At 71.3% G+C, this 55898-nt stretch carries 58 protein-coding genes and 1 tRNA gene (1 of these 59 running past the window's edge); 37 read left to right on the top strand and 22 right to left on the bottom strand.

Annotated features, from left to right (window positions below):
- From IEX47_RS16595 to IEX47_RS16575, 5 genes are all read right to left on the bottom strand, one after another.
- Positions 1–3188, bottom strand: the 5' portion of a protein-coding gene (locus IEX47_RS16595; protein ID WP_188785129.1) for a coiled-coil domain-containing protein. 1105 nt of this gene lie to the left of the window's left edge; only the first 3188 of its 4293 coding nucleotides appear in the window; it begins with the start codon at positions 3186–3188; its stop codon lies beyond the left edge, outside the window.
- 142 nt (positions 3189–3330) lie between these two features.
- Positions 3331–3741: an arsenate reductase ArsC gene (locus tag IEX47_RS16590; RefSeq protein WP_188785128.1), complete on the bottom strand. Its 411-nt coding sequence runs from the start codon at positions 3739–3741 to the stop codon at positions 3331–3333.
- Entirely contained in the window at positions 3741–4442 is a 702-nt protein-coding gene (locus IEX47_RS16585) for an aquaporin (protein ID WP_229662955.1), read from the bottom strand. The genes IEX47_RS16590 and IEX47_RS16585 overlap by 1 nt, the downstream gene beginning before the upstream one ends.
- Entirely contained in the window at positions 4439–4795 is a 357-nt protein-coding gene (locus IEX47_RS16580; RefSeq protein WP_188785127.1) for an ArsR/SmtB family transcription factor, read from the bottom strand. Before IEX47_RS16580 ends, IEX47_RS16585 begins: the two co-directional genes overlap by 4 nt.
- A gap of 188 nt (positions 4796–4983) precedes the next feature.
- A tRNA-Lys gene (locus tag IEX47_RS16575) sits at positions 4984–5056 on the bottom strand.
- A gap of 354 nt (positions 5057–5410) precedes the next feature.
- Between IEX47_RS16575 and IEX47_RS16570 the strand changes: the two genes are divergently transcribed.
- From IEX47_RS16570 to IEX47_RS16535, 8 genes are all read left to right on the top strand, one after another.
- Complete coding sequence (locus IEX47_RS16570; protein WP_107698594.1) at positions 5411–5614, top strand: cold-shock protein; 204 nt, start codon at positions 5411–5413, stop codon at positions 5612–5614.
- Between the two features lie 195 nt (positions 5615–5809).
- Positions 5810–6001, top strand: a complete 192-nt coding sequence (locus IEX47_RS16565) for a hypothetical protein (RefSeq protein WP_188785126.1) — start codon at positions 5810–5812, stop codon at positions 5999–6001.
- A 28-nt stretch (positions 6002–6029) separates the two neighbouring features.
- Positions 6030–6329, top strand: coding sequence for a metal-sensitive transcriptional regulator (locus tag IEX47_RS16560; protein ID WP_188785125.1), 300 nt, complete (start codon positions 6030–6032; stop codon positions 6327–6329).
- 23 nt (positions 6330–6352) lie between these two features.
- Positions 6353–6556, top strand: coding sequence for a heavy-metal-associated domain-containing protein (locus IEX47_RS16555; protein ID WP_188785124.1), 204 nt, complete (start codon positions 6353–6355; stop codon positions 6554–6556).
- Positions 6553–7395 (top strand): DUF8832 domain-containing protein, encoded by an 843-nt coding sequence (locus tag IEX47_RS16550; RefSeq protein WP_188785123.1) that lies wholly within the window; start codon positions 6553–6555, stop codon positions 7393–7395. Before IEX47_RS16555 ends, IEX47_RS16550 begins: the two co-directional genes overlap by 4 nt.
- Complete coding sequence (locus IEX47_RS16545) at positions 7379–9592, top strand: heavy metal translocating P-type ATPase (protein ID WP_188785122.1); 2214 nt, start codon at positions 7379–7381, stop codon at positions 9590–9592. Before IEX47_RS16550 ends, IEX47_RS16545 begins: the two co-directional genes overlap by 17 nt.
- Before the next feature lie 105 nt (positions 9593–9697).
- Positions 9698–10315, top strand: a complete 618-nt coding sequence (locus IEX47_RS16540; protein WP_188785121.1) for a DUF47 domain-containing protein — start codon at positions 9698–9700, stop codon at positions 10313–10315.
- 3 nt (positions 10316–10318) lie between these two features.
- Positions 10319–11320 carry an inorganic phosphate transporter gene (locus tag IEX47_RS16535; protein WP_188785120.1) on the top strand — a complete coding sequence of 334 codons (1002 nt, stop codon included), beginning with the start codon at positions 10319–10321 and terminating at the stop codon, positions 11318–11320.
- Between the two features lie 68 nt (positions 11321–11388).
- Here IEX47_RS16535 and IEX47_RS16530 read toward each other — a convergent pair whose 3' ends face one another.
- Complete coding sequence (locus IEX47_RS16530; RefSeq protein ID WP_229662954.1) at positions 11389–12450, bottom strand: alpha/beta hydrolase; 1062 nt, start codon at positions 12448–12450, stop codon at positions 11389–11391.
- A 119-nt stretch (positions 12451–12569) separates the two neighbouring features.
- On the opposite strand from IEX47_RS16530, the gene IEX47_RS16525 reads away from it, so the two are divergent.
- Positions 12570–14687, top strand: a complete 2118-nt coding sequence (locus IEX47_RS16525; RefSeq protein ID WP_373289245.1) for an RNA degradosome polyphosphate kinase — start codon at positions 12570–12572, stop codon at positions 14685–14687.
- A 21-nt stretch (positions 14688–14708) separates the two neighbouring features.
- Here the strand turns inward: IEX47_RS16525 and IEX47_RS16520 are convergent, their stop codons facing one another.
- Positions 14709–15749 (bottom strand): twin-arginine translocation signal domain-containing protein, encoded by a 1041-nt coding sequence (locus IEX47_RS16520; protein ID WP_188785118.1) that lies wholly within the window; start codon positions 15747–15749, stop codon positions 14709–14711.
- Between the two features lie 48 nt (positions 15750–15797).
- Here IEX47_RS16520 and IEX47_RS16515 point away from each other — a divergent pair, with 48 nt between their 5' ends.
- The 5 genes from IEX47_RS16515 to pstB all read left to right on the top strand — a co-directional run bounded on the left by IEX47_RS16515 (position 15798) and on the right by pstB (position 20946).
- Positions 15798–16685, top strand: a complete 888-nt coding sequence (locus tag IEX47_RS16515) for an NUDIX hydrolase (RefSeq protein WP_188785117.1) — start codon at positions 15798–15800, stop codon at positions 16683–16685.
- 221 nt (positions 16686–16906) lie between these two features.
- Positions 16907–18019 (top strand): phosphate ABC transporter substrate-binding protein PstS, encoded by a 1113-nt coding sequence (pstS, locus tag IEX47_RS16510; protein ID WP_188785116.1) that lies wholly within the window; start codon positions 16907–16909, stop codon positions 18017–18019.
- A 98-nt stretch (positions 18020–18117) separates the two neighbouring features.
- A complete protein-coding gene (gene pstC, locus IEX47_RS16505; protein WP_188785115.1) occupies positions 18118–19080 on the top strand; it encodes a phosphate ABC transporter permease subunit PstC in 963 nt (320 codons plus the stop codon).
- On the top strand, positions 19077–20141 hold the full coding sequence (gene pstA, locus IEX47_RS16500) for a phosphate ABC transporter permease PstA (RefSeq protein ID WP_188785114.1): 1065 nt from the start codon (positions 19077–19079) through the stop codon (positions 20139–20141). Before pstC ends, pstA begins: the two co-directional genes overlap by 4 nt.
- Before the next feature lie 25 nt (positions 20142–20166).
- Entirely contained in the window at positions 20167–20946 is a 780-nt protein-coding gene (gene pstB / locus IEX47_RS16495; RefSeq protein WP_188785113.1) for a phosphate ABC transporter ATP-binding protein PstB, read from the top strand.
- Between the two features lie 70 nt (positions 20947–21016).
- Here the strand turns inward: pstB and mshD are convergent, their stop codons facing one another.
- The 3 genes from mshD to IEX47_RS16480 all read right to left on the bottom strand — a co-directional run bounded on the left by mshD (position 21017) and on the right by IEX47_RS16480 (position 23736).
- On the bottom strand, positions 21017–21943 hold the full coding sequence (gene mshD / locus IEX47_RS16490; RefSeq protein WP_188785112.1) for a mycothiol synthase: 927 nt from the start codon (positions 21941–21943) through the stop codon (positions 21017–21019).
- Positions 21944–21965: 22 nt separating this feature from the next.
- Positions 21966–22862, bottom strand: a complete 897-nt coding sequence (locus tag IEX47_RS16485) for a glycoside hydrolase family 16 protein (protein WP_188785111.1) — start codon at positions 22860–22862, stop codon at positions 21966–21968.
- 130 nt (positions 22863–22992) lie between these two features.
- Complete coding sequence (locus IEX47_RS16480; protein ID WP_188785110.1) at positions 22993–23736, bottom strand: MtrA family response regulator transcription factor; 744 nt, start codon at positions 23734–23736, stop codon at positions 22993–22995.
- 67 nt (positions 23737–23803) lie between these two features.
- Here IEX47_RS16480 and IEX47_RS16475 point away from each other — a divergent pair, with 67 nt between their 5' ends.
- From IEX47_RS16475 to IEX47_RS16450, 6 genes are all read left to right on the top strand, one after another.
- Positions 23804–24073, top strand: a complete 270-nt coding sequence (locus tag IEX47_RS16475) for a MoaD/ThiS family protein (RefSeq protein ID WP_229662953.1) — start codon at positions 23804–23806, stop codon at positions 24071–24073.
- Positions 24074–24118: 45 nt separating this feature from the next.
- Positions 24119–24550 (top strand): TlpA family protein disulfide reductase, encoded by a 432-nt coding sequence (locus tag IEX47_RS16470; protein WP_188785109.1) that lies wholly within the window; start codon positions 24119–24121, stop codon positions 24548–24550.
- Between the two features lie 65 nt (positions 24551–24615).
- Positions 24616–25188, top strand: coding sequence for a serine O-acetyltransferase (locus IEX47_RS16465; RefSeq protein ID WP_188785108.1), 573 nt, complete (start codon positions 24616–24618; stop codon positions 25186–25188).
- Positions 25185–26288 (top strand): glycosyltransferase family 4 protein, encoded by a 1104-nt coding sequence (locus tag IEX47_RS16460; RefSeq protein ID WP_188785107.1) that lies wholly within the window; start codon positions 25185–25187, stop codon positions 26286–26288. The genes IEX47_RS16465 and IEX47_RS16460 overlap by 4 nt, the downstream gene beginning before the upstream one ends.
- Before the next feature lie 20 nt (positions 26289–26308).
- The gene (locus IEX47_RS16455) at positions 26309–27196 is read left to right on the top strand and encodes an FkbM family methyltransferase (protein WP_188785106.1); all 888 of its coding nucleotides are present in this window, start codon (positions 26309–26311) and stop codon (positions 27194–27196) included.
- Positions 27193–27777, top strand: a complete 585-nt coding sequence (locus tag IEX47_RS16450; protein ID WP_188785105.1) for a class I SAM-dependent methyltransferase — start codon at positions 27193–27195, stop codon at positions 27775–27777. The genes IEX47_RS16455 and IEX47_RS16450 overlap by 4 nt, the downstream gene beginning before the upstream one ends.
- Here IEX47_RS16450 and IEX47_RS16445 read toward each other — a convergent pair.
- Complete coding sequence (locus IEX47_RS16445) at positions 27759–29033, bottom strand: lipopolysaccharide biosynthesis protein (protein WP_188785104.1); 1275 nt, start codon at positions 29031–29033, stop codon at positions 27759–27761. The genes IEX47_RS16450 and IEX47_RS16445 overlap by 19 nt on opposite strands.
- Positions 29034–29227: 194 nt before the next feature.
- On the opposite strand from IEX47_RS16445, the gene IEX47_RS16440 reads away from it, so the two are divergent.
- The 5 genes from IEX47_RS16440 (at position 29228) to IEX47_RS16420 (ending at position 34223) form a co-directional block, all read left to right on the top strand.
- Positions 29228–29911, top strand: a complete 684-nt coding sequence (locus IEX47_RS16440; protein ID WP_188785103.1) for a hypothetical protein — start codon at positions 29228–29230, stop codon at positions 29909–29911.
- Positions 29912–29934: 23 nt separating this feature from the next.
- Positions 29935–31035 carry a glycosyltransferase gene (locus IEX47_RS16435; protein WP_188785102.1) on the top strand — a complete coding sequence of 367 codons (1101 nt, stop codon included), beginning with the start codon at positions 29935–29937 and terminating at the stop codon, positions 31033–31035.
- Positions 31032–31934 (top strand): FkbM family methyltransferase, encoded by a 903-nt coding sequence (locus IEX47_RS16430; RefSeq protein ID WP_188785101.1) that lies wholly within the window; start codon positions 31032–31034, stop codon positions 31932–31934. The genes IEX47_RS16435 and IEX47_RS16430 overlap by 4 nt, the downstream gene beginning before the upstream one ends.
- 104 nt (positions 31935–32038) lie before the next feature.
- A complete protein-coding gene (locus IEX47_RS16425) occupies positions 32039–33016 on the top strand; it encodes an NAD-dependent epimerase/dehydratase family protein (protein ID WP_188785100.1) in 978 nt (325 codons plus the stop codon).
- Between the two features lie 16 nt (positions 33017–33032).
- Positions 33033–34223, top strand: a complete 1191-nt coding sequence (locus IEX47_RS16420; protein ID WP_188785099.1) for a glycosyltransferase family 4 protein — start codon at positions 33033–33035, stop codon at positions 34221–34223.
- Between the two features lie 21 nt (positions 34224–34244).
- On the opposite strand, the gene IEX47_RS16415 is transcribed toward IEX47_RS16420, so the two are convergent.
- On the bottom strand, positions 34245–34850 hold the full coding sequence (locus IEX47_RS16415) for a hypothetical protein (protein ID WP_188785098.1): 606 nt from the start codon (positions 34848–34850) through the stop codon (positions 34245–34247).
- Positions 34851–34925: 75 nt separating this feature from the next.
- On the opposite strand from IEX47_RS16415, the gene IEX47_RS18200 reads away from it, so the two are divergent.
- The 6 genes from IEX47_RS18200 to IEX47_RS16390 all read left to right on the top strand — a co-directional run bounded on the left by IEX47_RS18200 (position 34926) and on the right by IEX47_RS16390 (position 38958).
- Positions 34926–35054: a putative leader peptide gene (locus tag IEX47_RS18200; protein WP_373289244.1), complete on the top strand. Its 129-nt coding sequence runs from the start codon at positions 34926–34928 to the stop codon at positions 35052–35054.
- Positions 35055–35150: 96 nt separating this feature from the next.
- Positions 35151–35600, top strand: coding sequence for a DUF4395 domain-containing protein (locus tag IEX47_RS16410; protein ID WP_188785097.1), 450 nt, complete (start codon positions 35151–35153; stop codon positions 35598–35600).
- A gap of 54 nt (positions 35601–35654) precedes the next feature.
- Entirely contained in the window at positions 35655–36503 is an 849-nt protein-coding gene (locus IEX47_RS16405; RefSeq protein ID WP_188785096.1) for a sulfurtransferase, read from the top strand.
- A gap of 46 nt (positions 36504–36549) precedes the next feature.
- Positions 36550–36846 (top strand): DUF1416 domain-containing protein, encoded by a 297-nt coding sequence (locus tag IEX47_RS16400; RefSeq protein ID WP_107698630.1) that lies wholly within the window; start codon positions 36550–36552, stop codon positions 36844–36846.
- A 149-nt stretch (positions 36847–36995) separates the two neighbouring features.
- Complete coding sequence (locus IEX47_RS16395) at positions 36996–37919, top strand: FkbM family methyltransferase (protein WP_188785095.1); 924 nt, start codon at positions 36996–36998, stop codon at positions 37917–37919.
- 97 nt (positions 37920–38016) lie between these two features.
- Positions 38017–38958 (top strand): UDP-glucuronic acid decarboxylase family protein, encoded by a 942-nt coding sequence (locus tag IEX47_RS16390; protein ID WP_188785094.1) that lies wholly within the window; start codon positions 38017–38019, stop codon positions 38956–38958.
- 81 nt (positions 38959–39039) lie between these two features.
- Here the strand turns inward: IEX47_RS16390 and IEX47_RS16385 are convergent, their stop codons facing one another.
- Genes IEX47_RS16385 through IEX47_RS16365 form a run of 5 tightly spaced genes read right to left on the bottom strand, consistent with a single transcriptional unit; the run spans position 39040 to position 45093 of the window.
- A complete protein-coding gene (locus tag IEX47_RS16385) occupies positions 39040–40248 on the bottom strand; it encodes a glycosyltransferase family 61 protein (RefSeq protein ID WP_188785093.1) in 1209 nt (402 codons plus the stop codon).
- On the bottom strand, positions 40248–41045 hold the full coding sequence (locus tag IEX47_RS16380) for an FkbM family methyltransferase (RefSeq protein WP_188785092.1): 798 nt from the start codon (positions 41043–41045) through the stop codon (positions 40248–40250). The genes IEX47_RS16385 and IEX47_RS16380 overlap by 1 nt, the downstream gene beginning before the upstream one ends.
- Positions 41042–42343, bottom strand: coding sequence for an O-antigen ligase family protein (locus IEX47_RS16375; protein ID WP_188785091.1), 1302 nt, complete (start codon positions 42341–42343; stop codon positions 41042–41044). Before IEX47_RS16375 ends, IEX47_RS16380 begins: the two co-directional genes overlap by 4 nt.
- A gap of 3 nt (positions 42344–42346) precedes the next feature.
- A complete protein-coding gene (locus IEX47_RS16370) occupies positions 42347–43699 on the bottom strand; it encodes a UDP-glucose dehydrogenase family protein (protein ID WP_229662952.1) in 1353 nt (450 codons plus the stop codon).
- Positions 43696–45093, bottom strand: a complete 1398-nt coding sequence (locus tag IEX47_RS16365) for a tyrosine-protein kinase domain-containing protein (protein WP_188785090.1) — start codon at positions 45091–45093, stop codon at positions 43696–43698. Before IEX47_RS16365 ends, IEX47_RS16370 begins: the two co-directional genes overlap by 4 nt.
- Positions 45094–45327: 234 nt before the next feature.
- Here IEX47_RS16365 and IEX47_RS16360 point away from each other — a divergent pair, with 234 nt between their 5' ends.
- Positions 45328–46815 (top strand): sugar transferase, encoded by a 1488-nt coding sequence (locus tag IEX47_RS16360; protein WP_188785089.1) that lies wholly within the window; start codon positions 45328–45330, stop codon positions 46813–46815.
- Between the two features lie 33 nt (positions 46816–46848).
- Here the strand turns inward: IEX47_RS16360 and IEX47_RS16355 are convergent, their stop codons facing one another.
- Entirely contained in the window at positions 46849–47208 is a 360-nt protein-coding gene (locus IEX47_RS16355; protein WP_188785088.1) for a DsrE family protein, read from the bottom strand.
- A gap of 23 nt (positions 47209–47231) precedes the next feature.
- Here IEX47_RS16355 and IEX47_RS16350 point away from each other — a divergent pair, with 23 nt between their 5' ends.
- From IEX47_RS16350 to IEX47_RS16330, 5 genes are all read left to right on the top strand, one after another.
- Entirely contained in the window at positions 47232–47747 is a 516-nt protein-coding gene (locus IEX47_RS16350; RefSeq protein ID WP_188785087.1) for a heme-binding beta-barrel domain-containing protein, read from the top strand.
- Between the two features lie 8 nt (positions 47748–47755).
- Positions 47756–48172: a Fur family transcriptional regulator gene (locus IEX47_RS16345; RefSeq protein WP_188785086.1), complete on the top strand. Its 417-nt coding sequence runs from the start codon at positions 47756–47758 to the stop codon at positions 48170–48172.
- A gap of 144 nt (positions 48173–48316) precedes the next feature.
- The gene (locus tag IEX47_RS16340; RefSeq protein WP_188785085.1) at positions 48317–48949 is read left to right on the top strand and encodes an HAD family hydrolase; all 633 of its coding nucleotides are present in this window, start codon (positions 48317–48319) and stop codon (positions 48947–48949) included.
- A gap of 29 nt (positions 48950–48978) precedes the next feature.
- Entirely contained in the window at positions 48979–49965 is a 987-nt protein-coding gene (gene ygfZ, locus IEX47_RS16335; RefSeq protein ID WP_188785084.1) for a CAF17-like 4Fe-4S cluster assembly/insertion protein YgfZ, read from the top strand.
- 113 nt (positions 49966–50078) lie between these two features.
- On the top strand, positions 50079–50504 hold the full coding sequence (locus IEX47_RS16330; RefSeq protein ID WP_229662951.1) for a phosphomannose isomerase type II C-terminal cupin domain: 426 nt from the start codon (positions 50079–50081) through the stop codon (positions 50502–50504).
- A gap of 55 nt (positions 50505–50559) precedes the next feature.
- On the opposite strand, the gene IEX47_RS16325 is transcribed toward IEX47_RS16330, so the two are convergent.
- The 4 genes from IEX47_RS16325 to IEX47_RS16310 are packed head-to-tail and all read right to left on the bottom strand — an operon-like array spanning position 50560 to position 55362.
- Positions 50560–51249 (bottom strand): hypothetical protein, encoded by a 690-nt coding sequence (locus tag IEX47_RS16325; protein WP_188785083.1) that lies wholly within the window; start codon positions 51247–51249, stop codon positions 50560–50562.
- A 2-nt stretch (positions 51250–51251) separates the two neighbouring features.
- Positions 51252–52961, bottom strand: coding sequence for a serine/threonine-protein kinase (locus tag IEX47_RS18010; protein WP_229662950.1), 1710 nt, complete (start codon positions 52959–52961; stop codon positions 51252–51254).
- Positions 52958–54571 (bottom strand): FHA domain-containing protein, encoded by a 1614-nt coding sequence (locus IEX47_RS16315; protein ID WP_188785082.1) that lies wholly within the window; start codon positions 54569–54571, stop codon positions 52958–52960. The genes IEX47_RS18010 and IEX47_RS16315 overlap by 4 nt, the downstream gene beginning before the upstream one ends.
- Positions 54568–55362 (bottom strand): PP2C family protein-serine/threonine phosphatase, encoded by a 795-nt coding sequence (locus IEX47_RS16310; RefSeq protein ID WP_229662949.1) that lies wholly within the window; start codon positions 55360–55362, stop codon positions 54568–54570. Before IEX47_RS16310 ends, IEX47_RS16315 begins: the two co-directional genes overlap by 4 nt.
- Positions 55363–55898: the final 536 nt, after the last annotated feature.

The raw sequence follows: 55898 nt of genomic DNA, 5'->3' as shown, positions 1-55898 counted from the left end.
CGGGCAGCCTCGGCGCGGGCCTCCTCGGCACGCTCGGCCTCGAGGCGCTCGGCCTCCGTCTGGGCCGCGGCGAGGCGAGCCTGGAACTCGGCGTGGGCCTCGGCCTCCGCTGTGCGACGCTCCAGGGCTGCCTGCTCGGCGAGGGCGGCCTCCTCGGCGGCGCGGCGTTCGGCCTCGAGGCGGATCGCGGCGAACTGGGCCGCCTCGCTGGCGCGCTGGCGGGCTGCCTTCTCGGCCTCGATGCGCTCGGTGGCGAGCTGCTCGGCCTCGGCGGCGCGGCGCTCGGCCTCGGCCGCGCGCTCCTGGGCCGCGCGCTCGGTGTCGATGCGGGCCTGCGCCATGCGCTCGGCCTCCGCAGCGCGCTCCTGGGCGGTGCGCTCGGCCTGGCTTCGGGCCTCAGCCAGGCGGTGCGCCTCGGCTGCCTGCTCCTGGGCGATGCGCTCCGCCTCGATGCGTGCGGCGGCCAGGCGCTCGACCTCGGCCGCGTGGGCCCGTGCGGCCTGCTCAGAGGCGATGCGCTCGGCCTCGGCCTGCTGCGCCGCACGCTCGTGCTCGGCGGCGATGCGCTGCTGGAGCTCGACCTGCGACTTCTCCTCGGAGGCGCGGTTGCTCTGCGCGACCTCGTGGGCGAGCGTCGCCTCCTGGGTGGCGCGCTGCTCGGCCTCGACCCGGAGCGCGGCGAAGCGGGCGGCTTCGTCGGCACGCTCGCGGGCGGTCCGCTCGGCGGCGATCCGTTCGGCGGCGAGGCGCTCGGCCTCGGCGGCGCGCTCCTGTGCCAGGCGCTCGGACTCGATGCGGGCCTGGGCCACCCGCTCGGCCTCGGCGGCCTGCTCCGCGGCGATACGTTCGGTCTCGATGCGGGCCTGGGCGAGGCGCTCGGCCTCGGCGGCCTGCTCCGCCGCCATCCGCTCGGTCTCGATGCGGGCCTGGGTAAGGCGCTCGGCCTCCGCGGCCTGCTCCGCGGCGACACGCTCCGCCTCGATACGGGCCTGGGCGAGCCGCTCGGCTTCGGCAGCCTGCTCGGCTGCGCGGCGTTCGGCCTCGAGGCGCTGCGCAGCGACCTGCTGGGCCTCGGCGGCCAGGGCGGCAGCGGCCTGCTCGGCCGCGGTGCGCTGCGCGGTGGCCACGCGCTCGGCCTCAGCCTGCTCGGCAGCGAGCTGCGCGGCTTCCGCGCGGGCCTGCTCGTCACGCTCTATGCGTGCGACGCGCTCCGCCTCGGAGCGCTGTGCCGCTGCGGCCTGCTCGGCGGCCCTCCGCTCGGTCTCGATGCGGGCCTGGGCGAGCCGCTCGGCCTCGGCGGCCTGCTCGGCTGCCCGTCGCTCGGCCTCGAGGCGCTGCGCGGCGACCTGCTGGGCCTCGGCGGCCAGGGCGGCTGCAGCCTGCTCGGCGAGCGCACGCTGCTCGGCGGCGACGCGCTCGGCCTCGGCCTGCTCGGCTGCCAGACGGGCGGCCTCGTTGCGGGCGTGCTCGTCACGGGCCAGCGCGCGGGCCCGCTCGTCGCGCTCGCGCTCGGCCTGCTCCATCCGCGCCACGCGCTCGGCCTCGGCCTGGCGGGCTGCCTCGAGGCGGGCGTTCTCGTCGGCGATGCGCTGCTCGAGCTCGGCGCGCGCCTGCTCCTCGGCGGCGCGGCGCGCCTGGGCGGCGACCTCGGCGAGGGCGGCCTCCTCGGCAGCGCGACGCTCGGCCTCGAGCCGGACGTTGGCGAAGTGGGCGGCCTCGCTCGCCCGCTGGCGGGCGGCCCTCTCCTCGGCCAGGCGCTCGGCGGCGAGGCGGTCGGCCTCGGCAGCCTGCTCGTGGGCGACCTGCTCGGCGGCGATGCGGGCCTGGGTGAACCGCTCAGCCTCGGCGGCCTGCTCGACGGCCCGTCGCTCGGCCTCGAGGCGCTGCGCAGCGACCTGCTGCGCCTCCGCGGCCAGGCGTGCGGCGGACTGCTGGGCGGCGGCGCGCTCCTCGGCGGCCTTGTGCTCGAGGGCGGCCTGCTCGGCAGCTGCCTTCTCGGCGGCGGCGCGCTCGGACGCGGCCTGCTCCGCGGCGCGGGCGTGACTCTGGGCGGAGAGCTCGAGTGCTGCGCGCTCGGCTGCGGCCTGCTCGGCGATCTGCGCCTGCTCGTGGGCGGCCTGCTCGGCGAGGGCGCGCTCGGTCGCGGAGCGCTCCGCGGCGGCGGCCTTGTCGGCGGCCCTGCGCTCGATGGCGGCCCGCTTCTCGGCCTCCGCCTGGGCGAGGGCGGCGCGCTCGGCAGCGGCCTTCTCGGCCGCCAGGCGCTCGGCGGCGGCGGCCTCCTCGCGGGCGGCACGCTCGGCGGTGGCCTGCTCGGCGGCTGCGGCGCTCTCGAGCGCCTTCTGCTCCTGGGCGAGCCGCGCGGCGGCGACGCGCTCGGCCTCGGCGGCCTTCTCGGCGGCGGCGCGCTCACGGTTGGCCTTCTCCGCGGCGGCGAGGGCTGCGGCCTCCTGCTCCGCGGCAGCACGCTCGGCAGCGGCCGCCAGGCCCTGCGTGGCCCGGGCGACGGCGGCCTTGCGCATCGAGTCGAGGTCGGCGTCGCGGTGGCCGGTGACGGCGGTCGCCTCGTTGCTCGACGAGTCGGACGGCACGGGAGCCGGACGAGCCGCCTTCGTGCCGGTCGCGGCGCGCCGGTTGCGGCGCGTGCGCCGGTCCTCGGTGACGGCGGGCGCAGCCTTCTCGGCCGCGGGCGTCTCGACCTCGGGCTCCGGCGCGGCGTCCGCGGCCTCGTCGGGGGTGGCGTCTGGTTCGGCGGTGCGCTCGGTCGCGGCCTCGGGGGCCGGAGAGCGGTCCGCGGGGGAGCGGTGCTCCCGGTCGTCCTGGCGGGCTGCGGTCAGGCGGTCCATCCACGAGCTGCGCTCGGTGGAAGCGGGGCTCGCGGCGGCCGCCTCTTCCTCCTCCTGCTCGAGGAGGCCGGCGAGGGCCTGGCCGAGGATCTGGTCGTCGCCGTGAGGGGCGTCGTCGCCTTCGTCGGCGAGCGTGAGGGCGAGGGGATGGGGCTCGGGCTCCTCTTCCTCCTCCGCCTCCGGGAGTACGCCGCGAACCTTGCGCCACAGCGCGGTGCGCGGGTTGACCGGCATCGTCGGAGCAGCGTTCTGGCCCGTCTCCACGGCCTCCTCAGCCGTGCGCAGGACGACGTCGTCGGGCGACGCGTCTGCGCTGAGCGTGGGCTCAGTGCTCTCCGCCGACATGGCGTCCTCGTCCTCCCGATGCTGACGTGTGGCCTTCCCGCCGCGGGGCGGCGTGCCCTCCCCGGGCGGTGTGGTCGGCCTCATACATGCCGAAACTACAGCGTCGGGGTCGCGTTACGCAGCAGCGGCCGTCAATTGGCCGTCAGCCGCGCGGCGTACCGAGGAGATCGGCGATCAGGGCCTCGACCCGGAGGCGGATCTCGTCACGGATGGGGCGGACGGCGTCGATGCCCTGGCCGGCGGGGTCGTCGAGCTTCCAGTCCTCGTAGCGCTTGCCCGGGAAGAACGGACATTCGTCACCGCAGCCCATGGTGATCACGACGTCGGAGGCCTGCACGGCCTCCGTGGTGAGCACCTTCGGCTGGTTGCCGGCGATGTCGATGCCCTCCTCCGCCATGGCGGCGACGGCGACCGGGTTGATCTCGTTGCCGGGCTTCGAGCCGGCCGACAGCACCTCGATGCGGCCGCCGGAGAGGTGCTGCAGGTAGCCGGCGGCCATCTGCGAGCGACCCGCGTTGTGGATGCAGACGAAGAGCACGGTGGGGGTGGTCATCAGGACTCCTGGGGGCGGGCTGTGGTGTGCGGCCAGAGGAAGCGGACGAGGAGCAGGCCGAGGGCGCCGCCGACGACCTGCATGAGGATGAACATCGGCGCCGAGGAGGGCGCGATGCCGGAGAAGGTGTCGGTGAAGGTCCGTGCCACGGCCACGGCGGGGTTGGCGACCGACGTCGAGCTGGTGAACCAGTAGCCCGCCACGATGTAGCCCGCGACACCGAACGCAAGCGTCTCGGTGCGCCCGGAGCGGATGCCGCCGAAGACGACCAGCACGAGGCCGAGGGTCGCGACGACCTCACCGATCCACACGCCGGTGCCGGTGCGGTCGTGGGTCGACCACGCGACGGCGTCGAGGTCGAACATCAGGTTGGCGACGACAGCGCCGACGATGCCGCCGACCACCTGGGCGACCGCGTAGACGCCGGCGTCGCGCCAGGACACGCCACCCAGGGCCGCCTCGACAGCCGTGACCACCGGGTTGAACGCCGCCGAGACCGGCTGCAGCGTGAGGATCAGCGCCACGAGCGCACCGCCGGTCGCGAGGCTGTTGCAGAGCAGCTGGAGCCCGACGTCGTCGGTCAGCTGCGTGGCCATGACGCCGGAGCCCACCACCGCGCAGACGAGGAACGCCGTGCCCACGAGCTCGGCGGCCGCCTTGCGGGTCAGCTCACGGAACGGCTGGACGGCCGGGGCACTCACAGGCCGCCGCCGATCAGAGTGGCGAGGTCGGCGAGCGCGTCACGGCGTACGGAGTAGTAGACCCAGGTGCCGCGCTTGTCGCGGTCGAGGAGGCCGACCTCGTGGAGCTGCTTGAGGTGGTGGCTGATCGTCGGCTGCGACAGGTCGAAGGCGTCGTTCAGGTCGCAGACGCACGCCTCGCCGCCCTCGTGGGCGGCGATGAGCGACAGCAGGCGGAGCCGGACCGGGTCGGCGAGAGCCTTGAGCAGCGGCGCGATGCGCCCCGCCTGCTCGCTGCTGAGCGGCGTGGAGGTCAGTGGTGAGCAGCAGGCCACGGTCTGCACCGGGCTGAGCTCGAGGTGTGTCTTCGTCACGGCTCCAAAATATCGACGGTCGTACATATTGACAATCATCGATGGATGAACACAGGATGAACATCGACAACCATCTATGGATGAGAGGAGGAAGCCATGACCGACCTGGAGATCGCGTGCTGCGCCGATGCAGCTGTCGCGGAGGCGTCGACGGACGGCTGCTGCGGCGGCATCCCGTGCTGCTGAGGTAGGCCCTGTGGGACTCGAACCCACAACCCGCGGATTAAAAGTCCGATGCTCTGCCAATTGAGCTAAGGGCCCGTGCCGTGACCGGTGGTCCGGCACGGGTCCGCAGTCTAGGGCGACGGCCCCGGCGTACGTCGCGACGGACGCCGGCGGCTTTCCTCACGGTGGTGCGGTTTCGCGAACCCCGTAACGCGCGCGCCTCCAAAACTTCATCGATTTCGGAGGTTCCATCCGGGGCGTCAGTTGCTAGTGTTGTCGACGCAACAGGTGCAAGTTCCAGCAGGTTGACGCCGGCGGGGTTTGTGATCCAACGGCGTGTCTTTCTCGGAGTCTGAGCATTTCGAGTCGGAGCGACGTGTCACCCGCACGTGTTGCGGGGCCTTCGATCTTGATGGCCTCATCGCCCCGATGAAAGAAATGAGAAGAGCAATGGCTCAGGGCACCGTGAAGTGGTTCAACGCTGAGAAGGGCTTCGGCTTCATCGCGCAGGAGGACGGCGGCGACGACGTCTTCGTGCACTACTCGGCCATCCAGACCAACGGCTACAAGTCGCTGGACGAGAACCAGAAGGTCGAGTTCGACGTCACCCAGGGTCCGAAGGGCCCGCAGGCGGAGAACGTTCGCCCCGTCTGATCCACTCAGACCGGCGAGCCTGTCCGAGACGCACCTGTCTCTGACTTCCGGAGCCCCGGACCCCAGCAGTTGCTGGGGTCCGGGGCTCCTCCCTTTTCCGGGGGTCCAGTCCGTGGATGCCAAACCGGGACTTTCCGTGCGCAGGGCCGCGCGGTCGGGCACGATGGGGAGTGGAGCAACCGGAGGGAGGCTGTGATGTCCGACCAGTTCGACGTGTCGCTCGAGGACCCTGACCTCCTCGGCGAGGTGGAGATGACCACCAACCTGATCATCGCTGCGAGCGAGGCGGCAGGCCCGCTCGACCAGGAGGAGATCGACGCCATCCTGGGCGTCGAGCCGGGCGTGGGTGCCGCCTCCGATGACGCGGAGAGCGACTCCGCGGAATAGATATACCCCCTAGGGGTATTCTGAAGGCATGCGCGAAGCACACGCCTCCCACGGCTACATCGGTGACAAGGACGCCTACCTCAAGCGGCTGCGCCGGATCGAGGGCCAGGTGCGGGGCCTGCAGCGGATGGTCGAGGAAGAGCAGTACTGCATCGACATCCTCACGCAGGTCTCTGCGGTGACCAAGGGTCTCCAGGCCGTCTCGATGGGCCTGCTCGAGGACCATCTCGGCCACTGCGTCGTCGATGCCGCGCGCGTCGGCGACGCCGAGGCGGCCGCCAAGGTCAAGGAAGCGTCAGACGCGATCGCCCGCCTCCTGCGTTCGTGAACCTCCCCGGAAGGAAGAAGAAGATGAGCACCACCACCTGGACCGTCACCGGCATGACCTGCGGCCACTGCGTCGCCTCGGTCACCGAGGAGCTGCAGGAGGTCCCCGGCGTCACCGACGTGCAGGTCGACCTGCCGACCGGCGCGGTCACCGTCACCAGCGACGCCGAGCTGACCCGCGAGGCCGTCGAGGCCGCCGTCACCGAGGCGGGGTACCAGCTCGCATGACGGAGCTGATGCGCAACCGCGTCGTCTTCATCCTGGTCGCCGTCGGCGCCTTCATCCTCGCGTTCGGCCTCGGGCAGGTCGCGGGGAACAAGAAGGACGCCCCTGCCCACCACCAGAAGGCGGCCGGGCAGTACACGGTGAAGCTGCTCGACGGCGATGTCCTCAAGGCGAAGCAGCCGCTCCGCTTCGAGGTCCTCGACCCGAAGGGGAAGCCGGTCACGGACTTCGACACCGTGCACGAGAAGAAGCTGCACCTGATCGTCGTGGACCGCGACGACCTGACGTCGTACGAGCACCTGCACCCGACCATGGCGGCGGGCGGCACGTGGACCGTGGCGACCTCCGCGCCCGGCCACCGGACCTACCGTGCGTACGCCGACTTCACGCCGGCCGGCGGCGAGCCGCAGGTGGCGGAGGCCGACTTCGCGGTCGGCCGCACGATCAACCTGCCGGCAACGGTCTACCGGCCCGGCGACACCGCCTCGGTCGACGGGTACGACGTGGCGCTGGAGGCCGACGGGGCGACGTACACCTTCGCGGTCACGAAGGCCGGGAAGCCGGTCGACCTCGAGGAGTACCTCGGCGCGGGCGGCCACCTCGTCGGCATCCGGACCAGGTCCCTCGACTACCTCCACGCACACGCGTCGGCGGCTGAGGGCAACACCGTCGCGTTCCACGTCGAGGCGCCGAACGCCGGCACCTGGGTGCTCCACCTCGACTTCCAGGTCGACGGGAAGGTGCACGACGCGACGTTCGTCCAGGAGCTCGAGGGTGCCGCGGGCGGCATGGGCGAGCACATGGACATGGGAGACATGGAAGGCCATGGGCACGACGACTGACCGGCTCGAGCTGCAGATCGAGGGGATGACCTGCGCCTCCTGCGCGAACCGCATCGAGCGGAAGCTCAACAAGCTCGACGGCGTCACGGCGACGGTCAACTACGCGACCGAGAAGGCGGCGGTCACCGTCGCGCCCGACGTCACGCGGCAGCAGCTCGTCGACGCGGTCGAGGCCGCGGGCTACGGCGTCGTGGACCCGGCGGGTCCGGTGGCGACCGAGCTGGTCTCGCCCGGGATTCGGGTGCTCGTCTCGGCTGCGCTGACCGTCCCCGTCGTGCTCCTCGCGATGGTGCCCGCGCTGCAGTTCACCTACTGGCAGTGGGTCTCGCTGGCCCTCGCCACGCCCGTCGTGCTCTGGGCCGGGTGGCCGTTCCACCGGGCGGCGTACGTCAACCTGCGGCACGCGACGTCGACGATGGACACCCTGGTCAGCCTCGGCACGCTCGCGGCGTACGGCTGGTCGGTCTACGCGCTCGTCCTCGGCACGGCCGGCGAGCCCGGCATGGTGCACGAGTTCTCGCTGGTGCCACGGCGTACAGGGGGAGCGGGCGACATCTACCTCGAGGCGGCGGCCGGCGTCACGACGTTCCTGCTGGCGGGGCGGTGGCTCGAGTCGCGCGCCAAGCGGCACGCGGGTGACGCGCTGCGCCGGCTCCTGGAGCTGGGCGCGCGCGACGTCGCCGTGCTGCGCGACGGCGCCGAGGTCCGGGTGCCGGTCGAGGAGCTCGTGGTCGGCGACCTGTTCGTCGTGCGCCCGGGGGAGCGGGTCGCGACCGACGGCGAGGTCGAGGACGGCCGGTCGGCGGTCGACGTCTCCCTGCTGACCGGTGAGCCCGTGCCCGTCGAGGTCGGTCCCGGCGACGCGGTCGTCGGTGCCTCGGTCAACGCGTCGGGACGGCTGGTCGTGCGCGCGACGCGCGTCGGCGCCGACACCCAGCTCGCGCAGATGGCGCGCCTCGTCGAGGAGGCGCAGACCGGCAAGGCGGCAGTGCAGCGCCTCGCCGACCGCGTCTCCGGCGTCTTCGTGCCCGTCGTCATCTGGGTCGCCCTCGCGACCCTCGGCTACTGGCTCGGCACCGGCGCGGCTGCCGGCCTTGCCCTGAACGCCGCGGTCAGCGTGCTCGTCATCGCCTGCCCGTGTGCGCTCGGCCTCGCCACGCCCACCGCGCTGATGGTCGGCACCGGCCGCGCCGCGCAGCTCGGCATCCTGATCCGCGGCCCCGAGGTGCTGGAGTCCACGCGCCGGGTCGACACGATCGTGCTCGACAAGACCGGCACGGTGACGCGCGGCGAGATGACGCTCGTCTCCGTCATGGTCGCGGACGGCGAGTCGCGTGACGAGGTGCTCGCCCGGGCTGCTGCGGTCGAGGAGGGCTCCGAGCACCCGATCGCGCGAGCGATCGTGGCCGGCTCCCAGCAGGGTCCGGAGGCCGAGGCTCCCCGGGCGACGGGCTTCGTGGCGCTCCCGGGCCTCGGTGCCCGAGCCGAGGTCGGCGACGAGCACGTGCTCATCGGCCGCCGGCAGCTCGTGCTCGACGAGGGCCACGCGGTGCCGGCGGAGCTCGACGCGGCCATCGACGCCCGGCAGGCGCGCGGCGAGACCGCGGTGGTCGTGGCCTGGGGCGGGCGTGCACGCGGCGTCCTGGGGGTGGCGGACGAGGTCCGGCCCACCTCCGCCGACGCCGTACGCCGCCTGCGCGCGCTCGGCCTGGATGTCACCCTCCTCACGGGCGACAACGCAGGCAGCGCGGCTGCGGTCGCGGAGCAGGTGGGCATCACGCAGGTGACCGCGAACGTCCTGCCGGCCGACAAGCTGGCCGAGGTCAGGCGCCTGCAGGAGCAGGGCCGGGTCGTGGCGATGGTCGGCGACGGCGTCAACGACGCCGCGGCCCTCGCGCAGGCCGACCTCGGCATCGCGATGGGCAGTGGCTCCGACGTCGCGATCGAGGCGGGCGACCTCACCCTCGTGCGCGAGGACCTGCTGGTCGCGGTCGACGCGATCCGGCTGTCGCGGCAGACGCTGCGGACGATCAAGGGCAACCTCTTCTGGGCGTTCGCCTACAACGTCGCGGGCGTCCCGCTGGCCGCTGCGGGGCTGCTCAGCCCGATGCTGGCGGGTGCGGCGATGGCGTTCTCCTCCGTGTTCGTGGTCACCAACAGCCTCCGTCTCAGGCGCTACCGCACCGACGCTCGGTGAACGGAAGGTGAACGGCCGGGGCCCGGCCGGTGACTGCGTTGCGCGACACGCGCCTGTTGCCCCTAGCATGTCCAGCGTTCCGCTCCTCCTCACCCGGAGTTCACTGTGGCCTTCAGCTTCCGTCCTGTCGACGCGACCTTCTACGACCTCTTCGCCGCCTCCGCGCAGCACCTCGTGGTGGGCGCCGGCCTGCTTGCCGAGATGCTCGCCGAGGGTGCTGACCGCGACGCCGTCGCGCAGCGCATGCGCGAGGCCGAGCACCAGGCCGACGAGACCACCCACGAGATCGTCCGGAGGGTCAACAGCACCTTCGTGACGCCGTTCGACCGCGAGGACATCTACGCCCTCGCTTCGGGCCTCGACGACGTCATGGACTTCATGGACGAGGCGGTCGACGAGATCCTCCTCTACGAGGTCGCCGAGATCCCCGCCGAGCTCTCGACGCAGGTCGAGGTCATCCAGCAGTGCGCCGAGATCACGGCCGCCGCGATGCCCAAGCTCCGCTCCATGAAGGACCTCACGGAGTACTGGATCGAGGTCAACCGCCTCGAGAACGCCGGCGACAAGACGTTCCGCCGGATCCTCGCCAAGCTCTTCAGTGGTGAGTTCAAGGCGCTCGAGGTGCTCAAGCTCAAGGACATCGTCGAGTCCCTCGAGCACGCCATCGACGCGTTCGAGAAGGTCGCGAACACGGTCGAGCAGATCGCCGTCAAGGAGTCCTGACCGGTGGAGCTCGCCGTCCTGATCACCCTCGTGGTGATCGCCCTCGCGTTCGACTACACCAACGGCTTCCACGACGCCGCCAACGCGATCGCGACCTCGGTCTCGACGCGTGCCCTCACGCCTCGGGTCGCCCTGATCCTCGCGGCGATCATGAACTTCATCGGTGCGCTCATCGGCACCGAGGTCGCGCACACCGTCGCTGACACGATCGGCTCGATCAGCGGCACGCACGGTCTGGTGATCGTGCTGGGCGCCCTCGTCGGTGCCATCACGTGGAACCTCATCACGTGGTACTTCGGCCTGCCGTCGTCCTCGTCCCACGCGCTGATCGGCGGCCTCGTCGGCGCCGGCCTCGTCGGCGGCGCAACCGTCAACTGGGTGATCATCAAGGAGAAGGTCATCATCCCGATGGTCGTCTCGCCGATCATCGGCTTCACCCTGGCGTTCCTGTTGATGCTCGCCTTCACGTGGATCCTGCGCCGCCGCAACCCCTACGTGATCAACCGCCGCTTCAAGGTGCTGCAGGTCTTCTCGGCCGCCGCGCTCGCGCTCGGCCACGGCCTCCAGGACGCGCAGAAGACGATGGGCGTCATCCTGATCGCCCTCGTCACCTACGACTCCTCGAAGTACGACATCGACCACCTGCCGATGTGGGTCATCCTCGGTGCCGCCGGCGCGATCAGCCTCGGCACATACTCCGGCGGCTGGCGGATCATGCGCACGATCGGGCGCAAGATCATCAAGCTGGACCCGCCGTCGGGCTTCGCCGCCGAGTCGGTCGCCACCAGCGTCCTCTACGTGATGGCGCTCCACTTCAAGGCGCCGGTCTCGACGACCCACACGATCACCTCGGCCGTCATGGGCGCCGGCGCGACCCGCGGCAAGCGGGCCGTCCAGTGGAACATGGCCGGCTCGATCGTCATGGCCTGGATCCTCACCTTCCCGTGCGCCGGCCTCGTCGCCGCTGCGGCGTACGGCGTGCTCAAGGTCGCCTTCGGCGTCTGACGCGGACCTCCGCACCAACGCAGAACGCCCCCGCCAGTCCGGCGGGGGCGTTCTGCGTTCCTGAGGCTTCAGCCGCGCGGGGCCAGTCCGGCCTTCAGCACCTCGGCCAGGCGCGCGACGGCCGCGGGGCCGCTGCGGCCGGCGCCGGTCCAGTTCACGAAGCCGTGGATCTGCCCGCTGAACCGCTCCAGCTCGACCTCGACGCCGGCGTCGGCCAGCTTGTCGGCGTACGCCTCGCCCTCGTCGCGGAGCGGGTCGAACCCCGCCGTGCAGATGTACGCCGGGGCGACGCCCGCCGGCACCTCGGCGGCGAGCAGGTTGAAGCGCGGGTGCAGCTGCTGCTCGGGCGCCGGCGTGTAGGACGCGACGGCGCGGTCGAGCAGCACGCCGGTCAGGAAGAAGCCCTCGCGGAAGAGCGTGCGGCTGCGCGAGGAGCCGGTGCCGTCGGTCGCCGGGTAGACGAGCAGCTGGAAGGCGAGGGGGAGCCCCTCCGCGGCCGCCTGCAGGGCGACGTCGGCAGCCAGGTTGCCGCCCGCGGAGTCGCCACCGACGGCGAGGCGGGACGGGTCCGCGCCGAGCTCGGCGGCGTGCTCCACGACCCAGCGGTACGCCGCCAGGCAGTCGTCGTTGGCCGCCGGGAAGGTGTGCTCGGGCGCGAGGCGGTAGTCGACCGAGAGCACCCGGACGCCGGCCTTCTCGGCGAGCACGCGGCAGACGGACTCGTAGGTGTCGAGCTCGCCGATCACCCAGCCGCCACCGTGGAACCAGACGAGCAGCGCGTCGGAGTCCTGGCGCGGGACGTAGAGCCGGGCCGGGACGCCGCCGGCGTCGACGCTGCGCACCGAGCCGATCGGCTGGCGGCCACCGGCGACGCGGGCGTTGGCGGTGACCCGGGCACGTGCGACGTCGATCGGCCCGGCGCCGACGGCGGGCTCGCGGCTCAGGGCCATCATCCGGAGCGCGGCCTGGACCTCGAGGTCGAGGGTCTGCTCGTCGATGACCACCGGATCACCGGCGAAGGCGCGGAGCGCGGGACGCGGGAGAGCGAGCAGGCCACGCAGGGCGGCGGACTTCAGCGGCACGGTGACGTCGGCAAGACCGGGCATGCGGTCGGGGAGGTGAGGGAGCACGGAGCGACGCTAGCGCCGCGAAGCGTCACCTTCCGTTCATCGTGAGGTGAAACACTCGCAGGGTGACTCACGACGTCCTCCCTTCGCACGCCGGCGGCTCCATCGACGAGGGCCCGCTGGTGGCCCCGCCGCCGGGCGCCTCCGAGACGTTCGACGTCGAGCCGCCGTACGTCCCGGGGCCGGAGGCGCTGGCCGCCCTCGACGCCTTTGCCGACCGCTTCCTCGACCGCGAGCAGTCGTGGCTCCACTTCAACCAGCGGGTCCTCGAGCTGGCCGAGGACGCGAGCCTCCCGCTGCTGGAGCGGGCCCGCTTCCTGGCGATCTTCGCGAGCAACCTCGACGAGTTCTTCATGGTCCGCGTGGCCGGTCTCAAGCGCCGCATCGCGGCCGGGGTCGCCGTGCGCTCCGCGAGCGGCCACCTGCCCAAGGAGGTCCTCGAGACGATCTGGGCCGGCACGCGCGAGCTGATGGACCGCCACGCCGCCGTCTTCCGCGACCAGATCATCCCCGCGCTGCGCGAGGAGGGCATCGAGCTGGTCCGCTGGGCCGACCTCGACGAGGACGAGCAGAAGTACTGCAAGAAGCTCTTCAAGGCCCGCATCTTCCCGGTGCTGACGCCGCTCGCGGTCGACCCGGCCCACCCGTTCCCCTACATCTCCGGGCTGTCGCTCAATCTCGCAGTCGTCGTCCGCCACCCGAAGACGGGCAAGGAGCACTTCGCCCGGGTGAAGGTCCCGCCGATCTTCGACCGCTTCGTGGCCCTGGGCAACCAGCGCTTCGTCCCGCTCGAGGACGTCATCGGCGAGCACCTCAAGAAGCTCTTCCCGGGCATGGAGGTGCTCAAGGTCCACACCTTCCGGGTCACCCGCAACGAGGACCTCGAGGTCGAGGAGGACGACGCCGAGAACCTGCTCGCCGCCCTCGAGAAGGAGCTGCTGCGCCGCAAGTTCGGCCCGCCCGTGCGCCTCGAGGTCGAGGAGTCGATGGACCCCGAGGTCCTCGCCCTCCTCGTCTCCGAGCTCGGCATCAGCGAGGCCGAGGTCTTCGACCTGCCCGGCCCGCTCGACCTGCGCGGCCTCCACGACATCGCCGACCTCGACCGCGACGACCTCAAGTACGACGCGTTCGTGCCGTCGACGAACCGTCAGCTCGCCCCGGTGGAGAGCGCCGGCGCGGTCGACGTCTTCAAGGCGATGCGCCGTGGCGACGTGCTCCTGCACCACCCGTACGACTCGTTCTCGACGTCGGTGCAGCGGTTCATCGAGCAGGCCGCGGCCGACCCGCACGTGCTCGCGATCAAGCAGACGCTCTACCGGACCTCGGGTGACAGCCCGATCGTGGACGCCCTGATCGACGCCGCCGAGGCGGGCAAGCAGGTCATGGCGCTGGTCGAGATCAAGGCCCGCTTCGACGAGTCCAACAACATCCGCTGGGCCCGCAAGCTCGAGCACGCCGGCGTCCACGTGGTCTACGGCCTGGTCGGCCTCAAGACCCACTGCAAGCTGGCGATGGTCGTGCGCGACGAGCCCGACGGGATCCGCCGCTACACCCACATCGGCACCGGCAACTACAACCCCAAGACCGCGCGGCTCTACGAGGACTTCGGCCTGCTCACCGCCGACGAGGCGATTGGCGAGGACGTCGCCCACCTCTTCAACAACCTCAGTGGGTTCTCCAATAAGGCGAAGTACGCCGAGCTGCTGGTCGCCCCGGACTCCGTGCGCGACGGCCTGGTCGAGCAGATCCACGGCGAGGTCGCGCACCACCTCGCCGGCCGCCCGGCGCGCATCCGGCTGAAGGCCAACTCGGTCGTCGACGAGGGCGTCATCGACGCGCTCTACCTCGCCTCGCAGGCCGGCGTGCCCGTGCAGCTCCTGGTCCGTGGCATCTGCGCGCTGCGGCCGGGTGTGCCCGGGCTGTCGGAGACGGTCGAGGTCCGCTCGGTCCTCGGGCGCTTCCTCGAGCACAGCCGCGTCTTCTCCTTCGAGAACGGCGGCGCACCGGTCGCGTGGATCGGCTCGGCCGACATGATGCACCGCAACCTCGACCGCCGCGTCGAGGCGCTGGTCCGGCTGCCGGGTGAGGCGCAGGTGGCGAAGGTGCGTGACCTCATGGACCTCGCGTTCGCGCCCGACACCTCCGCCTGGGAGCTCGACGGCGACGGTGCGTGGACCCACAACGGGGGCAGCGTCGACATGCAGGCCGAGCTGATCGCTGCGCAGCGCCGCAAGCGCTGACCCTGGGCGGTCGGTCGCGGCTCAGCAGCTGGCGAGCAGCACCGGCCCCTGGGTCACCTGCGTCAGCGCGTACGCCGACGGCCGGGCGCGGCCGTGGAGCACGACGTCGCGCCCGTGGCGCTCTGCCGAGCGGAGCGTGAAGAGCTCACGGTAGGAGAGCATCTGGCCGGGGTCCTCGCCGCCGGCCAGGCGCTGGCGCGGGACGAGGTCCTGCTTCGCCCTGGCGTCCGACTCGAAGGCGAGCGCTGCAGTCCAGGACCGGCCCGGGCCCAGCCCGACGAGGTAGCCGTCGAGCGGGTTGACCCGCCCCGCGGACTCCACCAGCTGCGCGGCCTCGGCCTGCGCGCCGTCGTCGGCCGTGGCGAAGGAGAGCTCGGAGCAGGCCCGGTCGCCGACCAGCCCGACCGCGGCCAGGGGGTGGTCGAGCTCGCGGGTGAGGTCGAAGTCGAGGTGGTGCCCACCCTTCGCCGCCGAGACCGCGCGGGCCAGCCAGGCGGGGTCGTCGGAGCTGAGGAGGAGGCCCTGGTCGGCCAGGAACGCGGTCGCACCGAAGATCGGCTCGTCGATGCCCAGCCCGGCGAGCACGTCGCCGCCGCCCGTCCACACGCCACCGTCGAGGCGGTCCTTCGCCGGCGGGGTGAAGCCCGCGTGGTCGTAGGCACGGGCGACACGGGCCACGTCGGGCACGTGCACGACGAGGACCTCGCCGTGGCGCGCCTGGCCGAGCAGCTCCCAGTCGGCGGTCTCGGGGCCCCACGACAGGCGTGACTGCAGGGCGTCGGCCGAGCCGACGAGAACCGTCGCGGCCGACAGGTCGGTGTCGTCGACCGCGCTCGCGCAGGCGTCCCAGGTGCGGCAGTGCAGGTCGGCCCGGACCCCGGCCCAGTCGGTCCACAGCACGCGCTGGGTGCCCGCCGGCAGCAGGGCCGCGGCGCGGGAGAGCTCCGACGGGCGCGGCCACACGGCGTACACGAGGGCGAGGGCGAGCAGCGCGGCGAGCACGCCGAGGCGGACGAGGAGGCCCCGGCGGGAGCGTCCGGTCAGGACACGACGGACGGTCACGGTGTGGTCTCCCTCGGGGCTGTCCTGCAGGAGCCATACCCTAGCCGCATGTCGAGCACGTCCCCGGCCAGCGAGCGACCCGTCGTGGCCGCCGGTGCTGTGGTCCTGCGGCGCCGCGAGGGGCTCTTCGAGGTGTTGCTGGTCCACCGCCCGAAGTACGACGACTGGTCTTTCCCCAAGGGGAAGCTCGACCGCGGCGAGCTCGCCCCGGTGGCGGCCGTGCGGGAGGTGGGCGAGGAGACCGGCCTCGCGGTGCGGCTCGGGCGCCCCCTCGACGACCAGCTGTACGTCGTGCAGGGCGGCCGCGCCAAGGTCGTGCACTACTGGGTGGCCCGCACGCTCGACGGCGACGACGTCTCGGCGTACGTCGCCAACCGGGAGATCGACCAGGTGGCGTGGGTGCCCGTCGACGAGGCGGCCGCTCTGCTCAGCTATGCACGCGATCGTGCGACGCTGCAGCAGGCGGTGAAGCGCCGCCGGCGCACCTCGACGCTCGTCGTCCTGCGCCACGGACGGGCCCGCTCACGCGAGCGCTGGCGCGCCGACGACCGGTTCCGCCCGCTGCTCCGGGTGGGTGAGCAGCAGGCCGATCGCCTCGTCCCCCTCCTCGGGGCGTACGACGTGACCCGGCTGGTCAGCTCGAGCAGCACGCGCTGCGTCACCACACTCGTCCCGTACGCCGACGCGACCGGCCGGCGGGTCGTCACCGACGACGGCCTGTCGGAGGAGAAGGCGACCGACGCGGGCGTGGCCGAGCGGATCGGCGCCCTCGTCGACGCAGCCAAGCGCACGGTCGTGTGCAGCCACCGCCCGGTCCTGCCGGCGGTCTTCGACGCGCTCGGCCTCGCCGACGCGCACCTGGAGCCCGGCGAGCTGGTCGTGGTGCACCACCGCCACGGCAAGGTGCTGGCCACCGAGCGCCACGCGGTGCACTGATCCCCGGCGCTGACCCGGCGCACTGCCTGGCCCCTGACACATCGCAGGGCGCTCTGGCAAGACCCGGGCGGCCTCGTTCATGTGACCGTCGTCGCCCTTCTGCCCTCACGTCCCCGAAAGGGTGGGGACCGTTCGCCGGGCGTTCACCTGCGCCGTCGAAACCGGACACTTGCCGTCCCTAGCGTCCTCTCGACAGTCAAACCAGACATCAGGAGTTCGAAGTGATCGCCACTTCCGCCCGCCGGGTCCTCCCGGCCGTCGCCGCGCTCGCGCTCGGCGTTTCCCTCACCGCCTGTGGTTCCTCCGACGACAAGTCGGCCACGCCGTCGTCGTCCGACACGGCCAACCTCTCCTCGCTGACCGGCGAGCTCAACGGCGCCGGCTCCTCGGCGCAGGAGAAGGCGCAGGGTGCCTGGGCCGCTGGCTTCCAGGGCCTCACCGACGGCAACGTGACCGTCAACTACAACCCCGTCGGCTCGGGTGACGGTCGCACGCAGTTCGCCCAGGGTGGCGTCGACTTCGCGGGCACCGACTCGTACTTCAAGGACGACGAGGGCGAGCTGTCCGCCGCCAACAAGCGCTGCGGCGAGGACATCATCGAGGTCCCGGCCTACGTCTCCCCGATCGCGGTCTTCTTCAACGTCCCCGGCGTGAAGGAGCTCAACCTCGACGCGGACACGATCGCGCAGATCTTCGACGGCAAGATCAAGAACTGGAACGCTCCGGAGATCGCCAAGCTCAACGCGGACGCCAAGCTTCCCGACCTGGCCATCACGCCGGTCCACCGCTCGGACGACTCGGGCACCACGAAGAACTTCACCGACTACCTGGGCAAGGCCTCCGGCTCGTGGTCGTACGACGCCGCTGACGCCTTCCCGGTCAAGGGTGGCCTGGCCGCCGAGGGCACCTCCGGTGTCGTCGCCGCCGTCACCAACGGCAAGGGCACCATCGGCTACGCCGACGAGTCCCAGGTCGGCGACCTGGCCGTCGCGGCGATCAAGGTCGGCGAGGACTTCAACAAGCCCACCGCCGAGGGCGCTGCCGCCGTCGTCGACATCTCCAAGGCCGTCGAGGGCCGCCCGGCCACCGACATGGCCGTCGACATCGACCGCAAGACCACCGAGGCCGGCGCCTACCCGCTCGTCCTCGTGTCCTACCTGGTCGCGTGCCAGCACTACGACGACGCCGCCAAGGCCGACCTCGTCAAGGGCTACCTGACCTACGTCCTCGGGGACGGCCAGGCCGCCGCTGCCGACGAGGCCGGCTCCTCGCCGCTCACGAAGGCCACGGCCGACAAGGCGCTCGCCATCGTCGAGAAGATCGCGGCCAAGTAAGGTCAGCGAACCGAGCGTAGAACGCACTGTGCGGCGGGCCGGGACACCGGTCCGCCGCGCAGCACGTTCCGGCCTCGCCGTACTGAAGGAATGAATCAATGACTGCGACCACCGCAGAAAAAATGACGGAGACCCCGTCGAATCGTCTCGGTGACCGGATCTTCTCCGGGCTCGCGCTCGCCGCGGGTCTCTCCATCCTCGTTGCCCTCACCGGGGTCTTCGCCTTCCTCCTCATCCGGGGGTGGCAGGGCCTCTCGCAGGACGCGTCGTTCTACGACGCGCCGCGGGCCAACGACTTCCTGCACTACGTGTGGCCGCTCGTCTTCGGCACCGTCTATGCAGCGGTCATCGCGCTGGTCATCGCGGTGCCACTCTCGATCGGCATCGCGCTGGTGATCAGCCACTACGCCCCGCGCAGGCTCGCGACGCCGATCGCCTACGTCATCGACCTGCTCGCGGCCGTGCCGTCGGTGGTCTTCGGCCTCTGGGGCATCCTCGTCTTCGCGCCGGCCATGGTGCCGACGTACGGCTGGCTCGACGACCACCTCGGCTTCATCCCGCTCTTCGCCGGCAACGAGGGCGGCGGGGTCAACCCGGTCGGCCGCACCATCCTCACCGCGGGCATCGTGCTCGCGATCATGGTGCTGCCGATCATCACCTCGATCACCCGCGAGATCTTCGCCCAGACGCCGCGCCTGCACCAGGAGGCCGCGCTCGCGCTCGGCGCGACCCGCTGGGAGATGATCCGCTACGCGGTGTTCCCCTATGCCCGCTCCGGCATGGTCTCCGCGGTCATGCTCGGCCTGGGCCGCGCGCTCGGCGAGACGATGGCCGTGGCGATGGTCCTCTCCGCCGGCAAGAGCCTGGTCACCTTCAACCTGCTCGGCAACGAGAGCTCGACGACGATCGCGGCCAACATCGCCTCCAACTACAAGGAGGGCACGCCCGGCAAGGTCGCGGTCCTCATCGCCACCGGCCTCGTCCTCTTCGTGCTGACCTTCGTGGTCAACTTCCTCGCCCGCCTGATCGTGGCCCGCGCCGAGAGGAACACCACCCGATGAGCACGCTCCAGAGCCCCCGGACGTCCGGCCTCGTCTCCGACCTCACCGCGGGCAAGCTGCCGCGCTTCGCGCCCGCGCTCGCCGCCGTCATCGCGCTCGGCATCGGGGCCCTCGCCGCGCTGCTGATCGGCGGCGGCCTGCTGGCCACGGTCCTCTTCGCCGCGGTCGCCTTCCTCGTCGTCCTCCCCGCCTGGTACGCCGTGGTGGAGGGCCGCCGCGCCGCTGTCGACCGCCTGGTGACCTGCCTGGTCTGGTCCGCGCTGGCCGTGGCGCTGGTGCCGCTCGTGTCGCTGCTCTGGACCGTCGTCCACCACGGCGCCCGGCAGCTCGACGCCACCTTCCTGGGCCAGGACGCGTTCATCACCGCGCTGCACCAGCCGACCGGCATCCTCCACGCGATCGTCGGCACCCTGCTGATCACGCTCACCGCGGCCGTCATGTCGGTGCCCCTCGGCATCTTCGCGGCGATCTACCTGATCGAGTACGGCGCGGGCAGCAAGCTCGCCGCGGCGATCCGCTTCCTGGTCGACGTCATGACCGGTATCCCGTCGATCGTGGCCGGCCTCTTCGCCTTCGCGCTCTTCACGCTGCTCTTCGGGCCGGCCTACCGCTCGGGCCTCGCCGGCGCCGCTGCCCTGTCGCTGCTCATGGTGCCGATCGTGGTGCGCTCCACCGAGGAGATGCTGCGGCTGGTCCCCAACGAGCTGCGCGAGGCGGCGTACGCACTGGGCACGCCGAAGTGGCGCACGATCGTGAAGGTGGTCCTGCCGACCGCCCTCGGCGGCATCGTCACCGGCGTCACCCTCGCCACGGCCCGCGTGGTCGGCGAGACCGCACCGCTGCTGCTCACGGCCGCGATCACGACCAAGGTCAACCTGAACGTCTTCGACGGCTTCATGACCACCCTGCCGGTCATGGTCTACAGCTCGCAGGCCAAGGGTCATCCCGAGGACTTCGACGTGGCATGGGGCGCGGCCCTGGTGCTCGTCCTGATCGTCCTCGTCCTCAACATCGTCGCCCGCATCGTCGGCAAGATCTTCGCCCCCAAGACCGGTCACTGACCGCGGGCATCAAGGAGCACTGAACATGGCCAAGAGCATCGACGTCTCGAACGTCAACATCTACTACGGCGACTTCAAGGCCGTCGAGGACGTCTCGATGACCATCAAGGCGCGCTCGGTCACCGCCTTCATCGGCCCGTCCGGCTGCGGCAAGTCGACCTTCCTGCGCACGCTCAACCGCATGCACGAGGTGATCCCCGGTGCCCACGTCGAGGGGGAGGTGCTCCTCGGTGGCGAGGACATCTACGCCGCCAACGTCGACCCGGTCCAGGTCCGCCGCCGCGTCGGCATGGTCTTCCAGCGCCCGAACCCGTTCCCGACGATGTCGATCTACGACAACGTGCTCGCCGGCAACCGCCTCAACTCCAAGAAGCTGAAGAAGGCCGACGCCGACGCGATCGTCGAGAAGGCGCTCACCGGCGCCAACCTGTGGAACGAGGTCAAGGACCGTCTCGGCAAGCCCGGCATGGGCCTCTCCGGTGGCCAGCAGCAGCGCCTCTGCATCGCCCGCGCGATCGCCGTCGAGCCGCAGGTGCTGCTCATGGACGAGCCGTGCTCGGCGCTCGACCCGATCTCGACCTCCGCGGTCGAGGACCTGATCCACGAGCTCAAGTCCGACTACACGATCGTCATCGTCACCCACAACATGCAGCAGGCGGCCCGGGTCTCGGAGTACACCGGCTTCTTCAACCTGAAGGCCGCCGGCCAGCCGGGCCACCTGGTCGAGTTCAACAAGACGACCAAGATGTTCTCCACCCCGGAGCAGGAGTCGACCGAGGCCTACATCTCGGGCCGCTTCGGCTGACGCACCCCGGGTACGTCGTGGTGCCCCGGTCGCTTCCCGCGGCCGGGGCACGCGTCGTTCGCGAGCAGCCTCAGGGGCGGGCGTACTGCACGTGCGCGTGGTCCGTGGCGAACCCGAGCCCGCGGTAGAGCGCGAGGGCGGGCGCGTTGTCTGCCTCGACGTAGAGATGGACCCGAGGGCAGTCGACGGACTCCAGGTGGGCGAGGCCTGCCACGAGCAGTGCCCGGCCGAGGCCGCGGCCGTGCTGGGACGGGTCGACCGCGACGACGTAGACCTCGCCGTGGCCGTTGGCGTGGACCTTGGTCCAGTGGAAGCCGACCAGCGTGTCGGTGGCATCGGTCGCGACGAGCAGCCCGGCCGGGTCGAACCACGGCTCGGCCCTCCGCTCGGCGAGGCGGTCGGCGTCCATCGACCCCTGCTCGGGGTGGCCGGCGAAGGCGGCCGCGTTGACCCGCAGGAGCGCGTCGTCGTCGCCGGGCCGCCAGGGGCGGATCCGCCATCGGTCAGTCGCGACCCCACTTGCTGCCCGGGCCTGGCCCGCAGAGCGGATCGCGACCTGGGTGTCGACAGCCAGCACCAGCAGCTCCCGGGTACGCCGGAAGCCGGTCGCCGCGGCGAGGGCTGCTGCCGCCGGGTGGTCGCCGTGGGACCAGGCGGTCGTGGGAGGGACGTCGGCCGATGTGCCACCGGCCGGGACCGGGCCAGTCGGGCCAGTCAGGCCGGAGTCGGCCAGCGCGGCGTCGAGGAGCGCGCGGCCGATCCCGGCCCGACGGGCGCCCGGCGACACGGCGAGGTCGAGCTCGCTGCGGTCGGCATGGCGGCGCAGGAGGGCGAAGCCGTCGCGGGTGAGCCACAGCGCGGCGTCCCGCAGGCCGTGGTGGGCCAGGTGCAGTCGGGCGGCCTCGTCCAGTGGGTCGCGACCATCGCTGGCCAGACAGGCGGTCGAGACACTCGCCAGGGCCGCCGCAACGGTGTCGTCGTACGAGGTGACACGCATGCGGCGACCCTAGCCGGGTGGGTCAGCTCGCGAGCGACCAGACCCGGACGTAGTCGACGCTCATCGTCGCCGGCAGCCGGGTGCTGCTGGTGACGAGGTTGGCGCCGGCGCCCAGCGCCTGGTTGAGAAGCAGGAAGAAGGGCTGGTCGAACGGCGCGGGAGAGGTCAGGCCGTCGGCCTGGGGGCTGTGCCTCCAGCACTCGGCGCCGTCCTGGAGGAAGCGGAGCATCCCCGGGGTCCACTCCACCGTGTAGGTGTGGAACTGCTGCGGGTCGCTGCGGTAGCAGCCGAGGCCGGAGAGCTGGCTCCCGAGCAGACTCGTCGTGTAGTGCAGTGCCGGGATGGCCCGGTCGGGGTAGGTGCCGTAGTACTCCGCGGCGTCGATCTCGCCGGAGGCCGGCCACCGGCCGTAGGTCAGCTCCTGGGGATAGAGCCACAGGGCGCTCTGGAGGCCGGCCGAGGCGGCCGGGAAGGCGGCACGGAAGTCGAAGCGTCCGTAGGTCTGGGTGAACTTGCTCCAGGTCATCACGCCGCCTGCGGTGTAGCGGGTCTTGAACGAGCCGCTCGGAGTCGTGCAGGTGATCGGGAAGACCTCGCGCCGGACGGTCAGCCGAAGGGTGCCGTTGCGCACCTCGACGTTGCGGGTGTCGGGGCGGTAGCACTCCCGTGAGGCGGTGGTGTAGCCGTTGGCTGAGGTGTCGAACGGCGTCCACTTCGCGGTGTCCAGTGACGACTGTGTGAAGTCGTCGCTCCAGCTGCAGGCGAAGGTGTGGTCGTTGCTCACGAGGAGCTCGGTCCCGCAGGAGGCCGACGTGGTCGAGGCCGTCGTGGCGACCGCGGGCGCGGTGCCCGGGCCGCCCGTGGTGAGGAGACAGGCGCTGAGCACAAGTGACCCGAGCGCACCGGAAGATCGGCGCATGAGAGAACCCCTTCAGGTTCGAATTGGCCCCCGCAAGACGAATACTGAGAGGACTGTAGGGTCAGAAAGCGCCGCGTGCCAGTACTCGTCCGTTTCGTTGCGGATGATCCGGTTTGCGGTAAGGGATGACTCAGGCGTCGACGGCCGAGTCGGCCGCGGCGTCAGCCGGCTCGTCGCCGGTCGCGGCCGCGCCCTTGGACGGGACCACGAAGCGGTAGCCGACGTTGCGGACGGTGCCGATGAGGTTCTCGTTCTCGGGACCGAGCTTGGCGCGCAGCCGGCGGACGTGGACGTCGACCGTGCGGGTGCCACCGAAGTAGTCGTAGCCCCAGACCTCCTGGAGCAGCTGCTGGCGCGTGAAGACCCGGCCCGGGTGCTGGGCGAGGTACTTCAGCAGCTCGAACTCCTTGAACGTGAGGTCGAGGGCGCGGCCGCCCAGGCGCGCGGTGTACGTCGCGTCGTCGACGACGAGCTCGCCCGAGCGGATGACGTGGGCATCGGGGTCGTCGGCCTGGCGGCGCGCGTTGTTGCGGGCGATCGCGAGCTTGATGCGGGCCTCGAGCTCGGCGGGGGCGACGGTGGTCAGCACGATCTCGTCCATGCCCCAGTCGGCGCTGACGACGGAGAGCCCGCCCTCGGTCAGCACGAGCATCACCGGCACGTCGGAGCCCGTGGCGAGCATCAGGCGGCACAGGTCGCGGGCGTGGGCGAGGTCCTGGCGACCGTCGACGAGGATCAGGTCGGAGTCGGGCGCCTCCAGCAGGGCACTGCCCTCCGCAGGCAGGACCTTCACCTGGTGGCTCAGCAACGAGAGGCCGGGCAGCACCTCGGTGGAGGACTGCAGTGCGCTCGTCAGCAGCAGCAGGGTGCTCATGGGCGCCTCCTCACGACTGCGGCCCCAGGGGTGGGTGTGATGCCACGGTGGCTGCAGAATATCGGACGTGAACGCTCCTGATGTCATTGCGACCACGATCACGGTCCGCTACTGGGCGGGTGCCCGCGCCGCCGTGGGCGTTCCCGAGGAGTCGTACGCCGGCCCGATCGGCCTCGCGGAGCTCCGTGAGGCCGTCATCGCGCGGCACCCCGGGAGCGACCGGCTCGCGGGCGTGCTCGCGGTCTGCTCGGTGCTGGTCGACGGCCGCCAGCCGCAGGCCGGGTCCGTCGAGCCGGGAAGCGTCGTGGAGTTCCTCCCGCCGTTCGCGGGTGGGTGAGCGGGCCGCGGGAATGCGGTGTCCCGATGTGGGGTTCGGGATCGCATGCACATCGGTCAGGCTGCTCTTCTCGTCGCTGTCGGTGGCGCGCTCGTCTTCGGACTCTGGCGCTTCGTCACCGATGGTCGCTTCCGGGGTACGCATCGGGTCAGGGGAGCGGACTCCGCCGAGCCCGAGATCGCACCCCTCGACGACACTGCCATCGCCCATCGTCTCGGGGAGCGCGCCACACTCCTGCAGTTCTCGAGCGCGTTCTGTGCGCCGTGCCGGGCGACGCGCGCTGTGTTGGAGGACGTCGCCAGGACCCTTCCCGGCGTCGAGCACGTCGAGATCGACGCCGAACACCACCTCGACCTGGTCCGTCGACTCGGTGTCATGCGCACGCCGACGACGATCGTCCTCGACCGTGGGGGGCGTGAGGTCGTGCGGGCACAGGGAGTTCCGACGAGGGGACAGGTCTCTGCCGTGATTCCGTGACAGGAGAGGGCATCAGCGTGGCTATCATCAGCCCCGCCACGTCCCCTGTCGTGAGGATCCCCGGCTTGTTCTCGACACTGCTCGCCGACCTGAAGGCCCCTGTGGCCCCGGGCCAGCCCGCCCATCGGTTCTGGGCGAAGGTCATCGGCAAGGCGTTGTTCAGCAACTCCACGCACTGCGTCATCCTCTTCCGGATCAGCCATGCGCTCTACCGTTTCCTGCCGACGCGGCCACTGGCCTTCTTCGTCCGCATGCTCGCCGTCGCCTGGGGCGGGACGGACATCCATCCGGGCGCGCAGATCGGACCTGGCTTCTGCCTCGTGCACAGCATGAAGATCGCAATCGGTGCGGGTGTGGTCATCGGCCGGGACTGCCGGATCGCGCACGGGGTCACCATCGGAGGGGACATGGGGCGGCACCCGTGGGACCGCTCGAGTGACGGCTGGCCGGTCATCGGTGACTATGTGACGATCGGAGTCGACGCGTACGTCGTCGGCCCGGTGACCATCGGCGACGGTGCGATCATCGGCACCAAGGCCCTGGTCAACAAGGATGTCCCGGTCAACGGCATCGCCGTGGGCATCCCGGCGCGGGTCATCAAGACGCACGACGGCTACGAAGGGCTGCTCGGTCGATGAGTTCCACGAAGGTGCTCTACGACGGGTCTGCGTTCCTGCGGCACACCCGCTCCGGGATCTCGCGGTACTTCGCCGAGCTCGTGGGAGAGTTCCGGGACGACCCGCAGCTGGGTGTGGAGGCGGTCACGCCATTCCGGTGGGTGGCCAACGAGCACCTGTCCGGGCGCTTCCCCAAGGAGTACCGCAGGGTCCCGCTCCCCGGTCGGCTGCGGGCGCCTGTCCTCGAGCGCATGAACCAGCGCGCAGCCCGTGGGATCGTGCCCTGCGACGTGGTGCACCACGCGCTCTACGAGCCGGCCCTGCTCGAGGCTCTGCCGGGTCGCAAGAGGGTCACCACGATCTACGACTTCACGCTCGAGCTCTTCCCCGAGCTCTTCCCGTGGAACCGCGAGCAGGTGCTCGCCGAGAAGCTGCAGTTCATCGACGCGTGCGACGTCCTGCTCTGCATCTCCGAGACCACGCGCGACGACCTGCGACGCTTCCACCCGGGGCTGGACAAGCCGATCATCGTGACGCCCCTGGGGGTCGCCGGCTCGTTCTTCCAGCCCACTGCAGTGCCGTCGGGCCTGCCCGAGCGCTACCTGCTGCACGTCGGTGCCCGCTACGACCACAAGAACGTCGACCTGATCCTGCGAGCGTTCTCGCTTCTGCACGTGTCCGATCCCGACCTGCGTCTCGTGCTCTGCGGTGCCGGTCCCGAGGGCGAGCAGGCCCGCCTGGAGGAGCTCGGCATCGCCGAGAAGACGCTGCTGCTGCGGGTCGGAGACGACGAACTGCCCGGCCTGTACGCCGGCGCCCAGGCCTTCATCTTCCCGTCCCGCTACGAGGGCTTCGGCCTCCCCGTCGTGGAGGCGATGGCCGCTGGCTGCCCGGTCGTCATCACCGACACTCCTGCCCTGCTGGAGGTGGCGGGTGACGTCGCCGTGGTCGTCGGCGGCGACCGGCCCGAGGAGCTCGTGGCAGCACTGGAGCCGTTGCTGGCCGACGCGGAGCTGCGCGAGCAGCTGCGCGCGAAGGGCCGGCTGAGGGCTCGCCCGTTCTCCTGGAGAAGGACTGCCGAGGAGACCGCTCGCGCCTATGATCTGGCGCTCAAGGCTTGACCGATCTGGAGAGGAATCTCGTGGAGCACAATCCTGCCCGGCTGTATCGCGGGCCCGTCGGCTACGTGATGGAGCCGTTCGTCCGTCGTGCACGTGGGCACGGCTGGGCCCGCCGTCACCAGCTGGTGTGGAAGATGCACCGGGCGGTGTGGCTGGCCACCCGCAGCAACCGGGTGGTCATCGAGGGGCACGACATGCTCCTCGACCGCGGTGACGCCCTCGCCCTCGCCAGCGGGAGCTACGAGCCCGAGGAGACCGCCTGGTACAGGGCGCACGTCCGCCCCGGTGACCTGGTGGTCGAGGTCGGCGCCAACATCGGCTACTTCGCCCTGATCTTGGCGCAGCAGGTCGGCCCCGAGGGCAAGGTGATCAGCTTCGAGCCCGACCCGGACCTGAACAAGATCCTGCGCCGCAACGTCACCTTCAACGGCTATCCCCAGGTCGACGTCCGCGAGGCGGCCGTCGCTGCGGAGCCGGGCACCGCGACGTTCTTCCGCTCCTCGGTGAGCACCGGTGACCACCGCCTCTTCGCGCACGGTCCCGACGACGAGTCCTTCCCGGTGCGGATCGTCACGCTGGACGACGAGCTCGCGGGCGAGCGCCGCGTGGACCTGCTCAAGATGGACATCCAGGGCGCCGAGCCGCTCGCCCTCGCCGGAGCAGCGAAGGTGCTGGCGGAGAACCCGCCCCGCCGAATCCTGATGGAGTTCTGGCCCCACGGCATCGTCGGGATGGGCAACGACCCGCGTGAGCTCGTCGCCCTGCTCCGCCACGCCGGCTACACGATCGACCGCATCGACGGCCGGCCGTTCGACGAGGACGAGGCGCTCCGCGCCGAGATGACGCCGGAGAACCTGCACTGGGTGAACCTCGTGTGCACCCACAAGACTGCTGAGGAGATCGCGTGACCGTCAGTTCCGGAGCTGCCGAGATGACGCCGGCGGAGCATCCGCGCAAGCTCAACGTCGGTTGCGGCCACCTCATCCGTGAGGACTGGGTCAACCTCGACCTCGCCCCGCTCCCCGGCGTCGACGTCGTGCACGACCTGGACTCCGGTCCGCTGCCGTTCGAGGACGGCGCGTTCGACTACATCGAGTGCCTCGACGTCCTCGAGCACGTCCGGGACATGCCCGCGGTCATGCGCGAGCTGCACCGGGTGCTGGCCCCGGGCGGCGTCCTCCACATCGAGGGCCCGCACTTCACGTCGTACACGTGGCCGACCGACCCGACCCACCAGCGGGCCTTCGCGATCAACACCTTCGAGTTCTTCGTCGAGGGTGGGCTCCACGATCGTGGCTACTACTTCGACTTCGCCTTCTCCGGGACCCGGCTCCGGCACATCGCGTTCCAGCAGGTCTTCTTCCTGCCGTGGAACCGCGTCGTCGAGTGGGTGGTCAACCGCAACCGCAAGCTCCAGGGCTTCTACGAGGCGTCCTTCATGGCCCGCCTCTTCCCCGGTCACAAGGTCGTCTACGAGCTCGTGCGCTGATCGGCCCGGCGGGGCGTGGCCTGTCGGGGCACACGCCACGAGACCGTCGCTGCCAGCGCCGCACAGCTCAGCGCGCTGACGGCGAGCACGGCTGCCGCGGCGCCGACGATGCCGTGCGTCGCGATGCCCACCGGTACGCCGACGACGAGCGCGATCGCTGACGCTGCCTCGACCACCGAGCTGCGCCCGGCGCGGTGCTGTGCCTGCGCCGCCGAGATGAAGAGGCGGCGCAGCGCGAGCAGCGCCCACGCGACGATCAGCAGTCGCGCCACGGGCGTCGCGGGGACGAACTCGGTGCCGAAGAGGATCCGGATCGCGGGGCCGATGATGATCTCCAGGCCGATCACGACGCAGGCCACGAGGGCGGTCGAGGCGGCGGTCCAGCGGAACAGGAGCCGTCGCGACTCCTCGGCGTCGCGGGCCGCCATCCGCGGCAGGAGCATGCCGGAGACGCCCTGCAGCACCATCACCGGCAGATTGGTCGACGAGCTCGCGACCGTGTAGAGGCCCAGGCTCGTGGTGCTCATCATGACGGCGACCACCACGTGGTCGAGTCCCATGCCGTCGAGGAAGCCGATCGCACCCAGGTGGGCCCGTCGCGCCGAGCGCAGGAGGGCGCGTCCGGCGAGGCGCGCGCCCTCGGCCTCGCGCGGCCGGAGGGCCTGCCAGGCCACTCCCAGGCCGATCGTCTGCGCACCGGCGTACACCGCCAGGACGACGATCGCGTGCGACTGGCGGTCCACCAGGAAGATCAGGGCGATGCCGAGGACGTAGAGGAGCACGCTGATCAGGCGGAGCCGGTTGACGTGCCGGACCTGCCCCTCACCCTGCAGCATCGCGGTCATCACGAGCGTGACGGAGGCGAGCAGCGTGATGACCGCGGTTGCGGAGGCCACCTGGAGCATGTGGGGCGAGCTGTGCAGGGTGGCGGCGGTGAGCAGGCCGGCGAGGAGTGCGGGGATGGCGCTGGCGATGCCGGACCGGCCGACCAGCGGCCCGAGCGCAGTGCGCGCGGCCCATGCCTGCTGAGCCAGCTCCCGGGTGATGGTCACGCACCAGCCGGCGAGGACCAGGCGCGAGCTGAGGATCGAGTAGAGCATCGCGACGGTGACCTCGCCCCGGCCCGATGCGCCGAGCATGCGGGCGACGAGAGGGCCGGAAACCAAGGTCAGCATCTGCACCGTCAGGCCGGCTCCGGCCAGTCGCGAGATCTCGCTGCGTCCGAGGCGGGCGATCCGCAGATGGAGGTGGCGCACGGTGTCACTCTCGGGTCGGCTGTTCGACGGCCAGGGGGCTGCCGGGAAGGACGATAGCCGCAGGTCCGGCCCTAGGATGTCGGCTCGTCGCCGGAACTCATCCGGATTCACCTGAGAGAGGAACCCGCGTGCCCACTCGCTACGTGGCCCCTGGAGCCGCCCGTAGGTTGCTTCGACGCACCCTTCCGGGAGTGATGCGCGCGCGTGTGCGCGAGTTCGTGCTGGACACGCCGGTGCTCGACTCGCTCTACAACGCGGTGAGCCCGCAGCTTCGGGAGCAGCGCGTGGCCCCGGGGGTGGTCCTCGTTCTCGACGGCTTTCCGCGCTCGGGCAACACCTATGCCCGGGTCGCCTTCGACCATGCGAACCCGGAGGGGCATCGGGTCTCCTCGCACCTGCACGTCGCACGGGCGATCCATCGCGCCGTCGAGCTCGGCATCCCGGCCGTCGTCGTCGTCCGTGATCCGGCCGAGGTGCTGGCCTCGGCGCTGCAGTACGACCCGACTGCCAGCGCGCTGCAGGTGCTCCGGGGCTACCAGCGGTACTACCGGGGCGTGATGCCACTGCGCGCAAGCGTCGTGGTCGCGCCCTTCACCCGCGTCGTCTCCGACTTCGGCTCGGTCATCGATGAGTGCAACGCCCGCTTCGGCACGTCGTTCAACCGGTACGAGGCGACGCCTGAGGCGGAGGCGGCCGTGCGTACGACGATCGAGGCCGCCGCCGAGTTGCTCGTGCCGGACCGCGCCGAGCAGGTGGTGGGACGCCCGTCGAGCAACCGACGCAGCGGTTCCCATGTGCTGGAGGCTCTCAGCGCTCACGAGCAGGCGGAGCTCGAAGAGGCACGCCGGCTCTTCGAGCGCTTCGTCGGCCGCAGCTGATCCCCGGCCGTTACTGTTCGCGCATGCACATCGTGTTCGACGGGTTCGGGCTCGGTCCCGGCAGCTCGGACATCGTCGTGGAGAACCTCCTCGCCGGCTGGCGCGAGCTCGCGCCAGGTGACCGGCTGACGTTGCTCTGCCGGGACGAGCCGACACTGACGGTGCCCCCGGGGGTCGGTGTCGAACGGGTCGAGCCGCCGGTCGACGGGGCCTGGGGCGCTCTCTGGTGCCGCTCCGTCGGCGTACGTCGCGCGGCGCGCCGGCTCGGCGCAGATGGCGTGGTCTCCGGAGTGACCGCGAGTGCCTTCCTCGGTGCCCGGTGCCCGCGTGGCGTGATCGTCTACGACCTGCGTCACGAACTACGACCGCACCAGTTCAGCAGGTCCCGTCGCCTCGCGCGACGGCTGACCTACGCCTGGAGCTTCCGCTTCGCCGATGGCCTCTTCTGCATCAGTCACCGCACTGCCGACGACCTCGTCCGCAGGCACCCGTCGACACGCGAGCGGGTCGTGGCTGCCTCCCTCGGCGCCGATCACGTGGATCAGTGGCGCATCGGCAGCACACCGGAGGAGAGCGGACCGTACGCCGTCGCGTTCGGCCACTTCGCCAACAAGAACGTCGACCGGGTCCTCGAGGCGTGGGCACGTTTCTGTCGGGAGGAACCCCGATGGCGGCTTCGCCTCGTGGGCATGGGCGGGGCAGACAGGGCGGCGGCGACGGAGCGCGTGGCCGAACTGGGCATCGCCGACCGGGTCGAGCTGATGCCCTGGCTGGACGACCAGGAGTTCCGTCGCTGTTTCGCCGAGGCGGACCTGGTCCTCTTCCCGTCGGACTTCGAGGGATTCGGTCTGCCCGCCGTGGAGGCCCTGCGCCTCGGGGTGCCGCTCGTGATCTCGGGGGACGCGGCGCTGGCGGAAGTGACCGGCGGCCACGCAGAGACGGCCGCGACCGTCGGCGCGGAGGACATCGCCGCTGCGATCCGGCGGGCGGTCGCGCACACCCCCGAGCAGCGCGAGGCCGGCCAGGTGTGGACCGACCGTTTCACTTGGAGCGCGATGGCGCGCTCCATTCGCGAGACACTGGTGGCGGCAGGCGCCGCCGACCAACCGAGGAGCGCCTCATGAACGCAGTTCGCCAGATTGCCGACAAGGCTCGTCGCCAGCTCGGCTGGCTGGTCCGCGACCGGTTCCCCGGGCGCGTCGTCGTGCGGGACGTGCATGGCGTTCGCATGCAGCTGCCGTGGTCGCACCGGTTGCCGGACTACACCTCGGGGGAGTCGATCTACGGCCGCAACCTCATGGAGCTGGCCGAAGCCCTCGCCGGACGCGAGGACGCGCCCCTGCACGTGCTCGACGTGGGCGCCAACGTCGGTGACACGGCCCTCATGGTCCTGCATGCCGCAGACGCCCGCGTGCTGTGCGTCGAGGCCGACCCGGACTACCTGCCGTGGTTGCATCGCAACGTCGACGGCGACGACCGGGTAGCGGTGGTCGAGTCGCTGCTGGCGGCTGAGACGGGCACCGCGACAGTCCAGGCGGTGCGCGCCGGCGGTACCACACGGTTCGAGGAGGTGGACGAGGGCGGGAGCGGGCTCTCGACGGTCTCCGCTGACCAGCTCCGGGCCGACCATCCTGACTTCGCGAACCTCCGGCTGGTCAAGTCGGACACGGACGGCTACGACGTCGTGCTCGTCCCGGCAGTCGCCCGGACCTGGAGCGCCAGCCGGCCCGTCCTGTTCTTCGAGTACGACCTCGAGCTGTCGAGGCTTGCGGGCAACGACCCTCTCGCGGTGTGGAAGCACCTCGCCGACCTCGGCTACGAGGACGTGGCCGTGTGGCACGGAGGCGGTTGGGCGCTTGGGCGCACCACCGTCCATGCGGTCGCCGCTCAGACCGGGCCGCTGGAGGAACGCGTGGGCCGACGTTCCCGCAACTACTGGGACGTCGCGGTCGCCCACCACGACGACCCGGTCGGCCGTGAGGTCCTGGCCGCGCTGGTGTCAGGCATGCTGGCCTCCGGGTGACCAGTGCACGTTCTGCACCACCGGCCAGTTAGGGTGACGTCTCGTAGCCAGGCGGGGGTCCCGGGCCGACTTGTCAGCCCTACTTCGGAAGAGGAATCTGCACCATGAGCAAGAGTGTCGACGTACTCGTCGCCGGTGGCGGCGGCTTCATCGGAGGCCACCTGGTGGCCGACCTGCTGAAGCAGGGCCTGACGGTCCGCTCGGTGGACATCAAGCCGCTCGAGGAGTGGTACCAGGTGCACGAGGGCGTCGAGAACGTCGTCGCCGACCTGTCCCTCCGTGACCACGCCTTCGAGCAGACCGACGGCGCGCGCGAGGTCTACATGCTCGCCGCCGACATGGGCGGCATGGGCTTCATCGAGAACAACAAGGCCGAGTGCATGCTGACCGTGCTGACCAGCACGCACATGCTGGAGGCCGCCCGCAACGCCGGCGTCGAGCGCTACTTCTACTCGTCCTCCGCCTGCGTCTACAACGGCTCGAAGCAGACCGACCCCCACGTCACCGCCCTCAAGGAGGAGGACGCCTACCCGGCGGACCCCGAGGACGGCTACGGCTGGGAGAAGCTCTTCTCCGAGCGCATGGCGCGCCACTTCCGCGAGGACTACGGGCTGCAGACCCGGGTCGCGCGCTACCACAACGTCTACGGCCCCAACGGCACCTGGACCGGCGGTCGCGAGAAGGCTCCGGCGGCCACCTGTCGCAAGATCGCCGAGGCGGTGATCTCCGGCAACCACGAGATCGACATCTGGGGCGACGGCGAGCAGACCCGCTCGTTCATGTACGTCGACGACTGCGTCAAGGGCTCGCAGATGTTCCTCAACGGGGACAACACCGAGCCGCTCAACCTGGGCTCGTCCGAGCTGATCTCGATCAACGACCTCTACACGATGGTCGAGGGCTTCGCCGGCATCAAGTGCAAGCGCAACTACCAGCTCGACGCCCCGCAGGGCGTCCGTGGCCGCAACTCCGACAACACCCGGATCCAGGAGGTCTACGGCTGGGAGCCGTCGATCTCGCTGCTCGAGGGCATGGAGAAGACCTACGCCTGGGTCTACGACCAGGTCAAGGCCAGCTCTTGATGGGTGTGCACGGCTGATGCGTGTACTGATCCACGATCACAGTGGACATCCCTTCCAGGCCGAGCTGAGCCGCGAGCTCGCACGGCGCGGCCACGACGTCACCCACTCCTACGTCGCTGGCTACGTCTCCGGCAAGGGCCGCCTGACGGCCCTGCCGGGGGAGACGATCACCTACGTCGGCATCGGCGGCGAGGCGAAGATCGAGCAGCGCGCCTACGCCAAGCGGCTCTGGCGTGAGGTGACGCGCGGCTTCGAGCTGGTCCGGCACGTGCGCCAGGTCGACCCGGACATCGTGATGCTCTCCAACGTGCAGATCCCCACCATGGTGATCTTCGCGGCGGTGATGGCCGTGCTGCGCCGGCCCTGGATCCTCTGGCACCAGGACGTGTACGCCGTGGCGCTGCGCAAGCTGGCCGGCACGAAGCTGTCGCCGCGCTTCCGGATCGTCGCGTGGCTCTTCTGGATCGCCGAGCGCTGGTGCGCGCGCCGCGCCGCGGCGGTCGTCGTCATCGCGGACTCCTTCGTCCGGGTCCACCAGCAGTGGGGCACCGCCGACAAGGTGACCGTGATCCCCAACTGGGCCCCGGTCGACGAGCTCACGCCGCGCGAGCGCGACAACGACTGGGCGCGCGCCCAGGGCCTCGCGGAGCGGCCGCGCCTGGTCTACTCCGGCACCCTCGGGCTCAAGCACAACCCCGAGCTGCTGCCGCAGCTCGCCGCAGCCGTGCAGGAGCTCGGCACCAAGGTGGACCTCGTGGTCGTCACCGAGGGAGCGGCCGAGCCGGTGCTGCGCTCGGGAGCCGAGTCGCTGGGGGTCGACCTGACGCTGCTGCCCTTCCAGCCCTACGAGCAGCTGCCGGAGGTGCTCGGCGCGGCCGACGTGCTCGTCGTACTCCTGGAGGCGGACGCGGGCGCCTTCTCGGTGCCGTCCAAGACGCTCTCCTACCTCTGTGCCGGGCGTCCGGTCCTCGGGTTCGTCCCGGCGGAGAACCTCGCGGCGCACCTGATCGAGCAGACCGGCGGGTGCGTGCTCGCGCCGGAGCCGTCGGCGGTGCCCGCCGGTGCCCGGTGGGTCGTCGACCTGCTCGCTGACCCGGAGCGCGCCGCGTCCATCGGCGAGGCGTCGCGCGCGCTCGCCGAGAAGGAGTTCGAGCTGTCCGGCTGTGCCGACCGGTTCGAGGCGATCCTGGGGGCGTCCGCGCGCTGATCGGGAGGCTGGCGCTGCGGCTCAGTCAGTCAGGCCCCAGTGCCACGTCCGGAGGACCTGGCGAAGGATGGCGTCCCGCTCTGCCTGGGTGTGCCGGGAGGAGAGGTTGAACTCGATCTTGTAGGTGTGGTCGTTGACCCCGGCGAGGACGATGTCGAGGACCTTTGGTCCGATGGTGGACGCGCCCCTCAGATGGATCACGGGGTGGCTTCCCAGCTTCTCGTCGGCCCGCACAACCCGGGGATCGACGATCCACGGCTTGAGGGCATGGCGCCAGGCCCGGACCTGTGCGCGGTGGTCTCCTGGTGTGGGCGGCAGCACGGTGACAGCGAGGCCATCGTCGTTCCGCGTGGGTCCGGTCCACCGCCACACGTCCAGGTTCTTCGGTGCCGGGCGCGCGCTGGGGACGGGCTTGAATCCCTTCGGGGCCACGAACCAGTAGTCCAGGCCCGTGACGACGCGTTGCGGGTGCCGCGCGCGGGCGCGGTCCAGAGCCCGCTCGCCGGCCGGGGCGGGGACCTCCGTCGAGATGGGGTGCGGCGGGGTCGCGGGGACGTCGGTCCTGCACGCGGCGATGGTGGGGAGCAGCAGCAAGCAGGCGGGCGCGACCGCACGTCGGAGGATCACGGGGCACAGGGTACGTCGCACCCGCCTGCGCTCCGAAACGGCACTCGATCTCGTCATGTGGTCAGAGGGTCCGCTATGTGGACAGTCTGGTTGGAGGGCCCATTCCCAAGGCCTAGTGTCTGCCCCATGTTCACGACCATGCTGACCGAGCGCCGCGCGGTGGATCTCCTGCGCGTTGCGTCGTCGCTGTGTCGAATGTCCTGAGCGGACGTCCCCTCCTGCCCCGAACGGGCTGGCCCCTCCCTGCCTCCGGACGTCCTCCGAGCCGTGACTGACCCGTCTCTCGAGGAGCCTCCGAGCATGAACGCCACTGATCGCCCGACCATCGACCCGCGCGGTCCGCAGTTCGCTGCGGCGCTGACCGCCATCGTCCTCGTCGGAGCACTCGCCCTGCTGCCCGGGGCTGCCGGCCTCGTCCTGCTGGTGCTGCAGACGTTCCTCTTCGGCCTCGGCGCGCTCCTCGGCGTCGCACGCAGCCCGCAGGCGTGGCTCTTCCGCCGCTTCGTGCGACCGCGTCTGGGCGCTCCGGAGCACCTCGAGGACGCCGCGCCGCCCCAGTTCGCGCAGCAGGTCGGGTTCGCCTTCGCGTCCGTCGGCCTCGTCGCCTGGTCGCTCGGCCTCGACATCGTCGGTGCCGTCGCGGTCGGCTTCGCGCTCGCGGCGGCTCTCCTCAACGCCCTCTTCGGCTTCTGTCTCGGCTGTGAGGTCTACCTGCTCTTCAAGCGGCTGACCTTCCGGCCTGCTTCCTGATCCGCCCCAGCACTTCCTGACACACAAAAACCCTCGAAAGAAAGCAGAAAGAACATGGCTCGCGAAGACGTGCTCGTCACCGCCCAGTGGGTCGAGGAGAACCTCGACAACCCGCAGGTCGTCCTGATCGAGGTCGACGAGGACACCTCGGCGTACGACCGCTCCCACATCCGTGGTGCGATCAAGCTCGACTGGACCACCGACCTCCAGGACCAGGTCCGCCGCGACTTCGTCAACAAGGAGCAGTTCGAGGCCCTCCTCTCCGAGAAGGGTGTCTCCAACGACTCCACCGTCGTCCTCTACGGCGGCAACAACAACTGGTTCGCCGCCTACGCGTACTGGTACTTCAAGCTCTACGGCCACCAGGACGTCAAGCTCCTCGACGGCGGCCGCAAGAAGTGGGAGCTCGACGCCCGCGAGCTCACCGACGAGCCGGTCAAGCGTGAGGCCACGTCCTACACCGCCAAGGACCAGGACCTCTCGATCCGCGCCTTCCGCGACGAGGTCGTCGCGGCCATCGGCACGCAGAACCTCGTCGACGTGCGCTCGCCCGACGAGTTCGCCGGCCGCCTCCTCGCCCCGGCCCACCTCCCGCAGGAGCAGGCGCAGCGCGCCGGCCACGTGCCGACCGCTGCCTCCGTCCCGTGGTCGAAGGCTGCCAACGACGACGGCACCTTCAAGTCCAACGACGAGCTCAAGGAGATCTACGAGGAGGCCGGTGTCGACTTCTCGAAGGACACCATCGCCTACTGCCGCATCGGCGAGCGCTCCTCGCACACCTGGTTCGCCCTGCAGGAGCTGCTCGGCGCCCCCAACGTGAAGAACTACGACGGCTCGTGGACCGAGTACGGTTCCCTCGTCGGCGTTCCGATCGCGCTGGGCGACGAGCCGGGCCAGGCCTGACCCCTCGGGGTCGGTGCCTTCTCGAGAATCCTGAGGAGACAAGAACATGTGTGGAGCTACTGAGGGTGGCCTGCCGCTCGACGGCATCAACACCAAGATCGAGGCCATCATCCAGGGCCAGGTGACCAAGGACGGCTCGCCCGTCGGCGTCGCCTACGTGCGCCTGCTCGACAAGTCGGGCGAGTTCACCGCCGAGGTCCCGGTCTCCGCGACCGGTCACTTCCGGTTCTTCGCCGGCGACGGCGAGTGGACCCTGCGCACCCTGGCTCCGGGCGCGGACACGGTCGACCGCAAGGTCGTCGCCGCCGTCGGCTCGATCGCCGAGGTCGAGATCGCTCTCTGACGCACCCGCGTCACCACGGCCCTCGGGTCCCCGTACTGGGGTACCCGAGGGCCGTTTGCGCATTTTGGCTCGATATCGCGACTTTCTTGTTTGCTGCAAGCATTTCCCCGCTAGGCTCCTGCCGTTTCGTCCTATGGGGAGGGTGTGGCATGCCGGATTCGGTGCTGGGCAAGGTCGTGTGGAGGCTCCGTCAGATCGTGTGGCGGCTGCGCCTGATGATGCTGGCCAGACTGCCCGACAAGCCGGTCCGCCGGAGCATCCGGGGCGTCCCGATGACCCTGCCGCGGGCGCACGGCCTGCCCTACTTCACGCGTCCGGGCACGGCCTACCTCCGCAACCTCGTCGAGCTCGGTCGCTCGCTCGCGGCCTCCGAGGGAAGTGTCTGTGTCCTCGACATCGGCGCGAACGTCGGCGACACCGCGCTCGTCGTCCTGGACCAGGCGCCGGGCTCTGCGGTGTGCGTGGAGCCCGACCCGATGTGGCACGGCTACCTCGCCACGAACGTGGGGGCGATGCCCAACGTCGCCGTCGAGCACTCCGTGCTCGTCGGTCCGGACACCGAGCAGGTGATGGGCCTGGCGATCCGCCGGCACCCCGTCGGCAGCAGCATCGTCGAGCGCACCGAGGCGGGTCAGGGCCTGGCGACGATCACCACGACCGCGCTGCTGGAGAAGTTCCCACAGCTGGGCAACGTCCGCCTGGTGAAGTCGGACACCGACGGGTACGACATCACGCTGGTCGACGCCGTCACGGTGACGTTCGCTGCGTCGAGGCCGGTCGTGTTCTTCGAGCTCGACCCGCGCCCGACGCACCTGGTGATGCCCGAGGTCGTGATCGCGGATCTGTGGGACAAGCTGGTCGAGCGGGGCTACGAGCGGGCCGTCGTCTGGGACAACGGGGGCTCGCTGCTCGGCGACTGGCCCGTGGCCGAGATGGCGGAGCGGTCGGCCGTGCTCGACCTCTCCATCCAGGAGCGCGGCTACGGCTACTGGGACGTCGCGGTGGCCCACAAGGACGATCCTGCGGGGCTGGCGGCGCTCGACGCGGCCGCTGCCGCGACCCGGGCGCGCTGAGCACGGCGCGTACGGTCGGCGTGGGGCGAGGGTGACGCAGCGTCGTCGCCGCTAGCCTGAACGCCGTCTGTTTCTCCACTCGAACAAGGAGCGTCGCGTGCGCGTCGTCATCACCGGAGGTGCCGGGTTCCTCGGCTCGCACCTGTGCACCAGGATCCTCGGCGAGGGGCACGAGGTCGTCGCGATCGACAACTTCATCACCGGCGTGCCTGCCAACGTCGAGCACCTCATGGAGGACCCGCGCTTCCGCCTGGTCCGCGCCGACGTCACCGACTACCTCCACGTGCCCGGCGAGGTCGACGTGGTCCTCCACTTCGCCTCCCCGGCGTCGCCGATCGACTACCTCGAGCTGCCGATCGAGACGATGAAGGTCGGCTCCATCGGCACCTTCCACGCGCTCGGGCTGGCCAAGGAGAAGGGCGCGCGCTTCGTCATCGCCTCCACCTCCGAGACGTACGGCGACCCGCAGGTCCACCCGCAGCCCGAGAGCTACTGGGGCCACGTGAACCCCGTCGGCCCGCGCGGTGTGTACGACGAGGCGAAGCGCTTCGGTGAGGCCGCGACGATGGCCTACCGCAACGCGCACGACGTCAACACCGGCATCGTCCGCATCTTCAACACGTTCGGCCCGCGCATGCGCCCCAACGACGGCCGCGCGATCCCGAACTTCGTGCGCCAGGCGCTCTCCGGCCAGCCGATCACCGTGGCCGGTGACGGCAGCCAGACCCGCTCGGTCTGCTACGTCGACGACCTGATCGACGGCATCTGGCGCTTCACCCAGACCGACCACCCGGGTCCGGTGAACATCGGCAACCCGACCGAGATCTCGATGCTCGACCTCGCCAAGTGGATCCGCGACCTGACGAAGTCCGACTCCGAGGTCACCTTCATCGACCGCCCGGTCGACGACCCCGGCGTACGCCGTCCGGACATCACGCTCGCGCGCGAGACGCTGGGCTGGGAGCCCGTCGTGCCGGTCGAGGAGGGCCTGCTCCGCACGATCGAGTACTTCCGCAACCACCCGGAGCTCCTCGCCTGACGCGAAGCGACAGCAGCAGCACCAGCAACGAGGAAGGGCCCGCGGCGATCGCCGCGGGCCCTTCGTCGTACGTCGTGTCGCTCAGGCGTCGAGCAGGCGCTGGAGGGCCTGCTCGAAGTCGCGCAGGTCGACGGTGATGTCGGTGAGCACGCCGTTCATCGGCGAGCCCGGCGGGCGGTGGTCCTCGCCGCAGACGAGGTAGTGGTACGTCGAGTCGGGGATGTTGTCCGCGATCGTCCAGTAGCAGGGGTTGACGTACTTCGGCGCGAAGAGCTCGAGCACCTTGACGCCGGGGGAGCAGAAGACGAGGTTCGACAGCGCGGCACCGTGGGGCGCCACGATCACCTCGGCCCGGGTGAAGGTGTCGATCTGCTCCTGCACGCTGTGGGCGCCGGGGTCGAAGGAGACGAAGCCGAGCGGCGCGAGGCGGGCCATGACCTCGTCCTCGTTGACCAGGCGGCGGGTGTTCTTCGCCGAGCCGCGCGTGACGTAGAGCCGGGTGGGCTTGTCGGCCGTCTCCTTCGCGGGGAGGTTCTCCTTGAGCCAGCCGGTGGTCCACGTGGGGGCGATCAGGTCCGGGTTGGGGATGCACGGCGCGAGGAGCGTGTCGGCGCGCACGGCGACGTCCTTGCCGGGCTGGACGACGCGCACGTCGCCGAGGCCGATCATCCCGAGCAGCTGGCGCTGGTAGCCCGAGCCGGTGTTGACGAACCAGGCGTCGGGCCGGACGTCCGGCATCGTCTCCTTCAGCACGCCGTAGCGAGGGAGGACGTCGAGCAGGAAGTGGTAGTAGTTCGCGTGCGAGCCGCGGGTCGCCAGCGAGACCAGGGTGCCCTCGACGTGCTCCATCTGCGGCAGGCGGGCCCGCAGGAAGATCGGGTGGTCCTTCCAGCCGGTGACACCGAAGTAGGTGCTGGTCTCGTAGTCGAGCACACCGCCCGGGGTGATGTGGGCGGCGTAGTTGCCGACGATGGCGCCGTCGCTGATCTCCAGCGTGAAGCGGCGCGGCACGACGTAGTCGGCGCGGCGCTCGAGCGCCCAGTGCTGCGCCGGCTGGCCGAAGGGCACCTCGCGCACGAGGTGCTCGGCCGGGCCACCCTCGTGGATCCGCACGTGCTGCGGGTCCAGGCGGGCGGTCTCGTCGACGCTGACCGTGCCGATGGAGGGAACCGCCCGCTCGCCCGCCAGCGACGTCGCACGCCGGGTGACGGCGCCGACGCCGCGGGTCGCGGTGAGGTGGGCGCGCTTGAGCAGCGGCCAGGCGGGCTGGATGGCCGAGGGCAGCGGCATCAGGCGGCCCGGGTCAGCCAGACGGTGCCCTGGCGGTCGTTGACCGGCTCGACGCGCACGAGGCGCAGGCCGGCGGCGAAGAGCACCTCGAGCAGCTCGGTGAGGTCGTGGCCAGCGACGTCGTGGTACTCCATGACGACGCGCTGCACGCCCTCCCACGAGGCCGTGGTGGTGCCGCTGAAGATGCCGTACTCCGCGCCCTCGACGTCGATCTTGACGAGGTCGACGTGGCCACCGGCCTCGGCGACGGCGTCGTCGAAGGTGACCGCGGGGACCTTCACGAGCGTGGTCGAGCCCTCGGGCGCGGTGAGGCCGTTGAGGCTGCTGCCGCCGGCGTTGTCGGCGAACTCGAGCATGCCCGGCTCGCTGGAGACGGCGCTGTGGTGGACCGTGACACGGTCGGCGAGGCTGTTGCTCTCGACGTTCTTCTGCAGCCACGAGGCGGTCGACGGCGACGCCTCGTAGGTGTGGATGCGCGCGGTCTTGCTGGCCTCGGCGAGGCCGAGCGAGAAGCAGCCGATGTGGCCGCCGATGTCGAGCACGACCGGAGCGGCCGGCAGGCCCTCGAGCAGCTCGTCGAAGCGGTAGCAGTCCTCGGCGAAGACCTCGTAGACGGGGACGCGCGCGCCGGGCACGTTGGGGCAGTGCACGACCTGGCCGTTGCGCAGCTTGAACGCCAGCGCGTCGGGCGCCCACGGCGAGCGGCTGGCGGCGAGGTCCAGCAGGACCTTCGGGCCGTTGGGGAAGCGGAGCGTCTGCTGGACGCGGCGTACGGCGAGTCGCGGGGACCGGCTCACAGGGTGGCCACCTTCGTGTCGTGGGGGAGGGAGGGGGAGTCTTGCGCATCGGGCTCGTCGGGCGGGAGATCCTCGCCGGTGAGCGGGATGACGGCGAGGATGCTGAGGGCGACCGCGCACCAGACGAAGCGGTCCCACAGCGAGTTGGTCAGCATGCCGGTCGCCGCGAAGGCCACGGCCGGGTAGCTGAGCCGGCGGAGCGGGTGGTCGGTGAAGAGCGAGCGCGAGCCGGACCAGAGCACGAGCAGGAAGCCGAAGAGGCCGACGACGCCGATGCCGATGGCGACCTCGAGGTAGATGTTGTGGGCGTCGAGGGCGGTGCCGTCGAAGGCATTGCCCCAGATGGGGGAGTGCGTCCACTTGTCGATGCCGATCGCCAGCTTGTCGCGGCGTTCGGTGTCGGAGCCCTCGGCGGTGCCGCCGCCGGTGAGGCGGCCGAGCGCGGAGTCCTCGCCGGCGTAGCGGATCGCCCACTGCAGGACGAGCAGCGCGATCACGCCGCCTGCCAGCACGCTGAACGCCGAGGCGCTGGTGCGCTCGACGAACGGCACGATGAGCGCCATGACGACCGTGACGATGAGGGCTGCGCGGCTGCCGCTCATGTAGATGCCGCCGGCCACGACGACCGCGGCGGCGAGTGCCAGGCTCCGCTCCCGGCCGGTCGTGGTGAACCACTTGTGGACGAGCAGGGCCAGGGCCGTCGTGCCGGCCATGCCGAAGAAGTTCGGGTGGGTGGCGAGGCCGTCCCAGCGGCTGTGGTGCTCGACGACGGCCCAGGCGATCGAGCCGAGCTGGCCGACGATGTAGGCCCAGACGAGGATCTCGATCGTTCGTCGTTCGGGTCGCCAGATCAGGAAGAGGAACGGGATGACCACGGCGGTGGCCACGAGCCGGGTGCCGTAGCCGAGTGCCTCGACCGGCGCCTCGACCAGCAGCGCCGTGATCAGCACCAGGAACATGATGATCAGCGCGCCGAGCACCCAGTCGAGCGGCAGCACGACCCCGCGGCGGGTGAGCGCCGGCAGCAGCAGCGCGAAGCCGAGGAGCAGGAAGACGTCGGAGAAGGTGACCGGGCCGCCCGGCAACGGGCGCAGGTCCTTGTCGTTGATCGGGGCCGTCAGCAGCGCGGCGATCACGATGTAGCGCCCCAGGCGGTCAGGCCCCAGGCCGATCAGCGCGATCAGGAACCCCGACAGGATGAACGCCGCCGCGGCGAAGAGCAGCTGGTCGCGGGTGACGAAGACGAACGCCACCAGCATGAACGGCCACATCGCCTGCGCGAGGACGCGCCCGACCACGCCTCAGCCTCCGAGGCGCGGGCGGCCCAGGCAGCGGTACTCCCAGCCTGCCGCGCGCCAGGCGGCCGCGTCGAGGACGTTGCGGCCGTCGATGATCTTGCGCCCGGACACGAGCTCGCCGGTCGCGGCCGGGTCGAGGTCACGGAACTGGCGCCACTCGGTCAGGAGGACGACGAGCTCGGCCTCGGTGCAGGCCTTCTCGATGTCGTCGACGTAGTCGAGCTGGGGGCTGGCCTCGCGCGCGTTGCGAATGGCGTGCGGGTCGGTCACCCGGACGTGCGCGCCGGCGCCGTGGAGGGCGGCGGCGATCGCGAGCGAGGGCGAGTCGCGGATGTCGTCGCTGTCGGGCTTGAACGCCGCGCCGAGGACCGTGACCCGCTTGCCGGAGAGGTCGCCGCCGAGCATGACCGTGGCCAGCTCGACCACGGCCTCGCGCCGCTGGAGGTTGATCCGGTCGACCTCGCGGAGGAAGAAGAGCGTGTCGGCAGCGCCGAGCTCACCGGCGCGGTGCATGAACGCGCGGATGTCCTTGGGCAAGCAGCCGCCGCCGAAACCGATGCCGGCGTTGAGGAACTTGCGGCCGATGCGGCTGTCGGCGCCCATGATGTCGGCGAGGTCGCTGACGTCGGCGCCGGCCACGTCGCAGAGCTCGGCCATCGCGTTGATGAACGAGATCTTGGTGGCCAGGTAGGCGTTGCTGGCGACCTTCGCGAGCTCGGCGGTGACGAGGTCGGTCACGATGAGCGGACCGTCCGTCTCCAGCCCTGCGTACGCCGCGGCGAGGCGCTCGCCCGCGGCCCGGTCCTCGGCGTCGTCCCCGACGCCGATGACGACCCGCTCGGGACGGAGGGTGTCCTCGATGGCATAGCCCTCGCGCAGGAACTCGGGGTTCCACACCAGCCGCGCACCGGATCCGTGCTCCACGACGCGCTCGTTGAGCAGGCCCGCGGTGTTGGCGGGGACCGTCGACTTGCCGGCGATGACGTCGCCGGCCTTCAGGTGGGGGAGCAGGCCGGTGAAGGCGGCCTCGAGGTAGGAGAGGTCGGCCTTCTGCTGGCCCGCGGTCTGGGGCGTGCCGACGCAGAGGAAGTGGATCGTCGCCTCGGCGGCGGCCGCCGGGTCGTCGGTGAAGCGGAGGCGACCGGTGGCGATCGCGTCTCCGAGGAGCTCCTCGAAGCCGGGCTCGAAGAACGGGGTGCGGCCTTCGGCGAGGTTCTCGCGGCGCTGGGCGTTGGGCTCGATGCCGATGACCGTGTGGCCGACGGCCACCATCGCCGCAGCGTGGACAGCGCCCAGGTAGCCGCAGCCGAACACCGACATCACGGTGCCCGTGGGCTCAGCGAAGGTGACCTTCACTTGGTGGTCTCCTTGCGGCGGCCACCCGTCTTCGGACGGGTCTCCTGCTCGGCGTAGTAGTAGTAATAGTAGTAACCGCCGGCCGCCTGCTTCGGCACGAAGTTGACGACGGCGCCGAGCAGCTTGGCGTTGACCGAGCGGAGGCGCTGGGCCGCGGTCTGCACGTGGTCGCGCGGGGTCTTGCCGTGACGCGTCACCAGGATCGCGCCGTCGCAGATGGTGGCGAGGATCGTCGCGTCGGCGACCGGCAGGATCGGCGGGGCGTCGATGATGACGGCGTCGAACTTGTCGCGCAGCTGGAGGATCAGGTCGCGCGCGGCACGCGACTGCAGGATCTCCGAGGGGTTCGGCGGGGTGGGGCCGGAGGCGAGGACGTAGACGCCGCTCTCCTTGTGCTTCTGGATGCTCGCGTCGAGCTCGGTGCGACCGACGAGGACGGTGGTCAGGCCGACCGCGCCCTCGAGGCCCATGAGGCGGGCGATGCGCGGGCGGCGCAGGTCGCCGTCGACGACCAGCACGCGGCGGCCGGTCTGGGCGAGCGCGATCGCGAGGTTGGCCGACGTCGTCGTCTTGCCCTCGCCGGCGGTGGCGGAGGTGATGACGAGCGACTTGATCTCGGAGTCGAGGTCCAGGAACTGCAGGTTCGTGCGGAGGACGCGGAACGCCTCGCCACGGATCGAGAAGCCGCTCAGGTCGGTGAGCAGCGGCTTGCGCTCGATCTCGGGGTCGATGCCGACGGACGCCATGACGGGGGCGTCGATCGTCTTCTCCATCTCCTCCATGCTGTGGATCGTGTTGTCGAGCAGCTCGCGCACGAGGGCGAGACCGCAGCCCAGGACGAGGCCGAGCAGCGCAGCGATGACGGTGTTGAGCAGGGTGCGGGGCGCGATCGGCTTCGGGTTGTACGTCGCCGGGTCGGTCAGCGTCGCCTTGATCTGGGGGTTCTCGTCGCCCTTGGGTGTCTCGAGCTCCTCCAGGTAGGAGGTGAGGACGATGGCGTGGGCCTGGGCGATCTTCTGCGCGCGCTCAGGGTTGGTGTCGTGCGTGGTGACCTGCAGGATCAGCGACTCCGGGAGCGCGGTCGCGCTGATCCGCCCGGCGAGGTCGGCAGCGGTGACGTTGTCGTCGAGCGCCTCAGCGGTGCGCTTGAGCACCTCGGCGTGGTTGGCCAGCTGTGCGTACGACTTGATCTGCGAGACCAGGAAGTAGTTCGCGCCGATGTCATTGCCCTGGCCGCTGGTGCTGTCCGCGGTGATGTAGATCCGCGTCTGCGACTCGTAGACCGGCGTGGTCGTCAGCGAGAACGCGAAGCTGACCGAGAGCGCGAGGAGGAACATCGCCGCGATCGACCGCCAGCGGCGCCGAGCCACGCGCATCAGGTTCTTGAAATCCACCGGGATCCTTGCGTCAGGGCAGCAGTGAAGGCTGCCGGTTCTCTGCGGGAGTCTAGACACGCCCGCCACGCTTCGTGGCCCGTCCCAGCGGTGTGTTCGTGTAGGGAGGGCATTCGGGCGGCGTCCTGCGGCGCGAGTTCCTGCAAAGTCCAGTCCCTGTCTAGTCCAGAGGGGATACTGAGGCGGTGGCGTCACCACTGGTGCACTGCCTCGTTGTGTGAAGGACGGGGGTCTGTGGCGGAAGAGAGGCTCGACGTGACGTACCTCGCGGAGCGACCGACCGCGCTGGCGGCCAAGCGGGAAGTCCCGCTTGCGCGTCAGCTGCGCCGCGTCGTGCTCGCGGCGGTCGTCCTCGACGTCGCCGTGCTCGCCGGTGCCGCGCTCGCGGCGTACGTCTTCTCGACGCTGCTCGAGCCCTACCTCCCGGCCGACTCCAACCCGCGCGGTGCGCTGTTCGTCGGAGTGCCGATCGTGCTGGTCTGGCTGAGCGTCCTGCTCTCCCGTGGCGCCTACCGCCGTCGGATCCTGGGCGCCGGCCACGAGGAGTTCCAGCTCGTCGTCACCAGCACCTTCGTCGCCGCGGGCGCGCTCGGTGCGGCGGCGTTCGTCTCCGACACCCAGGTGTCGCGACCGTTCGTCGTCCTGATGTTCCTCGCCGGCCTCATCGGTCTGCCGGTGGGCCGCTACGCGCTGCGCAAGGTGGTCCACGGGCTGCGCAGGCGCGGCGCGCTCCGCACCCGCGTCATCGCGGTCTGCGAGCCGGGCGCCCTCGACGAGCTGGTGACCCAGCTCGCCCGCACCCCGCAGCTCGGGTTCGAGGTCGTCGGCACCTGCGTGCCGGGTCTCTCCCGCGAGGCCGACATCACCCTCCCGGTCCCGCTCTTCGGAGGCGTCGACTCGATCGTCGAGGCGTGCAAGCTCACCGACGCCCACACGGTGCTCGTCGGTGGCGGTGGCACCTCGACCTCGCGCGCGCTGCGCCAGATCGGCTGGGAGCTCGAGGGGCGCAACGTCGACCTGGTCGTCGTCCCCTCGCTCATCGACATCGCCGGCCCGCGCCTCCACATGCGTCACCTCGCCGGCCTCCCGCTCGTCCACATCGAGGAGCCGGGCGTACGCCGTGCGGGCGGTGTGGCCAAGCGTGCCTTCGACTTGCTCGTCGCGTCGCTGATGCTCCTGCTGCTCTCGCCGCTGATGATCGCGATCGCGCTGGCGGTGAAGCTCGGCGACGGGGGACCGGTCTTCTTCCGCCAGGAGCGCACGGGCCGCAACGGCACGACGTTCCGGATGACGAAGTTCCGCTCGATGGTCGTCAACGCCGACGAGAAGCTCGCGGAGCTGAGCGACTTCAACGACGTCGACGACGTGCTCTTCAAGATGCGCGAGGACCCGCGGGTGACCCGCATCGGCAAGCCGATCCGCAAGTGGTCGCTCGACGAGCTGCCGCAGCTCTTCGACGTCCTGCGCGGCGACATGTCGCTGGTCGGCCCGCGTCCGCCGCTCCCGCGCGAGGTCGAGCTCTACCCGCCGGAGATGCACCGCCGGATGCTGGTGCGCCCGGGCCTGACCGGCCTGTGGCAGATCTCGGGCCGCAGTGACCTGCCGTTCGACGAGGCGATCCGCATGGACCTCTACTACGTCGACAACTGGTCGATCGTCACCGACGTGATCATCATGCTCAAGACGGCGCGGGCCGTGGTCATGAGCCGCGGCGCCTACTGACCCGGCCGCCACGGTCACGCACCGGCCGGCGAGTCAGTAGACGAGCGCCTGCACGCCCTCGCCGAGGATCTCCTCGGTGAAGACGGCTGCGCCCGCGATCCGAACGCCGGGGAGCAGGTCCTCGGCGGTGATGCCCCGTCGGTCCGCGCACTGCGTGCAGACGGTCAGCTGCCCGCCGGCGAGCACGGCGTCGCGCAGGTCGGCCAGCGGGGTCGCGAGCGGGAGGTCGAAGGCCTCCGCGCGACCCGGGGTGCCGAACCAGGCCGCTTCGCCGGTCAGCCACAGGCCGACGTCCGCGCCGGACGCGACAGCCATGGCGGCAACCGTGAACGCCTGGTTGCAGCGTTCGGCGTCTTCGGGGCCGCAGGTGACCTTGATCCTCAGGGCTCGCATGGGGACAGCCTAGAATCCCGTCCATGGCGTTCGAGCTCCCTTCCGACCTGCACCCCGACATGGGCCCCGTGGCCTGGATGCTCGGCACCTGGCGTGGCAACGGCCACGGTGACTACCCGACGATCGATCCGTTCCAGTTCGGCCAGGAGCTGATCTTCACGCACGACGGGCGGCCGTTCTTCCACTACATGGCGCGCTCGTGGATCGTCGACGACGAGGGCAACGAGGTCCGCAAGGCGGCGATCGAGACCGGGTTCCTGCGCTGCAAGCAGACCGGCATGGGCGTCGGCAAGGTCGAGTTCGTGCTGACCCACAACACCGGCATCGTCGAGGTCTGGGTCGGCAACGCCGAGGGCGGCAAGCTCGAGATCGTCACCGACGCGATCGGCGTGACCGAGACCGCGAAGCCCGTGCAGGGCGGCAAGCGGCTCTACGGCAACGTCGAGGGCGACCTGCTCTACGCCTACGACATGGCCGCCGCCGACCAGCCGCTGCAGCCGCACCTGTGGGCGCGCCTCCAGCGCGCGGGCAAGGCCTGAGCCAGGCCATGAGCGACCTGTCGGACCGGCTCAAGGGCGCGGGCAAGCGCCTCACGCCGCAGCGCCGGCTGGTCCTCGATGCGGTGGAGCGGCTCGGCCACGCCACTCCGGACGAGGTGCTCGCGGAGGCCCGGCGGCACAAGCCCGAGCTCTCGCTCTCCACGGTCTACCGCAACCTCGAGGTTCTCGAGGAGCTCGGCCTGGTCCGTCATGCGCACCTGAGCGACCGCGCTCCGACGTACCACTCGGTGGGCGGGCACGAGCACTTCCACCTCGTCTGCCGCGGGTGCAACGAGGTGATCTCGGTCGGGCCGGCGCTGCTCGCGCCGCTGCTGGACCAGCTCGACGAGCTCTACGGCTTCGTCCCCGACGTGGGACACCTCACGGTCTTCGGCACCTGCCGGGCCTGCGGCACCCTCGCCTGACGCTCGACACCCCTGTCTCAAGCGTTTGCGTGGGCCATACCACCATGCGTGGCAACTTGTCCGGCGGCACAAAACGGACTTGGATACTCAATGTTTCCGAAACATCCTCTCGGGAGCCATCCCACGCCACCCTGTGAGGTCTCCATGTCGACGTTCCCGCTCGCCACGCGGTCGCAGCACCAGCTGTCCGACGGTCGCTACCCGATCGTCGCGAGCACGGGATCGGTCTGCCCGGTGGTGCTCGACGCGGCCGACGGCGACGTCCGCCGGGCCGCCCTGCGCTCGCTCTCGATCCAGGCCCAGCACAAGGGCCACGTCCGCGACGCGACACTCCAGCGCCGCGGCGCCGGCGACCTGATCGTCACCGACGCGCGGGTCATCCTGGCGGGCTCCCGCCCGACGCCCGACTCGCTGGTGACCGGGCACGTGCTGCTCGACTGGATCGTGGCCGTCGGCGGTTGCAGTGCCGGCGGTCGCCTCCGGGGCGACGCCCTGCGGCTGGTGCTCCAGCTCGACAACGGCGAGTACCACGTCGTCACCGTCACCTTCCACCACGACGTCGACGTCCACGAGCTCGCGCAGGACATCGCCCGGCGTACGGCGCGGCGCTGGCTCGCCGAGCAGGGCTCCAGCCCGCTCGCCAGCCGGTGGCACGAGCTCGCCGGGGCAGAGCGGCTGTCGGCGCCTGCGGGGGAGTTCGCCCTGCACTTCACCCCGTCGCACTCCCGCGTCACCGCCCCCGCCGGTGCGCTCGACCGCATGGGCATCCCGGCCTGACGCCACCGCCGGGGCCGTAGGCTGGGCAGGTGAGTGAGACCCCGCAGAGCCCCCTGCTCCAGCTGCCCGGCGCGGTCGCCGGCGACGGCATCGACGCGCCGGTGGCGGCGCACTACGGCTCCTTCAACACCGAGCAGCGCCGCCTCGCCGCGGGCGAGGGCTTCGTCGACCTGTCACACCGCGACGTGATCCGCATCGCGGGCCCCGAGCGGCTGAGCTGGCTCCACAACCTGACGACGCAGCACTTCCTGGACCTGCCCGCCGGGCGCTGGGTGACCGCGCTCGTGCTCAGCCCGCAGGGACACGTCGAGCACGCCTTCACCGGCGTCGACGACGGCGAAGCGTTCATCGCCCACACCGAGCCGGGCGCCGGCGAGGCGCTCCTCGGCTTCCTGACGCGCATGGTCTTCATGACCCGCGTCGAGGTCACCGACGCGACCCCCGAGCTCGCCGTCACGTGGCGCGCGACCGGAGCCGGCGAGGGCCGCCACGAGTTCGTACGCCGTGACCAGCTCGCCACCTACGCCGCAGCCGCCGAGCCGGCCGCCGGCATGTGGGCGTTCGAGGCCCTGCGCATCGAGCGCGGCGAGCCCCGCCTCGGCATCGACACCGACCACCGCACGATCCCCAACGAGGTGGGCTGGGTGCCTGCCTCCTCCCTCCCGGGCGAGCTCGGCGAGGCGGCGGTGCACCTCGAGAAGGGCTGCTACCGCGGCCAGGAGACGGTCGCCCGCGTGCACACGCTGGGCCGTCCGCCGCGCCGGCTGGTGCTGCTCCACCTCGACGGGTCGGAGAACCGGCTGCCCGCGCGCGGCGCCGCCGTACTGGTGGGGGAGAAGGAGGTCGGCTTCGTCGGCTCCTCGGCCCGCCACCACGAGCTCGGCCCGATCGCGCTGGCGCTGGTGAAGCGCAACGTCCCCGTCGACGCGGCGCTCTCCGTGGACGGCATGCCAGCCTCCCAGGAGGTCATCGTCGACCCCGAGATCGGCCTGCACGTCCGCCCCAACCTGCGGTGAGCCTGCGCTGACCGGCCCCGGGGGGGCCTAACCTTTGCCGTCACCCCGCGTTGGGCTGATTCGAGCCACGAGTTCACGCGACTTACGTAGGCTGTGCAGGAAGAACCGACCAGATGAGGGATGAGATGGTGACCGACTACGCCGAGCGGCCGTGGGGCTCCTGGCACACGATCGACGAGTCCGCGGGCTACAAGGTCAAGCGAATCCACGTGAAGCCCGGCCAGCGACTGAGCTACCAGACGCACAAGCACCGCTCCGAGCACTGGGTGGTGATCTTCGGCATCGCGACCTGCGTCGTCGACGGCAAGGAGATCGTGGCGGGGCCGGGTGAGTCGATCGACGTGGCCCAGGGCGCCGCCCACCGGATCACCAACCAGCACGCCGAGGAGCTCGTGATCATCGAGGTCCAGCGCGGTGCCTACACCGGTGAGGACGACATCAACCGCCTCGAGGACGACTACGGCCGCTGCGAGTGCGACGACGACCACGGTGACGGCACCGTGCCCGTCCACGGAGAGCCTGCGTCCGCCTCCGCCTGACCTGACGTGAGAGGGCCCCGACCGGTCTCCGGTCGGGGCCCTCGTCGTTGCCGGGTCAGGCGTCGATCGAGTCGAGCCAGGCCAGGTCCTCGATCGTGACCAGCCGCGCGGCGAGGGCGTACTCGACCAGTCGCACGCGGCGGTTGCTCGCCGTGCGGTCCGTGCTGCCGACGAGGCCGCGGACACCGAGCTTGCTCAGCTTCTCGCAGACGTTGTCGAGCTTGCGGTTGAACTTCGTGGTGGTCCAGCCGAGCCGCTCCGCCGCGGTCTTCGAGTGGGGGATCGAGCCTGCGCCACGGTTGCCGCGCCGCAGGATGTCCTCGGCCAGCGCCAGGATCAGCAGCCGCTGGTCAGGCGTGAAGCTGACCCGGCCCATCGTCGTCGCGCCGTCGCCGGACTGCTCCTCGACCGCGGTGCCGAACGGCGCGGCGTCCTGCGCCACGTCGATCTCGTACGTCGTCGGGCCGGCGGTGAACCACACGACGCAGTGCGGGAAGACGAGCGGAACCCGCGCGCCGGGCGAGAGCCAGGTCTGCACGAGGCCGTGGCCGTCGGCGATGGTCGCGGTCAGCGCGTTGCCGACGTTGGCCAGCCACAGCAGCCCGTCGACGTACGTGAACTCGAGGAAGCGGCGGTGCAGGTAGGGGTTGTCGTCGATGACGAGGTCGCCCTCGCGCCCGACGCAGACGCCCTTCTCAGGGCGGACCTCGTGGATCTCGCCGCAGTAGTCGACTGTCGCCTTCATGGTCACCTCGTGCACACCCGTCCGGCATCGGTGGACCCGCCGTACCTGCCGCGGCGGGCCTGGACCGCGATGCAGGTGGAGTTGTCCGGGAGCGCCGTGACCACGGCCATCGTCTTGTTGGTGCGCGTCCACTGCCGCGCGACCGCGCCGTTGCGGGAGGTGACTTCGTACTGGAACCAGTCGCCGGGCTTCTCGCGCTCCCAGGTGAAGGTCACCTTGTCGCCCTTGATGCTCTTGACCCGCGGCACGGGGTTGGCGGGGTTCAGGTCGACGCCGAGGTCCGCCGGGTCACTCGCGCCGCCACCCTGGGTGATCGTGCCGGCCTGCGGCTCGTCCGGGTCGCCTCCGCGCGACAGGAGCCCGCCGATCGCGACTGCTCCGACGAGGAGTGCCACGGCCGCGCCGATGGCGATCCAGCGGCCCGCGCCCGAGCCGTCGTGGTCGTCGGTCTCCGCCGGGGGCTCCTGGGCGCGCGCGGGGCGTGCGGCGGTCGGGGCCGCGGCCGGCGCCATGGACGCGCGGGAGGGGCGCGCGGCGGTCGGGGCTGCGCCTGCCGCTGCACCTGTCGGGCCGGCCGTGCGTGCGGGACGTGCGGCCGTCGGGGCGGCTCCGGTCGCGGCGCGCGACGGCCGCGCCGTGGTGGGTGCGTCGCCGGTGGTCGCGCGTGCGGGACGCCGGGCCGTGGGCGCGCTCCCGCCCGACGACGAGCCCTGGACCGGGGTGGTCGGCGACACCGGGACGCGCAGCGTCGTGCGTTCCGAGCCCTCGGGGCTGGTGTCGGGCAGCGTGTGGGTGGGGGTGTGCGAGAACGGCTCGCCGCCGCGCGACCGCACCGCGTCAGAGGCGTGCTCGAGGACGACGATCTCGGTGCGCGCCAGGCGGAGCTCCTGCTCCACCCTCTGGAGGTGGCGGGCGAGGTCCATGGCGCTGCGCGGACGGTGCTCCGGCTTCTTGGCCATCGCCTGCGCGAGCAGCCGCTCGAGGCTGCTCGGGACGTCGGCGCGGCCGGTCATGGGCGGCTTCGAGTGCACGATGCGGGTGAAGAGCGCCCGCTGGGAGTTGTCGTCGCCCGGGATGCTGAACGGCGAGCGGCCGACCAGGAGGTTCCACAGGGTGGCGCCCAGCGAGTAGACGTCGGAGGCCTGCGAGCCGTTGGACGCGCCGGTGAGCACCTCGGGCGGCGACCACGGCATCGAGACGCCGACGTTCTCGTCCTCGTCGGCGTCACCGGGGCGACCGGCGATGCCGAAGTCGGTGAGGCCGGGCACGCCGTACGAGCTGATCAGGACGTTCTGCGGCTTGATGTCGCGGTGGATGATGCCCGCGCGGTGCGCGGTCTCGATGGCGCTCGCGAGCTGGATGCCCATCTTCAGCGCGTCAGGCACCGACAGCGGCTGCGCCTTGACCCGCTCGGCCAGGTCGGGCCCCGGGTAGTAGCGCATCTCGAGGTAGGGCCGGCCGTCGGCGGCGGTGCCCGCCCCGAGCACGGGGACGATGTACGGGTGCTCGGCGAGCTCGCCCATCGTGTCGGCCTCGGCGACGAACTGGGCCTGCTGCGCGGCGTCCATGATGTCGGCCTTGAGGACCTTCACCGCGACCTGCATGCGCGGGCGCTGCCGCTCGTAGAGGTAGACGTCGGAGAAGCCACCGGAGCCGAGCTTGCCCTGGTACTCCAGGCCGGGGAGCTCGGGGCCCCGCTCGTCGGCGCTCACGGCGTCACCTCGTAGCGGAGGGTCACGATGTCGGCGATGCCGATCTCCGCGCCGTCCTCCAGCTGGTAGTCCTCGTTGGCCCGCAGCTGCTGCGGGGAGCCGCCCGGAAGGGTCAGGGTCGTGCCGTTGGCGGTGCCGAGGTCGCGCACGATGACGTGCCACCCGTCGAGGGTGATCCGGGCGTGCTGGCGGCTGATCTCGCCGGAGTCGCCGACGCGGAGCAGGTGGGGGCGCTCGGTCGCACCCTCCGGCTCGAACGGCGCACGGCCCAGGACGGCGTCCTTGTCGAGCACCAGCCGGTCGCCGTTGGCGAGGACGAGTGCGCCGAGGGCGGGCCGGGCGATCTGGCGCGGCTCCTGGCTCTCGCTGACCGGCTTGCCGCACAGGCGGCAGGTCGGCTCGTGGGCAGGGGTCGGGTGGCCCGCCGGGCAGTCGACCGCGAGCACGCTCGGGCCGACGATGCCGGCCGAGCCGAGGTCGCGGAGGAGCTCGGCGCGGTTGAGGGTCTGCTGCTCGCGCTCCTGGTCGCCCGAGGGCCTGGGCCGCACCTCCGGTGCGACGGGGGGCCGCGGGGGCGGCGGTGGGGTGGGTCGCTCCGGGGTCTCGAACCTCGGCGCGGGACGCTCCTCCACAGGGGCCGGCTTCCAGCTCCCGCTGAGCCACGGAACGCCGTCGATGAGGCCGCCGCCGCTGGGCGCGCTGGCGGCTGCGGGCTGCCCGGCCTCTGCTGCAGCGGGCTGGGAGTCGGAGGCGTCCGCCCCGGCGGACTCCGCGGGAGCGGCCGGCTCGTCGGCCTTCCACACGGCCGTCAGCGAGGTCGCGGGCTCCTCGTCCTCGGGCGCGGACTCCGCGGGCGTCTCGCCCGCGGCATCGTCGTCCGGGTCCCCGCTCATCTGGGCGAGCAGGGCGTCACGGTCGGAGGTGTCGGAGGTGAGGAGCGCGTGGAACGTCTGGGCGCGCGCCGCGAGCGGGTCCGGCTCGGGCTCAGGCTCGGGATCCGGCTCAGGCGCCGCTTCCGGCTGCGCGGGCGACTCGGCGGCGACCGGCGACTCGGCGGCGGGCGGCGTGGCGACGGGCATCTCCGGGGCCACTACGTCAGCGACCTCGGCCTCCGGCTTCGGCTCGGGGGCAGGCACGTCGGACGCAGGCGCCGGCTGGACCACCGGGGCGACGCCCCCGAGGGTCACCGTGACGGCACCGGCCTGGGTGACGCCCACGTGCAGCGGCAACTGGACGGTGGTGCCGACGCCGCCATCGGCGCGGAGCACCAGCGAGGTCGCGCCCGTGATGGTCACGTCGGACCAGGTGCCACCGGGGGTCGCCTCGAGGGTGCGGGGCGCGCCGTCGACGACGGCCTCGACCACCGCGGGGTGGCGCACGACGACCCGCGTCGCGTCGCCGTCGCTCGCGACCACGGCGAACGCCGGCATGGCGTCGAAGCCCTCGGCGAGGAGGAGCTGCAGCACGCCGTCGACGGCGGTCGCGGACGCCGGGCGTACGGCGTCCCAGAGCTGGGGCAGGCGGGCGTCGTCGATCGGGATGCCGGCGAGCATGCGGGCGCTCTCGCCGCAGATCGCGACCGCCGCGCCGGGTGTGAAGGTCGTGGTCATCGCTCGTCCTCCAGGAAGCGGGCACGCGGTCCGGTGGTGGCGAGCGCGGTGTCGTCGGCGAGGTCGGCGCCGGGCAGCCGGACCAGCACGGCGGTGACGTTGTCACGCCCGCCCGCCTCGACGGCGGCCGCCACCAGGCGGGCAGCGCCGGACTCCGGCGAGGCCGAGTCGCGGCCGATCCGCAGGATCGTCGCGTCGTCGAGCTCGTTGGTGAGGCCGTCGGAGCAGAGCAGGAACGTGTCGCCCGCGGCAGGCGGGAAGATCCAGACGTCGACCTCGGGGGCCGGGTCGGAGCCGAGGGACCGGGTCACGATGTTGCGCAGCGGGTGCACCCGGGCCTGCTCGTCGGTCAGGCGACCGGCGTCGACGAGCTCCTGGACCTCGGAGTGGTCGTGGGTCAGCAGCCGGATGCCGCCGTCGCTGAGGCGGTAGACGCGCGAGTCGCCCACGTTGAACACGAGCCAGTGGGGCGAGCCGAAGTGGTCGATCAGCGCGATGCCGGTGAGCGTCGTGCCCATGCCGTCGTGGTCCGGGTGCTCCCGGGCATCGGCGAGCAGTGCGGCGTTGGCGGCGACGACCGCCCGGCGTACGTCGTCGGCGGAGAGGTCACGCCGGCCGGCGAGGGGGCGGAACGCGTCGACCGTGAGCCGGCTCGCGACGTCGCCGCGCGCGTGGCCGCCCATGCCGTCAGCCACGACGGCGAGGTGCGCGGCGGCCAGGCAGGCGTCCTCGTTGAGAGCACGGACCGCGCCGACGTGGGACGCCGCCCCCATTTCCAGCTGCACAGCCACCTGCTCTCCCGTGATGCACCGGCGTCGGCGCAGATCTCTGTCGTGTGTCCGTCGGGACAGCCAAGGCTTCCGCGTGCACCCCATAGACGTCTAGCCCAGTGGGACTATATGTGGATCAGAGTGCTGCATGGTGCAAGTGGGTTCGCCCGGACCGGGTAGTTCTCCCCATCCGCATGCCGGCGATTTCAACAGCCCGGACATCGACGCTTCGTCCACGTGCGACTACGTTGGCCGGGAGCTTGCAACGCACAAGGGGGAACGTCGTGCTCTCGGGGTCGTACTCGGGCATTTCCACGACGGCACACGGTGACGGTCTCGTCCGGGGCCACCTGTGCCGTTGTCTCCGACGCGCTCGTCTGGTCCGCAGTCGCCCGCCGGCGTGCGCCGCACGCTCACCTGCTGAGGGGTCGTCCGAGATGGGTAGGACTCCCCATCGACGGGCACGCGGGTTGAGGAGTGGAGTCCAGCAGAGTGGTGTACGACGTCCTGAGTGAGCGCGTGCCTCCAACGTAGGCGCGGCCACCGGGTGAATCCTT

Origin of the sequence: Nocardioides phosphati (genome assembly GCF_014646375.1) — a bacterium.
Taxonomy (GTDB): domain Bacteria; phylum Actinomycetota; class Actinomycetes; order Propionibacteriales; family Nocardioidaceae; genus Nocardioides; species Nocardioides phosphati.
This window is presented reverse-complemented; position numbering and strand designations above follow the sequence as displayed.

Coding starts and splice junctions, on each gene's coding strand:
- IEX47_RS16560 (WP_188785125.1), top strand. CDS start 6,030: ATGCGCGAAGCACACGCCTCCCACGGCTACATCGGTGACAAGGACGCC.
- IEX47_RS16340 (WP_188785085.1), top strand. CDS start 48,317: ATGTCGACGTTCCCGCTCGCCACGCGGTCGCAGCACCAGCTGTCCGAC.
- IEX47_RS16405 (WP_188785096.1), top strand. CDS start 35,655: ATGGCTCGCGAAGACGTGCTCGTCACCGCCCAGTGGGTCGAGGAGAAC.
- IEX47_RS16590 (WP_188785128.1), bottom strand. CDS start 3,741: ATGACCACCCCCACCGTGCTCTTCGTCTGCATCCACAACGCGGGTCGC.
- IEX47_RS16430 (WP_188785101.1), top strand. CDS start 31,032: ATGAACGCAGTTCGCCAGATTGCCGACAAGGCTCGTCGCCAGCTCGGC.
- IEX47_RS16315 (WP_188785082.1), bottom strand. CDS start 54,571: ATGACCACGACCTTCACACCCGGCGCGGCGGTCGCGATCTGCGGCGAG.
- IEX47_RS16555 (WP_188785124.1), top strand. CDS start 6,353: ATGAGCACCACCACCTGGACCGTCACCGGCATGACCTGCGGCCACTGC.
- IEX47_RS16440 (WP_188785103.1), top strand. CDS start 29,228: ATGCGCGCGCGTGTGCGCGAGTTCGTGCTGGACACGCCGGTGCTCGAC.
- IEX47_RS16565 (WP_188785126.1), top strand. CDS start 5,810: ATGTCCGACCAGTTCGACGTGTCGCTCGAGGACCCTGACCTCCTCGGC.
- pstB (WP_188785113.1), top strand. CDS start 20,167: ATGGCCAAGAGCATCGACGTCTCGAACGTCAACATCTACTACGGCGAC.
- IEX47_RS16470 (WP_188785109.1), top strand. CDS start 24,119: ATGCACATCGGTCAGGCTGCTCTTCTCGTCGCTGTCGGTGGCGCGCTC.
- IEX47_RS16435 (WP_188785102.1), top strand. CDS start 29,935: ATGCACATCGTGTTCGACGGGTTCGGGCTCGGTCCCGGCAGCTCGGAC.
- IEX47_RS16330 (WP_229662951.1), top strand. CDS start 50,079: ATGAGGGATGAGATGGTGACCGACTACGCCGAGCGGCCGTGGGGCTCC.
- IEX47_RS16410 (WP_188785097.1), top strand. CDS start 35,151: ATGAACGCCACTGATCGCCCGACCATCGACCCGCGCGGTCCGCAGTTC.
- IEX47_RS16355 (WP_188785088.1), bottom strand. CDS start 47,208: ATGCGAGCCCTGAGGATCAAGGTCACCTGCGGCCCCGAAGACGCCGAA.
- IEX47_RS16385 (WP_188785093.1), bottom strand. CDS start 40,248: ATGCCGCTGCCCTCGGCCATCCAGCCCGCCTGGCCGCTGCTCAAGCGC.
- IEX47_RS16420 (WP_188785099.1), top strand. CDS start 33,033: ATGCGTGTACTGATCCACGATCACAGTGGACATCCCTTCCAGGCCGAG.
- IEX47_RS18200 (WP_373289244.1), top strand. CDS start 34,926: ATGTGGACAGTCTGGTTGGAGGGCCCATTCCCAAGGCCTAGTGTCTGC.
- IEX47_RS16350 (WP_188785087.1), top strand. CDS start 47,232: ATGGCGTTCGAGCTCCCTTCCGACCTGCACCCCGACATGGGCCCCGTG.
- IEX47_RS16325 (WP_188785083.1), bottom strand. CDS start 51,249: ATGAAGGCGACAGTCGACTACTGCGGCGAGATCCACGAGGTCCGCCCT.
- IEX47_RS16400 (WP_107698630.1), top strand. CDS start 36,550: ATGTGTGGAGCTACTGAGGGTGGCCTGCCGCTCGACGGCATCAACACC.
- IEX47_RS16570 (WP_107698594.1), top strand. CDS start 5,411: ATGGCTCAGGGCACCGTGAAGTGGTTCAACGCTGAGAAGGGCTTCGGC.
- pstA (WP_188785114.1), top strand. CDS start 19,077: ATGAGCACGCTCCAGAGCCCCCGGACGTCCGGCCTCGTCTCCGACCTC.
- IEX47_RS16345 (WP_188785086.1), top strand. CDS start 47,756: ATGAGCGACCTGTCGGACCGGCTCAAGGGCGCGGGCAAGCGCCTCACG.
- pstC (WP_188785115.1), top strand. CDS start 18,118: ATGACTGCGACCACCGCAGAAAAAATGACGGAGACCCCGTCGAATCGT.
- IEX47_RS16480 (WP_188785110.1), bottom strand. CDS start 23,736: ATGAGCACCCTGCTGCTGCTGACGAGCGCACTGCAGTCCTCCACCGAG.
- IEX47_RS16515 (WP_188785117.1), top strand. CDS start 15,798: ATGTCGAGCACGTCCCCGGCCAGCGAGCGACCCGTCGTGGCCGCCGGT.
- IEX47_RS16395 (WP_188785095.1), top strand. CDS start 36,996: ATGCCGGATTCGGTGCTGGGCAAGGTCGTGTGGAGGCTCCGTCAGATC.
- IEX47_RS16545 (WP_188785122.1), top strand. CDS start 7,379: ATGGGCACGACGACTGACCGGCTCGAGCTGCAGATCGAGGGGATGACC.
- IEX47_RS16485 (WP_188785111.1), bottom strand. CDS start 22,862: ATGCGCCGATCTTCCGGTGCGCTCGGGTCACTTGTGCTCAGCGCCTGT.
- mshD (WP_188785112.1), bottom strand. CDS start 21,943: ATGCGTGTCACCTCGTACGACGACACCGTTGCGGCGGCCCTGGCGAGT.
- IEX47_RS16425 (WP_188785100.1), top strand. CDS start 32,039: ATGAGCAAGAGTGTCGACGTACTCGTCGCCGGTGGCGGCGGCTTCATC.
- IEX47_RS16550 (WP_188785123.1), top strand. CDS start 6,553: ATGACGGAGCTGATGCGCAACCGCGTCGTCTTCATCCTGGTCGCCGTC.
- IEX47_RS16460 (WP_188785107.1), top strand. CDS start 25,185: ATGAGTTCCACGAAGGTGCTCTACGACGGGTCTGCGTTCCTGCGGCAC.